Here is a 57671-nt window from a genome sequence, read left to right as displayed (position 1 = left end):
CGTAATGTCACGAGAGGCGATCCGGGTGGTGAACCGGCTCAGCAGTGGCCGGGCACATGGACGAATCCGGGCTAAGCGGATGTGTTGCCCGTTGAGATGTCGGCGGACCTCACTTTCACTGCCAGCGAGCAGAGAGCCCGCACGTTTTTGGCCATGCTGGTCACGCCCCTGCCAGCGAAAGTAACTTAAGGATTGACGCGGATTGCGTTGTGTCATCGTATTGCTGCCGATTTAAAGGTGCAACACGCGCTGCAATTCCGCCAGACTGGTGTGTCCCTGACGCAGCAGATCCGCAGCCGATTGCACCAGTGTCTGCATGCCCGACTGCACAGCCAGAGTTTCCAGTTCATGTTTGCTGGCTCGCGCGATCAACGCGTCTGCCAGTGGCGCCGTCAATGGCATCATTTCATACACGCCAATTCGGCCACAATAGCCATGGGTACAGTGAGGGCAGCCGGGCTCATGAGCTGAAAAACAGGAATGGGCGATATTGAGCTGATGTTGCCAGTACTCAGGTAGAGCGTGTGTACGCTTACAGTGGGGGCAGAGCCGGCGCACCAGACGCTGCGCGATGATCAGCGACAACGAAGCCGAAAGATGATACGGCGCGATGCCCATGTTCGTCAGACGGGTTAACGTCTCGGCGGCGGAGTTGGTGTGCAACGTGGACAGTACCAGATGTCCGGTTTGCGCGGCGGTCACGGCAATCTGGGCGGTTTCACTGTCGCGGATTTCACCCACCATGATGATGTCCGGATCCTGGCGTAAAAAAGCTCGCAGCGCAGTCGCGAAATTGAGGCCAATCGCCGAATCAATGTGAACCTGATTGACACCCGGCAGATTGATTTCGACCGGGTCTTCTGCGGTGGCGATATTGACCTGGCTGGTATTGATGTGTTTTAGGCCAGCATACAGCGACACCGTTTTGCCACTGCCGGTCGGGCCGGTGATTAATATCAATCCCTGGGGTTTACTCAGAGCACCAAGATACAGTTGTTGCTGCTTCTCGTTGAGCCCAAGCGATGTGATCTGTAGGGCCGTGGCCTGATTATCGAGTATGCGCAGCACCACTTTTTCACCCCACAGGGTTGGTAACGTCGAGACGCGCATATCAATCGCCTGTTGTTCACTGAGGCGTAGCTTGAGGCGGCCATCTTGCGGCAGACGTCGCTCTGCGATATCCAGACGGGCGAGGATCTTCAGCCGGGCCGTCAGGCGGCGGCTGAGGTGGTTAACCGAATGCGGGCTGTCGACCAGAACGCCATCACAACGCAGGCGAATACGATACTGGTGTTCATACGGCTCAAAATGGATATCGGAAGCCTGTCGCTGCACCGCATCCAGCAGAACCTGGTGGATGAAACGACTGACGGGCGAGTCATCTTCCCGCAACAAGTCGGTTTCCTGGCGTTCTGCTGCGCTGTTGTCTTCCAACCCGGCCAGCTCTTCCTGTGATACCTCTTTGCTGGCTGACGTGCTCAGACTTGGATGACGGCCGTACAACTGGCGAATGGCACTCAGCAGATGGTCTGCACGGGCGATTCGGTATTCTATCGTCAGTCCGGTGGCAAAACGGAATTCGTTCTCGGCCTCTTTAACTGACGGATCTGCGACCGCCAGAATCAGGCACTGCGCATCGTAGGCCAGCGGCAGCGCCTGATAACGGTATATCAGCTCGCGCAGGGCGAACCGCTGACACACGGACTGATAATCGAAGTCAGCCAGCTCGATTATCGGCAGAGCAAACAGCTCGCCAATCTGATGCGCCAACTGACCGAGATCAAGATGAGTCAGGGCCATCAGGGCATTGGCGGCGTGGGGTGTCTCGTGCAGTGCGTTGTGGAGGGCTTCACCATCCTGACGGTTGAGTAACCCCGCCTGACTTAACACTGCGGCGAGAGACGAACCGGACATCACGAGCAGCCGTTTGGTTTGATGTCGTTGCCAGCCCCACTGACCTGACATCCCCAGCCGCTGGTACCACGACTGAAGGTAATGGTGGCGCCATTGATTGAACTGTCGCTGAAGGTAAAACGCAGACCATCGTTGGATGAGAGGAGGCTGACAGTCCCCAGTGTGCTGGACCCGGCAGAGATACCGAGATCATTGGTCAAGCTGGCGCCACTGAGTGAGCTGTTCTGCTGATAGTAGATCTCGGCTGGGGTGATCAGGGACTTTATTGTCGCCAGTCCTGAGGCCATCTCACTTTTGGAGACATAGCTTTTGTAGGCCGGTACCGCAATGGCCGACAGAACACCGATAATCGCCACGACGATCATCAGTTCGATCAGGGTAAATCCGGAATGGGCGGTGCGCATGGTTGCTCCTTGCTGTTGGGAACGCAGTGGGCGCAGAGCGTAAGATGTGGTAAGGCGGGAAGACTAGCGCCTCAAGTGCCGTTCGCGAGCAAGGTAGAGCAGGGTGAGAGACCACAGACATATCAGCTGCAGGATTTTTCGGTCAGGCTCAAACAAAAAAGGAGCCATTGGCTCCTTTTTTGAGTAACGCTCAGCGATTACTGAAAGCGCATCGACAAATCCAGCGCTCGGACGTGTTTGGTCAGTGCGCCGACCGAGATGTAATCCACGCCCGTTTCGGCGTATTCACGCAGTGTCTCGAGGGTGACATTCCCGGAGTTTTCCAGTGCTGCACGCCCGGCGTTGATTTTCACTGCTTCACGCATCATATCGGTACTGAAGTTATCCAGCATAATGATGTCGGCCCCGGCACCGATAGCCTGGTTCAGCTCTTGCAATGATTCCGTCTCCACCTCAACCGGTTTTCCTGGGTTAAGGTGTTTGGCGGTTTTGATCGCTTGGGCGATTCCCCCGCAGGCGATGATGTGATTCTCTTTGATCAGATAGGCATCGAATACGCCGATACGGTGGTTGAACCCTCCGCCGCATGCGACAGCGTATTTGAGCGCGCTGCGCAGGCCTGGAATGGTTTTCCGGGTGTCCAGCAACTTACATTGCGTGCCTTGCAACTGAGCGGCGTATTGCGCAGTCACTGTGGCACAGCCGGACAGGGTCTGAATAAAGTTCATGGCATTGCGCTCGCCGGTGAGCAGAATGCGTGCCGGACCCGACAGTGTGCATAAGGTTTGGTTAGGGATGACCGCTTCACCGTCCTGAACATGCCAGTCGATAGTGACTTCGCCGCCCAACTGACGAAAGACTTCGTCGGCCCAGGCTTGCCCGCAGAAGATACCGTGCTCACGGGTGATGATGGTCGCGACGTTGTGGGCATCGGCTGGGATCAGACTTGCGGTGATGTCCGCAGCGGGATCTAACGTGCCTCCCAAATCCTCTTTGAGCGCATCGGTAACGGCTCGGGAAATTTCCTTGGGAAGCTGCTGTTTCAGGTAGTCCAGGCGCGCCTGACTGTTGTGTGTCTCTTTCATCGCAAATCTATAACCGGGTTAAACAGAGAGGGCATAATACGCGGAGTGGGGACGAAATTCAGCCATTAATCTCGCATTTCAGCGCAGGCAGGATAAAATCAGCAACAAATGAATGCGTAAAGGCTAACAGTATGATTGATCACGCCGGCTGGTATCACAATGCCAGACACGTCCCTTCTCCGTTTTATGATCAGCGCAGTGATGAACAGGATATTTCTTTGCTGGTGATTCATAACATCAGCTTGCCGCCCGGGCAGTTTGGCGGACCATACATTGAACAGTTTTTTACCGGCCGGTTGAACCCGGATGAGCACCCGTTTTTTAACGTGATCCATCCGTTGCGGGTCTCGGCGCATTGTTTGATCCGCCGTGACGGTGAAGTGGTGCAGTTCGTGCCGTTTCGTGCAAGAGCCTGGCATGCCGGCACCTCATCATTTGCCGGGCGTGATAGATGCAATGATTATTCGATAGGTATCGAGCTGGAAGGCAGTGATTTTGTCGCGTACAGCGACGCTCAGTATCAGGCGCTGAATGAGCTGACCCAGGCGTTGATGTTGGCCTATCCGGCGATCACCTTGCCGCGGATCACCGGACATCAGTATATCGCGCCGCTGCGCAAAACCGACCCGGGCCTGGTGTTTGACTGGTCACGGTATAAAGGCGCACTGAGCAGCCAATAGGTGCGTGCGCCAGTCTCGGAGTTAAAGCGAGTCGTGATACTCGATTAGGATCTGTTCTACCCAGGTCTGGATGCGCTCATCACTGAGTTCATATTGGGAATCTTCGTCCAGCGCCAGGCCGACAAACTGACGGCCGTCGGCGGTCAGTGCTTTTGATGCATCAAACTGATAGCTGTCATCGTTTGGCCAGTAGCCGATGATATTAGCGCCCGTCTTGCGAATCTCCTCGTGCAGCAGCCCCATCGCATCGAGAAACCATTCGCCATAGCCTTCTTGATCGCCTAAGCCGAACAACGCGACGGACTTGCCGTTTAACGGTACGCCATCGATGTGCTCCCATATTGCGCTCCAGTCTTCCTGAATTTCGCCGAAATCCCAGGTTGAGATGCCTAATATCAGCAGATCGTAGTCACTCATCAGGGTAAGAGGTGTTTCTTTCACATTGTGGATGTCTACCAAGTCCTCGCCAATAATTGCGCGCATTTTTTCCGCCGCCATTTCGGTATAGCAGGTGGTGGAACCGTAAAAAAGACCGATCTTCATACTTCTCTCTAATCGTGATGAGTTTTAGCGAATTCTAACCATAAATTGGCCGTGATTGCAGTGAATATCACGTTGTTGCACGATTTTTTATAGCTTTCAACGGCTTGCTGTCTTAACCTGATGGCTGTTTGAAACGAGGTACACCGTGTCAGAAATCATGTCTCCCGACCAAGGGATCGTTGAACAGTTTTTGGATGCCATGTGGATGGAGCGGGGTCTGTCGGAAAACACCCTAGCGTCCTATCGTAACGATTTGCTCAAGTTGCTCCAGTGGATGGAGAAGCACCATTATCGTCTCGATTTTATCAGTCTGTCCGGTTTGCAGGAGTATCAGACCTGGCTGGTGGATCAGGATTATAAACAGACCTCACGGGCGAGAATGCTCTCGGCGATTCGCCGTTTGTTCCAGTATCTGCACCGTGAGAAAGTTCGCGCCGATGACCCGAGTGCGCTACTGGTCAGCCCCAAGCTGCCTAAGCGTCTGCCGAAAGATCTTACTGAAGCTCAGGTGGATGCCTTGCTCGACGCGCCGGATCCAAACGATCCGGTCGAGCTGCGTGACAAAGCCATGTTGGAACTGCTGTACGCCACCGGCTTGCGGGTGACGGAGCTGGTTAGCCTGACCATGGAGAACATCAGCCTGCGTCAGGGGGTGGTGCGGGTGATCGGTAAAGGCGGCAAAGAACGCCTGGTTCCGATGGGCGAAAATGCGGTTGATTGGGTGGAGACTTTCCTCGAACAAGGTCGCGCTTTCCTGCTCGGGGAGCAAACCTCCGACGTGGTCTTCCCCAGTAAACGCGCGCGCCAGATGACACGCCAGACGTTCTGGCATCGGATCAAACATTACGCAGTGATCGCCGGGATTGATACCGACTCGCTGTCACCGCACGTGTTGCGCCATGCGTTTGCAACCCATTTGCTCAATTACGGCGCCGACTTGCGCGTCGTGCAAATGTTGCTGGGCCATAGTGACTTATCCACGACCCAAATTTATACTCATGTAGCAACGGAACGACTTAAACAAATTCACAGCGAGCACCATCCGCGTGCCTGAAGTAAGGTAAATCTCATGAGCGTATTACGCCGAATGACTCTGCTGGCGCTGCCACTGTTTGTGGCGGCCTGCAATGCTGAAACGAAAGAAGTGAGCCCGGAAGTACCACAAGCGGCTCAGGCTCAAACTGCATCGATCGATAAATCTGTTTTTCAACAACGTTTTGCGCCGTTAGGCCTGGAAGTGATTGATGTGACCTCGGCAGACATCGCCGGAATGGTCGAAGTACAGACTTCTGGTGGCGTGCTGTTTGCGTCACCGGATGCTAAGTTCTTTATCGCCGGCACCCTGTATCAGATGAATGACCAGGGCGGTTACGAAGACGTGTTGGCCAAGCGCCAGGCACCGATCAACGCCCAAAAAATCGCTTCGATGAGCGACAACGTGATCGAATACAAAGCGGACAAAGAAAAATTTGCCGTGACGGTGTTTACCGACATTACCTGTGGATATTGCTCGCGTCTGCACAGCCAGATGCAAGGCTATAACGATCTCGGTATCACGGTTCGTTATATGGCTTACCCGCGTCAGGGCGGCACTGGTCAGGTGGCCGATCAGATGGCGGCTATCTGGTGTGCGGACGATCCGAAACAGGCGATGAACCTGGCCAAAACGCGACGTGAACTGCCGGAACAGAATGACAAATTTGCGCAGTGTCAGCAGATCGTCAAAGCCGATTATAATTTGGGACGAGAGCTGGGTATCAGCGGCACGCCAGCGATCTTCATGCCGAACGGGGAAATGGTCGGCGGCTACCTGCCACCGGCGCAACTGATTCAACGTCTGCAACAAACTCAATAAGGAAACCCGGGCCTCTACTGAGAGGCCCTTTCGCCTATGATAGAAATTCAACGTCGTCCTGAACCTGATCTTTCTCTGCTGCCTGACACCATCCATCCGCTGTTAAAACGCATTTACATCAACCGGGGTATTCGTTCGCCTGACCAGTTAGAAAAGGCGGCCAAAGCGTTGCACTCCTACCAGCAGTTAGGCGGGATTGAGGCTGCGGTAGAACTGTTATTTGAGGCGATCAAAGACCAACGGCGTATTATTATTGTCGGTGACTTTGATGCCGATGGTGCCACCAGTTCGGCCTTATCCGTGTTGGCGCTGCGTATGCTGGGCTCGCACAACGTCGATTATCTGGTCCCCAACCGTTTTGAAGACGGTTACGGGCTTAGCCCGGAGGTGGTCGATCAGGCCATCGAACTGGGCGCTGAAGTAATCATGACGGTGGACAACGGCGTGTCGTCGATTGAAGGCGTACGCTACGCCAAGCAGCAAGGGCTGCAAGTGCTGGTCACCGACCACCATCTGCCAGGGCATGAATTGCCAGAAGTCGATGCGATGGTGAACCCAAACCTGCAGACCTGTGCGTTTCCATCCAAAGCACTGGCTGGGGTGGGGGTGGCATTTTACCTGATGATGGCGCTGTGTGTGCACATGCGCAAAACGGGCTGGTTCAGCGAGCAGGGGATGGTTGAGCCCAAACTGATGGAACTGATCGACCTAGTGGCGCTGGGGACGGTGGCCGATGTGGTGCCGCTGGACGAGAACAACCGTATTCTGGTGCATCAGGGGCTGCAGCGTATTCGTGCCGGTAAAGCGCGCCCGGGGATCCAGGCGCTGATTGAAGTGGCCAAACGGGATGCCCGCCGACTGGTGGCGTCGGATTTTGGCTTTGCGCTCGGGCCACGCATCAACGCGGCAGGCCGCTTGGATGATATGTCGTTCGGAGTGGAATTGCTGCTCAGCAACAATATTCATGCTGCACGGCGTATGGCGAGCGAGCTGGACGGACTCAATCAGACGCGCAAAGAGATTGAAGCGGGAATGAAGCAAGAGGCTATGGCGTTTTGTGAGCGCTTGCAGTTCGGTGAAAACAGCGAGCTGCCGCATGGCTTGGTGCTGTTCCAGCGCGACTGGCACCAGGGCGTCATCGGCATTCTGGCGTCGCGAATCAAAGAGCAGTTCCACCGGCCGGTAATTGCGTTTGCCGATGGCGGCGAAGGAATGATCAAAGGCTCGTGTCGCTCAATCCCCGGGCTGCATATGCGCGATACGCTCGATCGCATTGATACTCAGAATCCTGGGCTGATCCTCAAATTTGGCGGTCATGCGATGGCGGCCGGTTTGACGATTCAGGAGCAAAACTTTGAGCGGTTTGCCCGCCTATTTGATCTGGCGGTGAAACAGGATCTCGATGATGCCGCTCTGAAAGGTGTGGTGCTCTCAGACGGTGAACTGAAGCCGGAAGAGTTTTCAATGCACGTTGCCGAGATGCTGCGTAGTGGCGGGCCGTGGGGGCAGGCATTTAACGAGCCTGTGTTCGACGGCGAGTTCAAAGTGCTGCATCAGAAACTGGTGGGAGAAAAGCACCTCAAACTGATGCTGGAACCTTTGTTCAAAGGCCACCCAACCAACATCATGCTGGATGGTATTGCGTTCAATGTCGATTTGCGCCGCTGGCCGGATGCGTCGGTTAAAACGGTGCGCCTGGCTTACAAACTCGACATCAATGAGTTTCGTGGTAATCAATCACTACAGCTGATGGTTGAGCATCTTGAAGCCAATTGAGCTCTAGATTAATTAGAAATAAGCCGACCTTCTGATAGGTCGGTTTTTTATTACCAGTCGATAGGTTGGAACGCATTCTGTGCCGATTTTGACCTCAGAAAGGGGGCGAGTGCACGAATTGAGGGCGGAATAACCAAAGCGTCATTTTTCTTTAAAACTTCCCCATTACTGTCGTTTCTGGCCCGCTATTTCCCCATCCGTATACATTTTGTAATTGGTCTGACCAATTATATTGCCGTTTTAATAGCCACTTGTTATCAAAGTGTTGAGCTGTGTTCCGTTCTATGATTTAGGTCAATTTTTGGCTGGACAGTCACGTTTTAATTATGTTAATTTCTCCGTCAATTTAAAATTGGTATTACCAATTACCTGCACGAGTAGAAGAACAATAAATTATGGCTTATCAAAGGATTCGTCAGCCTAAGCTTTCTGATGTGATTGAACAGGAGTTAGAACGGCTGATTGTGGAAGGAACACTCTCTCCAGGGCAACAACTGCCACCGGAGCGCGAGCTGGCAAAACAGTTCGACGTGTCTCGTCCATCCGTTCGGGAAGCCATTCAACGCCTGGAAGCCAAACGTCTCCTGACCCGTCGTCAGGGCGGTGGCACCTTTGTCAGCGAGAACATTTGGCAGAGCTTTTCAGATCCTCTGCTAAATTTATTGTCTAGCCACTCTGAAACTCAGCTGGATTTACTGGAAACGCGTCACGCGATGGAAGGAATCTCAGCCTATTTCGCAGCATTGCGTGGTACCGAAGAAGATTTTGCGCGTATCCAGCACTGTCTGGAGCGGATCAGTAACGCCCAGTCGAGCAAGAACCTGGAAGATGAAGCGGCGGAAGTCATGCAATTTTTGATTGCCCTGACGGAAGCGGCCCATAACGTGGTGCTGCTGCACATCGTTCGCAGCCTGGCTCCGTTGCTGGAGCAAAATATTCTGCAGAATTTTAAGCTATTACGTCGCCGCCCTGAAGCGGTGGAGAAAGTAAGTAAACACAGAGCTAATATCGTGGATGCGATCGTTGCCGGACAGCCTGAAAAGGCGCGTGAAATGTCTCATTCGCACTTAGCTTACATTGAAGAAACATTGTTGGATCTGACCCGGGAAGAGTCTCGTCGCGAGCGTTCTCTGCGTCGGATGCAACAGGGCAATGACTCATAACGACGATTTGCAAGTTTAATAGATCCAACCAACAGAAGGATAGATCGCCATGTCTGATATGAAGCATGACGTAGATGCACTGGAAACTCAAGAATGGCTAGCCGCCCTTGAGTCAGTAGTACGTGAAGAAGGTCTAGAACGTGCTCAGTTCCTACTAGAGCAAGTTCTGGACAAAGCACGTCTGGACGGTGTTGACATGCCAACTGGAATCACGACGAACTACATCAACACGATTCCAGCAGATCAAGAACCTGCATACCCAGGTGACACTACACTTGAGCGTCGTATTCGTTCCATCATCCGCTGGAACGCAATCATGATCGTTCTGCGTGCATCTAAGAAAGACCTTGAGCTGGGCGGCCACATGGCGTCTTTCCAGTCTTCTGCTGCATTCTACGAAACATGTTTCAACCATTTCTTCCGTGCGCCAAACGAGAAGGATGGTGGCGACCTAGTTTACTACCAAGGTCACATCTCGCCTGGCATCTACGCTCGTGCATTCGTTGAAGGCCGTCTAACTGAAGAGCAGCTAGATAACTTCCGTCAAGAAGTCGATGGTAAAGGTATCCCGTCATACCCACACCCTAAACTGATGCCGGAATTCTGGCAGTTCCCAACCGTATCTATGGGTCTGGGTCCAATCGCTTCTATCTACCAGGCTCGTTTCCTTAAGTACCTAGAAGGCCGTGGCCTGAAAGATACTTCTGAGCAGCGCGTATACGCGTTCCTGGGTGACGGTGAGATGGATGAGCCAGAATCACGTGGTGCTATCTCTTTCGCTGCGCGTGAGAAGCTAGACAACCTGTGTTTCCTAATCAACTGTAACCTTCAGCGTCTAGACGGCCCTGTCATGGGTAACGGTAAGATCATTCAAGAACTTGAAGGTCTGTTCAAAGGTGCTGGCTGGAACGTAGTGAAAGTAATCTGGGGTAACAACTGGGATTCACTACTAGCGAAAGATACCACTGGTAAGCTTCTACAGCTTATGAACGAAACCATCGATGGCGATTACCAAACGTTCAAAGCGAAAGATGGTGCATACGTACGTGAGCACTTCTTCGGTAAGTACCCAGAAACAGCGGCACTCGTTGCTGACATGACTGACGACGAAATCTTCGCACTTAAGCGCGGTGGTCACGAGTCTTCTAAGCTATACGCGGCATACAAAAACGCGGCAGACACTAAAGGCCGTCCAACGGTTATCCTGGCTAAGACGGTTAAAGGTTACGGCATGGGTGACGCGGCTGAAGGTAAGAACATCGCGCACCAAGTTAAGAAGATGGACATGACTCACGTACTACACCTGCGTGATCGTCTAGGCCTACAAGATCTTCTAACTGACGAAGCAGTGAAAGAGCTTCCGTACCTGAAACTTGAAGAAGGTTCAAAAGAGTACGAATACCTACACGCTCGTCGTAAAGCGCTACACGGCTACACGCCTAAGCGTCTACCTAAGTTCACTCAAGAACTAGTGATCCCTGAGCTAGAAGAGTTCAAACCTCTGCTAGAAGAGCAGAAGCGTGACATCTCTTCTACGATGGCATTCGTACGTTCACTGAACGTTCTGCTTAAGAACAAGAACATTGGTCAGAACATTGTTCCTATCATTGCGGACGAAGCACGTACATTCGGTATGGAAGGTCTATTCCGTCAAATCGGTATTTACAACCCGCACGGCCAGACTTACACACCAGAAGACCGTGGCGTGGTTTCTTACTACAAAGAAGCGACTTCAGGTCAGGTTCTGCAAGAAGGTATCAACGAGCTAGGTGCTATGTCTTCATGGGTTGCAGCAGCAACTTCATACTCGACAAACGATCTGCCAATGATTCCGTTCTACATCTACTACTCTATGTTCGGTTTCCAACGTGTTGGCGACATGGCGTGGATGGCAGGTGACCAACAAGCACGTGGTTTCCTACTGGGTGCAACGGCTGGTCGTACCACTCTGAACGGTGAAGGTCTGCAGCACGAAGATGGTCACTCGCACATCATGGCGGGTACAGTTCCTAACTGTATCTCTTACGATCCGACATTCGCTTACGAAGTAGCGGTCATCATGCAAGACGGTATCCGTCGCATGTACGGTGAGCAAGAGAACGTGTTCTACTACCTAACGCTAATGAACGAGAACTACGCAATGCCAGCAATGCCAGAAGGCGCTGAAGAAGGCATTCGTAAGGGTATCTACAAGCTGGAAACTTACACAGGTTCTAAAGGTAAAGTTCAGCTAATGAGCTCTGGTACTATCATGAACGAAGTACGTAAAGCAGCTCAAATCCTGAGCGATGAGTACGGTGTTGCATCTGACGTTTACTCTGTAACGTCATTCAACGAAGTAACTCGCGACGGTCAAGCGGCAGAGCGTTACAACATGCTACACCCAGAAGCGGAAGCGCAAGTACCATACATTCAAACAGTAATGGGTACTGAGCCAGCTATCGCAGCAACTGACTACATGAAGAACTACGCAGAGCAGGTTCGTGCATTCATCCCTGCTGAATCTTTCAAAGTTCTTGGTACTGATGGCTTCGGTCGCTCAGACAGCCGTGAAAACCTACGTCGTCACTTCGAAGTGAACGCAGGTTACGTAGTCGTAGCAGCGCTAACTGAACTAGCGAAACGTGGCGAAGTTGAGAAGTCTGTAATTGCTGAAGCAATTAAGAAATTCGACATCGACACTGAAAAAACAAACCCGCTATACGCTTAATTAAGAAGGTAGATAAGAAATGGCAATCGAAATTAATGTACCAGACATCGGTGCGGATGAGGTTGAAGTTACTGAGATTCTTGTAAGCGTTGGCGACAAGGTTGAAGAAGAGCAGTCTCTGATCACTGTTGAAGGCGATAAAGCTTCTATGGAAGTGCCTGCTTCTCAAGCGGGTATCGTTAAAGAAATCAAAGTTGCAGAAGGCGACAAGGTTTCTACTGGTTCTCTAATCATGATTTTCGAAGCCGAGGGTGCAGCTGAAGCTGCACCTGCTCCTGCGGCGGAAGCAGCTCCAGCAGCAGCTCCAGCTCCAGCAGCAGCGGCAGAACTGAAAGAAGTTCACGTACCAGATATCGGTGGTGACGAAGTTGAAGTTACTGAAATCATGGTAGCAATCGGCGACAGCATCGAAGAAGAGCAATCTCTGATCACGGTAGAAGGCGACAAAGCTTCTATGGAAGTGCCTGCACCATTCGCAGGTACGCTTAAAGAGATCAAAGTAGCAGCAGGCGATAAAGTATCGACTGGCTCTCTAATCATGGTATTCGAAGTAGCAGGTTCAGGTGCTCCAGCAGCAGCTCCTGCGGCAGTAGAAGCACCAGCGGCAGCAGCTCCAGCAGCATCTGCAGCGAAAGAAGTTAACGTTCCAGATATCGGTGGCGATGAAGTAGAAGTGACTGAAATCATGGTAGCCGTTGGCGATACAGTGGAAGAAGAGCAATCTCTGATCACTGTTGAAGGCGACAAAGCTTCTATGGAAGTGCCGGCACCATTCGCTGGTACGGTTAAAGAAATCAAGATTGCAGCTGGCGACAAAGTGTCTACTGGCTCACTAATCATGATTTTCTCTACAACGGAAGGCGAAGTAGCGGGCGCAGCTCCAGCACCTGCAGCGGCTCCAGCTCAAGCAGCAGCACCAGCAGCTCCGGCTCCTAAAGCAGAAGCTCCAGCGGCAGCAGCAACAGGCGATTTCAAAGAGAACGACGAGTACGCTCACGCGTCTCCGGTTGTTCGTCGTCTAGCTCGTGAGTTCGGCGTAAACCTTTCCAAGGTTAAAGGCAGCGGTCGTAAGAGCCGTATCCTGAAAGAAGACGTTCAGAACTACGTTAAAGAAGCTCTTAAGCGTCTAGAGTCTGGTGCAGCAGCATCTGGCAAAGGCGACGGTGCCGCTCTTGGTCTACTACCATGGCCAAAAGTGGACTTCAGCAAGTTCGGTGAGACAGAAGTTCAACCGCTATCTCGCATTAAGAAGATCTCGGGTGCTAACCTACACCGTAACTGGGTAATGATCCCACACGTTACACAGTGGGATAACGCAGACATCACGGCTCTTGAAGCATTCCGTAAAGAGCAAAACGCGATTGAAGCGAAGAAAGACACTGGCATGAAGATCACGCCACTTGTGTTCATCATGAAAGCAGTCGCTAAAGCACTTGAAGCGTTCCCTGCGTTCAACTCTTCTCTATCAGAAGACGGTGAGAGCCTAATTCTGAAGAAATACGTGAACGTTGGTATCGCGGTAGATACGCCAAACGGTCTGGTTGTTCCTGTATTTAAAGACGTGAACAAGAAAGGCATCTACGAGCTATCTGAAGAGCTAATGGCTGTTTCTAAGAAAGCTCGTGCAGGCAAGCTAACTGCGGCTGACATGCAAGGCGGCTGTTTCACTATCTCGAGCCTGGGCGGCATCGGCGGTACTGCGTTTACGCCAATCGTAAACGCGCCAGAAGTGGGTATCCTGGGTGTGTCTAAGTCAGAGATGAAGCCGGTATGGAACGGTAAAGAGTTCGAACCGCGTCTACAGCTTCCACTGTCTCTATCATACGACCACCGTGTGATCGATGGTGCGGAAGGTGCGCGCTTCATCACTTACCTGAACGGTTGTCTGAGCGATATCCGTCGTCTGGTTCTGTAATAGAATTGGCATCCATCAGAGGCGGCATTAGCCGCCTCTGCTAATAGAAATATCTGACAATTCAGTTAAGAAATCGCTTTTCCAAATTGAATTGTTGTACAGCTCACAGGCTAAATTGATTTACTTTTCACACCATTAACAACTCTGTAAACTGTTGGCGGTCTGAAAAAGCATCTGTTTAAAACGAACCACTCTTAAACATATAAAATCAATACCCCACTCAGCCTGTTAGGGATAATGACTACAAGAGGTCAAAATGAGCAAAGAAATTAAAGCCCAGGTAGTAGTACTTGGTGCCGGTCCTGCTGGTTACTCCGCTGCTTTCCGTTGTGCAGACCTAGGTCTGGACACTGTTCTTATCGAGCGTTACAGCACTCTTGGTGGTGTGTGTCTAAACGTGGGTTGTATCCCATCTAAAGCACTGCTTCACGTAGCAAAAGTTATTGAAGAAGCAAAAGCACTTGCTGATCACGGCATCGTATTTGGTGAACCTCAGACTGACATCGATAAAGTTCGTCTGTGGAAAGAAAAAGTAATTAACCAACTGACTGGCGGTCTTGGCGGCATGGCTAAGATGCGTAAAGTGAATGTGGTTAACGGCTTCGGTAAATTTACTGGTCCTAACACGATTGAAGTGGAAGGTGAAGACGGTAAGACGGTCGTCAACTTTGACAACGCGATTGTCGCGGCGGGTTCTCGTCCAATCAAACTGCCATTTATCCCGCATGAAGACCCACGTATCTGGGACTCTACGGATGCACTTGAGCTGAAAGAAGTACCAGGAAAACTGCTGATCATGGGCGGTGGTATCATTGGTCTGGAAATGGGCACGGTTTACCACTCTCTGGGTTCACAGATTGATGTGGTCGAAATGTTCGATCAGGTGATTCCTGCCGCGGATAAAGACATCGTTAAGGTGTACACCAAGCGCATCAAAGACAAGTTTAACCTGATGCTGGAAACCAAAGTAACCGCAGTTGAAGCGAAAGAAGACGGTATCTACGTTTCCATGGAAGGCAAGAAAGCGCCAGCTGAAGCCGAGCGTTACGATGCTGTTCTGGTTGCTATTGGCCGTGTACCTAACGGTAAACTGCTGGACGCGGAAAAAGCGGGTCTGGAAGTGGACGAGCGTGGCTTCATCAATGTTGATAAGCAAATGCGCACTAACGTACCACATATCTTTGCTATCGGTGATATCGTGGGTCAGCCAATGCTGGCGCACAAAGGTGTGCACGAAGGCCACGTAGCGGCAGAAGTGATTGCAGGTAAGAAACACTACTTCGATCCTAAAGTGATTCCTTCAATTGCGTACACTGAGCCAGAAGTCGCATGGGTAGGTAAGACTGAGAAAGAAGCGAAAGCGGAAGGCATCAACTACGAAACGGCGACTTTCCCGTGGGCAGCGTCTGGCCGTGCTATCGCCTCTGATTGTGCTGATGGTATGACTAAGCTGATCTTCGATAAAGACACCCACCGTGTGATCGGTGGTGCTATCGTCGGTACAAATGGCGGTGAACTGCTGGGTGAAATCGGTCTGGCGATTGAAATGGGCTGTGATGCCGAAGACATCGCTCTGACGATCCACGCTCACCCGACTCTGCATGAGTCAGTGGGTCTGGCAGCGGAAGTCTTTGAAGGTACGATCACTGACCTGCCAAACGCAAAAGCGAAGAAGAAAAAATAATTCGCTGAGCCACTAGCAAAAAAACCGCTGACGAGTCAGCGGTTTTTTTATATCTGTTGATTAACAAGCTCTGAGCGCTGGGCAACAAAAAAGGCCGTGAATATCACGACCTTTACCGCTTGGGTTACCCGTTTACTGATGCTTGTAAATGCACAGCATATCCAGATAACTCTGAACCAGTTTTTCCAGCTCATCTTTGTTCTTGGCACGGTTAGCCTGAACAAACAGTGAGTAGCAGATACCCTGGAACAGGTTTGCCAGATCTTCCGGACTGTGTTGATCACAGACTTCACCACGCTCGATCGCCTTAGCGAACATGTTCTGAACCAGTAGCTGGTTGGTGCGGTTAGACGACACAAACAGCGGCCAGACTTCATCACGGGTGGATGCGCTCCATTCGAACCAGACTTTCAGCCAATGACAATCTTCAGCAACCAGAGTGATCATCGATGTGGTCAGATTACGAAGGTTTTCTTTGGCGTGAATATCCAGATCGATATTTTCGGTCAGGAAGTTGGAGAACTGACGTACGACGTGAGTAAGAACGTCGTCTACCAGATCTTCACGGGTTGGGAAGTAGTTGAATACCGTTGCGACTGAAACCTGTGCGATTTCAGCGATGTCCGCGTGGCCACCGCGACCAATCCCGCGTCGGGCGAAAACCTCAAGGGCGATTTCCATCAGTTGAAGTTTACGCTTTTGCGGCGATAAGCGCGTACGCGGTCTTTTCGCTATAGAATCCATATTGTTATCCTTGCCAATTGAGTTGTAGTGTGGGCTTATGCCCTATTGTTTATTTTATAATTTGCTTACAGCTCAATGAGTGTACTGGTGCATATCTCATAGGTCAATGATTTGTGATGAATTAGTAACCAAGATAGCGAAAAATGTGCAGACCTATTCACTTCATCGTGCAAGTTTGCCGATTTTGGCGAATCATTTAACTAACTTGCGCAGGGATGGTAAGATACGCGCCAAGTCAATTCAGCAGTGGGATCGTTTGCGTTACGACACTGCGACCACCCGAAGAAACGAGATTGGTATGAAACACACAGTTGAAGTCATGATCTCTGAGCAGGAAGTTCAGGATCGCGTTCGTCAGTTAGGCAAGGAAATCACCGAATTCTACAACGGCAGTGAGGATCTGGTTCTGGTTGGTTTGCTCCGTGGCTCGTTTGTCTTTATGGCTGACCTTGCTCGCGCGATTGAACTGACGCATCAGGTCGACTTTATGACGGCCTCAAGCTACGGTAACGCGATGGAGAGCACGCGTGACGTGCGTATCCTGAAAGACCTGGATGATGACATCAAAGGGAAAGATATTCTGCTGGTGGAAGACATCATCGATACGGGCAACACGCTTAATAAGGTCAAAGAGATTCTGTCTCTTCGCGAGCCAAACTCGATTCAGATCTGTACGCTGCTGGATAAGCCATCCCGTCGCGAAGTCAACGTGGACGTGAAATGGATTGGTTTTGAAATTCCGGATGAGTTTGTCGTAGGGGTTGGGATTGATTACGCCCAGAAATACCGTCATTTGCCTTACATCGGCAAAGTGGTGCCTCAGGAATAAAAAAATGCCCGTCTCAGACGGGCATTTTTTATAGCCAAACTCAGGCCTTAACGACACAAAAGTTTGTGCTCTGGGTTCAAAATGGTTTCCATGGCTTTCTGGTAAGACGCTTCGATCGCCTCACGTGAGCTGGATCGCACGCCCAGATATTCGAGTTTACCGTCGCCAATTCCGTACACCACGCCGTGGATTTCCACGTCCTGCCCGCGTTCCCAGGCATTCTGCATGATGGTGGAATTACCAAGATTGTTCACTTGTTCCGCGACGTTGATTTCGCCGAGCTTGTCAGCCCGATCTTCCGCCGGCATGGCGTCAAGGTACTCACGGTGTTTGAAGTACAGATCGCGAATGTGCAGCAGCCAGTTGTTGATCAATCCCAGCTGCGGGTTGTCGATCGCTGCGTTCACCCCGCCACAGCCATAGTGGCCGCAAACGATGATGTGTTTGACTTTGAGCACGTCGACCGCGTACTGCACCACGGACAGACAGTTGAGATCGGTATGAATGACCTGGTTCGCCACGTTACGGTGAACAAACAGTTCGCCGGAATACAAACCCGTTAGGCGTTCAGCCGGGACGCGGCTGTCAGAACATCCTATCCACAAGAAGTCCGGCTTTTGTCCTTCGGCGAGTTGGGTAAAGTACTCCGGGCGCTCTGATTTAATCGATTCAGACCACTTGGAGTTGTTTTCAAAAAGCTGTTTAATTTCCGGCATCTTAACACTTCCCTAAAAATCTGTTTCCAATATACACAATGTTACAATTTCAGGCTCGAAAAAATTCGGTCAATTCCGACTCCTCTGACGTCTTACATAGCTGAAATATCATATTCTTACGCACTCAGATAACTATCAGTTATAAGTCAATACCACTCTGATCTAGATAAACGGCTGCATCTTCTGCGCCGCTTTGTTAGCGTATTGCGATTTTTTTCTTTTCCTCTGGGAGTTTAGTCGTGTTTGGAAGTCGATTTGAGGATATGAACATTAAAGGTGATCTGTTTGGTGGTGTTACCACCGCGATCATTTCCCTGCCGCTGGCTCTGGCTTTTGGGGTGGCCTCAGGAGCCGGGGCGGAAGCCGGTCTGTGGGGTGCCATTATGGTGGGGCTGTTTGCGTCATTGTTTGGGGGCTCATCAACGCTGATTTCAGAGCCTACCGGGCCAATGACGGTGATCATGACCGCGGTGCTGACCAGCATGGTGGCACGCTATCCGGAAGCCGGGATGGCGATGACATTCACTGTGGTGATGATGGCCGGCGCTTTTCAGATCCTGCTCGGAACACTCAAGCTGGGTAAGTACGTCACCTTGATGCCATACAGCGTGATTTCCGGCTTTATGTCGGGTATCGGGGTCATACTTGTTATCCTGCAACTGTCGCCGCTGCTTGGGCAGGCAGCGCCCGCCGGCGGGGTGATGGGAACCTTGTCGGCGTTGCCAGAGATTGTCGCCAATATGAAGTTCAGTGAGTTGTTTCTGGGCGTGCTGACACTCGCTATTTTGTTTTTCTTTCCGCCGAAATACCGCCGCTATGTACCAGCTCAACTGGTCGCACTGGTGGCCGTGACGCTATTGTCGGTGGTGGTGTTTGACAGCGATGCGATTCGTCGTATTGGAGAGATCCCCAGTGGGCTGCCTTCGCTCGTGATCCCGACCATTGATGCCTCAACATTCACCACCATGGTGATTGACGCGCTGGTGCTTGGTACACTCGGATGCATTGATACCCTGTTGACGGCGGTGATCGGTGACTCACTGACGCGCAAAGAGCACGACTCAGACAAAGAGCTGCGAGGTCAGGGGCTGGCCAATATGATCTCTGGTCTGTTTGGCGCGCTGCCAGGGGCGGGCGCAACCATGGGCACAGTGACCAATATTCAGGTGGGCGCACGTTCGCCTCTCTCTGGCGTGGTGCGGGCGTTGGTATTGGCGCTGGTGGTGTTGGTGGCTGGCGGGTTAACCGAACCGATCCCGATGGCCGTTTTGGCGGGCATCGCAGTGTATGTTGGTTTCAATATCCTCGACTGGAGCTTTATTCAACGGGCGCACCGGGTGAGTGTTCAGGGGATGGCGATCATGTACGGCGTTATGCTGCTGACGGTATTCGTCGATCTGATTGCCGCTGTTGGTCTGGGCGTGTTTATTTCCAATATCCTCATCATTGAGCGCCTGAGCCGTGAACAGGCACGTCAGGTGAAAGCAATCAGTGATGCCGATGACGATGATGTGCCACTGACGGACAGCGAGCGGGCGCTGCTGGACAGAGCCAACGGAAAAGTGCTGTTTTTCTACCTGTCCGGGCCGATGATTTTCAGTGTCTCCAAAGCGATTTCTCGTCAACATGCCAGCATTGCCGATTATGACGCGATGATCCTCGATCTGACCGATGTGCCCATGATCGACGTGACCGTCGGATTGGCGCTGGAAAATGCGATCAAAGATGCTCAGGACGCAGATTGTGAGGTGTATTTGTTGTGCCCGAATGAGCAGACGCGTCAGCAACTGGAAAAGTTCCATGTTCTGGAACTGGTATCAGCCGACAACACCTATAAGTTCCGTTATGAAGCGCTCAAAGCGGTGGTGAAGAAAAATGATCTGACTGAACGGAGTGGGCAGGATGAATTAACTGCAGCGAACGGAGTGTAATGTCGCGTTCTGGTCGCAAACGGTAGGGAAAGCACGCTGATTCTCAGCGTGCTTTTTTGTGTCAATAAATAATTAAAATCTAATATAGCCTTGAAAAGTGACGCATTTGTCATCATTTGTAACACGTTAATGATCAATACAGCGATACCCAGTTATGTACGCATTGGAAATAGAACACCTTCGCAAGACCTATGCAGGGGGCTTTGAGGCGCTTAAAGGCATCAGTTTGACGGTCGAAAAAGGCGATTTTTACGCCTTGCTCGGCCCCAATGGTGCTGGCAAGTCGACCAGCATAGGCATCATCTCTTCGTTGGTAAACAAAACCGCCGGTAAAGTGCGAGTATTTGGTTACGACATCGATACCGATCTGGAACTGGCCAAACAGAACCTCGGGCTGGTGCCGCAGGAATTCAATTTCAATCAGTTTGAAACCGTTGAACAGATCGTCTTGCAGCAGGCTGGCTACTACGGGGTGCCCAAAGCGGTGGCGAAACAGCGCGCCGAGACATACCTGTCCAAGCTTGATCTGTGGGAGAAACGCAATGAACGGGCACGCAATCTGTCGGGCGGAATGAAGCGCCGGCTGATGATTGCACGGGCGCTGATGCATGAGCCGCAACTGCTGATCCTCGATGAACCGACCGCGGGTGTGGATATTGAGCTGCGCCGCTCGATGTGGGAGTTCCTCAAAGAGATCAACGCCGAGCAGGGCATCACCATCATCCTGACCACCCACTATCTGGAAGAAGCGGAAATGCTGTGTCGGCATATCGGCATCATCAACCGTGGGGAGCTGATCGAAAACACCACCATGAAAGACTTGCTCAGCAAACTGCATGTGGAAACGTTCATTCTCGATCTGGAACCGGGCAGTGACGTGCCGTCATTAGAGGGGGTAAACAGCCAGTTTATGGTGAATGGTTCACTAGAAATTGAACTGGATAAAGCACAGGGGCTGAATCCGATTTTCAGCCAGCTCAGCGAGCATGGGGTCAAGGTTCTGTCTATGCGCAACAAAGCCAACCGACTGGAAGAGCTGTTTGTCAGTATCGTCCGTGAACAGAGTGGAGCTCAGTAATATGTACCGTTTGTATTGGACTGCGTTTTGCAGTCTGCTGACCAAAGAGATCAACCGTTTTACTCGTATCTGGGTACAGACGCTGGTGCCGCCAGCGATCACCATGACGCTTTACTTTATTATTTTCGGCAGCCTGATTGGTTCGCGAATCGGCGAAATGAATGGCTTCAGTTACATGGAATACATTGTGCCGGGCTTAATCATGATGTCGGTGATCACCAACTCGTACTCTAATGTGGCGTCGTCGTTTTTCAGTGCCAAGTTTCAGCGCAATATTGAAGAGCTGCTGGTGGCTCCGGTGCCAAACTACGTGATTATTCTCGGCTTTGTGATGGGCGGCGTGGTGCGTGGCTTACTGGTCGGGGCAATCGTGACGTTTGTGTCACTGTTTTTTGTCGATTTGCAAGTTGAACACTGGGGCATCATCATTGCCACTGTGTTTATGACTTCGGTGGTGTTTGCTCTGGGTGGGTTGATCAACGCTGTGTACGCCAAAACCTTTGATGACATCTCAATTATCCCCACGTTTGTTCTGACGCCGCTGACCTATCTGGGCGGGGTATTTTACTCCATTAGTCTCTTACCGGAATTCTGGCAGGGTGTGTCGAAAATCAACCCGATCGTCTACATGGTCAACGCTTTCCGTTATGGCTTTTTGGGAGTGTCGGATGTCGGTATTGTTACCTCATTTGGGGTGCTGGGGCTGTTTGTGATTGCCTTGTACGCATTAGCGCACTATTTGGTGACCCGTGGCATTGGCCTGCGCAGCTAATCATAGGACGCAACAAAAAAGGTCGACCCGAGGTCGACCTTTTTCATGGGCGGGAGGGGGTTATTCCTGCTCGGAATTGGCCTCACTGGCTTCTTCTTTGTTTTCTACTGCCAGATCAATCACGGCATTGTCAATCAAACGGGCTTTCCCCAGATAGGCTGACATCAGGATCACAGCCTGAGTGGAGTCGGCATTGATCACTTGCAGAGTGCGCGCATCGCGGATAAAGATTTCATCCGGCTGCAAATCGGCCGCGCGCAGCTGATCGTTGGCATCTTCAATGATCGAGGCATAATCGTCACGACCACCGCGCACTGCACTGCTGATCCAACGCATAGTACGGGCCAGAACCGGCGCACGCTGACGCTCATCGATGGTCAGCAGGTTGTTGCGTGAACTCATGGCCAGACCGTCCATTTCACGAACCGTTGCGACACCGATGATGTCAATGTCCATCGCCAGATCGTCCACCATTTGACGAATCACCGCCAACTGCTGGAAGTCTTTTTCCCCAAAACAGGCCACATCCGGCTGGACGATATTGAACAGTTTGGTGACGATGGTTGCTACGCCCCGGAAGTGGCCCGGACGGGAGGCGCCTTCCAGCATATGCGACAGGCCAGGAACTTCCACATAGGTCTGTTTATCCAGGCCATGTGGGTAGATGATCTCTAGAGTTGGGGTGAACACCAGCTCAACCCCTTCGGCGTTGAGCTTGCTGAGATCGTCATCCAGGGTCCGAGGATAATTGTTGAGATCCTCAGCCCGGTCAAATTGCATCGGATTAACAAAAATGCTGACCACAACGATGTCGGCGTGTTCACGTGCTTGGCGCACCAGCGTCAGGTGACCTTCGTGCAGGTTACCCATCGTCGGAACGAACGCGATTTTTCGACCTTCGCGCTTATACTGTTTGATCTGCTCACGCAGGCCAGTTACTTCAGCAAAAGTTTGCATTATCTGATCCTCTAGGCAATCGTATGGGCGTCATCAGGGAACGCGCCACTTTGCACATCTGCGATATATTTGGCAATCGCTGAGCGAATATCGCCCGTTTCTTTCAGGAAGTCTTTAGAAAACTTCGGCATGTAGTTGGCCGAGATACCCAGCATGTCATGCATCACCAGGATCTGACCGTCGGTTACATTACCGGCACCAATACCGATGACCGGAATGTCCAGTGCTTGGGTAATGCGTTCTGCCAATGCGGCCGGAACGCATTCTAAGACGATCAACTGCGTGCCTGCTTGTTGCAGTGCCAGCGCATCACTGACCATGCGGTCGGCGTTTTCCTGATCACGTCCCTGAACTTTGTAACCACCAAAGATGTTGACCGCTTGTGGGGTGAGTCCCAGGTGAGCACACACCGGTACTGAGCGCTCGGCCAACATACGGATGGTGTCGACCAGCCAGGCACCGCCTTCAATTTTTACCATGTTTGCGCCTGTCTGCATGATCTTGGCGGCATTCTCGCACGCCTGTTCTGGAGTGGCGTAACTCATGAATGGCATATCGGCCATCAGCAGACAGTTCGGGCTACCGGCACGCACACAGCGAGTGTGGTAGGCAATTTCATCAACCGTTACCGGTAGTGTGTCCGGGCGGCCCTGCAGCACCATGCCAAGAGAGTCGCCCACCAGCAAAACGGGCATATCCTGGCTTTCGAACAGTTGGGCGAAACTCGCATCATACGCGGTAGAAGTTGCAAATTTACGACCTTCCTGTTTCCACTTCATCAGGTCGTTTATGGTAATTTTTTTCATGGATTGTCCTTACTAGGAGTTGGCTAGGAGCGCCAAATACTGAGCCCATTGCGCGCGACTTGTTGTAGCAGGTCGGACAGCTCAGTCCCATCAGGGAGTTGTAAACTTGGTGCGATCTCGGCAAGCGGATAGAGCACGAATTCGCGCTCTTTCATTCCGTAGTGTGGAATGATGAGACGCTCGGAGTCGATCACCTCATTGCCGTAAAGCAAAATATCGAGATCTAAGGTTCTTGGGCCCCAGCGTTCGTCTTTACGGACACGCCCTTGTTCCTGCTCAATCGCTTGGGTGCAATCGAGCAGTTCTAAGGGGGTTAATTCGGTTTTTATCGCCACAACAGCGTTAATGTAATCCGGTTGATCCTGCGGGCCCATCGGGCTGCTGCTGTACAGCTGCGACGCCTGGATAAACGCCGAACGTGGCAACTGAGCCAGCGCCTCGATCGCCTGCCGGGCTTGAGTCACCGGATCCGCCAGATTACTGCCTACGGCAATGTATGCCGTGATCATGAGCTTGCTTTGCTCTTTTTCTTACGAGGACTGCGACGGCGGCGGGAACCGGACTTTTTACCACCGGCAGGCGTCGCGCTGTCTAAGTCGGCGACCATAGCCTGACGCATGTTGCGGCCGGCATTTTGGAAAGTTTCCCACCAATTAGCAAGCTCTTTGGTGTCTCCCCCCTCAATTTCACCGCGCATTTCAAGAAAATCGAACCCGGCTCTGAATTTATTCAGCTCCATCAGGCGGAATGCACGTTTTCCATTGCGGCGTGGCAGGCGCAGTTGCAACTGCCAGATTTCACGGATGGTCGCAGTGTGACGACGCGGGATGGCAATGGTGCGAACCTGATCATCTAAAATCTGGTTGCTGGCTTCCATGACGGCGTCGTAGTCGTTCATATTGCGCTCAGCCATCAGCTTGTCCGCCAGAGACAGCAATGGGTACCACAACATAGCCGCAAACATAAAGGCCGGATTAATCCGTTTGCCTTCTTCCATGCGCTGATCGGTGGAGTCCAGAACCTGATCCAACATCTGCTCCGTTGGTGAGGAGTAATCGTCGGTAAAGTGTTCGGAAATGGTCGGGAACAACTGCTGGAATAGGTTGTATTCGCGCAGCAGGTAATAGGTTTCCAGACCATGGCCCGATTGCAGCAGTTTGAGCGACTCTTCGTACAGACGCGCAGATGGAATCTCGCGCAGCAGGTGCGCCAGTTCCTCAATCGGGGCCGCCGTGTCTTCCTCAATATCGAAATCCAGTTTGGCGGCAAAACGAATCGCACGCAGCATTCGGACCGGATCTTCGCGGTAGCGGGTCTGTGGATCGCCAATCAGACGGACCAGCTTGTCATTGAGATCTTCGGCGCCACCGGCGTAGTCGTGAATCGAGTAATCACGGATGTTGTAGTACATCGCGTTGATGGTGAAATCGCGTCGTTCGGCGTCTTCATCAATGCTGCCGTAGACGTTATCACGCAACAGCATCCCTTCTTTCGATTGCTGGGAGACGTTTTTGCTCGGTTCCTGATGGTGGCCACGGAAAGTCGCCACTTCAATGATGTCGCGGCCAAACATGATGTGCGCCAAACGGAAACGGCGGCCGATCAGACGGCAGTTGCGGAACAACTGGCGGATCTGCTCCGGCGTCGCATTGGTGGCGATGTCGAAATCTTTCGGCGTCGCGCCGAGCAACAAATCACGAACACCGCCGCCGACCAAATAGGCATCAAAGCCTGCACCATTGAGACGATACAGAACTTTCAGCGCGTTATCGCTGATTTGTTTGCGTGAAATATTGTGCTCTTCACGCGTAATCACGTTGAGCGCGAGTTGTGTTATCACGCGCGGAGCACGTGTTGTGTTGTCATCTATATTCATGTGCATCTGGCAATAATCAGTTAAGCCAACCCTGATATTGGCCCGTTTCAGCAAAAATTTGCCGCTAATAATAGCTTAAGGGGCGTCGTTTGAGAATCTTGGTGTGATCTCGATCGAATCAGGTAGTTGGCTAATGTGCCAATTATCAACGCCCCAAGCGATGATTTCTTCTATAGAACACGCGTTTATGTGATCCGTCAGCCTAAAGCCAAGAAATTGCATCGCATTGAGCAAGGTGGGTTTTGGGTTCATGACATCGATGGCGGTCGCGTGATTTTGCTTCGACAGCTTGTTTCCGTTGTCATCCATGGCCAGCGGCAGGTGCAGATAACGGACCGGCGGCTGGTTGAGGGTTTTATAAAGACAGATCTGGCGTCCAGTCGGTTCTATCAGATCCGCACCACGCACCACTTCCGTAACCCCCTGATCGATGTCGTCTAATACTACCGCAAGGTTGTAAGCAAATAAGCCATCACGACGTTTTATAATAAAATCTTCATCTGCCAATGCCAGCGGAATGGCGATTCGGCCGTGTTTCTGATCGTGAAACTCGGTGACGGAATGCGCGACGTGCAGCCGAACGGCGTAGGGCCCGCTGTCACGCAACCCCAGCTCACGGCATGTGCCGGGGTAATAGCCTCCGGCCGCTTTGATCTGTTTACGGGTGCATTGGCAATAATAGGCCTGGCCGCTTTGCAGCCACTGGTCAATCTGATTCTGGTATAAGTGGTGACGCTGGCTCTGGTATACCACCTCACCATCCCAGTGTAATCCGTATGCCTCCAACGCCGACAGGATCAGGCTGGCTGCTCCCGGCATTTCTCGCGGTGGGTCTAAGTCTTCGATTCTGACTAACCACCGGCCCTGCTGGGCTTTGGCCTGGAAGTAGCTGCCCAGTGCAGCTACCAGGGAGCCGAAGTGAAGCGGACCGGACGGTGACGGAGCAAATCGGCCTACATACTGCATCTCAATCACTCTGTGGGTAGTAAAAGCAAAAAGGGAGCATAGCGCTCCCTTTGGTAATTCAGTGCCTGGTGATTAACCTTGCATCTGCTTTTCTTTGATTTCTGCAAGTGTTTTACAGTCAATACAAAGATCAGCAGTGGGACGAGCTTCAAGACGACGGATGCCGATCTCGACACCACAAGATTCACAGAAGCCAAACTCATCATCCTGAATCTTATTCAGCGTTTTCTCAATCTTTTTGATCAGACGACGCTCGCGGTCACGGTTACGCAGCTCTAGGCTGAACTCTTCTTCCTGAGAAGCACGGTCAACGGGATCCGGGAAATTTGCCGCTTCGTCCTGCATGTGGTGAACGGTGCGATCAACTTCTACCCTGAGCTGGTTCCGCCAGGCTTCTAAGATCTTTGTAAAATGAGCCATTTGCTCAGGTGACATGTACTCTTCACCCGGCTTTTCCTGATACGGCTCAACACCTGCAATGGCTAGGATGCCTAGCGCTTTTTTCTTCGATTCTGGCATGCAGCATCTCCTACTAACACCTAGTCAACTGCGATAACAGTTAATTTAAGGCGGGTATCTATAGCAAAAACAAACTGGGGAGGCAAATCCTGAATTGCAAACTTATCGTCAATGTGAAGGCGACATCATTTTTCAGTCAATTTGAATAAAATCGATCGCCTTGATCAGCTTGATTTCGTGCTCGGAAAGCTGCGCCTTGTAGCACAACACTTCCACTCCCTGTTCCTGAGCTTTTTTCAGTAAAAGTGAATAGTTTGCGTCTATATGGAGGGCTGGCGAAACTTTTTCAATCCCTGAATGCAAAACAGTGAACAAAAGTACTGCCCGTTGCCCATTATTGGCCATTTCTGTGAGCTCTCTCAGATGTTTCTGTCCGCGAGTCGTCACTGCGTCCGGGAAGTAACCTTGACCGTCTTCACCCAAAAGCGTGACGCTTTTCACTTCTATATAGCACGAAGGTTGGGTCTCTGATTTGAGCAGGACATCAATTCGGCTATTTTCCTGACCGTATTTCACTTCGGTCAGCAGTTGATCATAGCCCAATAATTCAACGATGGTACCGTCTTGAATCGCTTCGACCGCCAGTTGATTTGCCCGCGCGGTGTTGATGCAGATTCGGTGGCCATCCTGTGTGTCACTCAACTCCCAGCTGTTTGGGTACTTACGCTTTGGGTTGTCTGAGGTGGAATACCACACCATGTTGCCAGGTTCGGCACAGCCGGTCATGGCGCCGGTGTTGGCACAGTGAATCGTACGCACACTGCCGTCCGGTAGTTCGATATCGGTCAGAAAGCGTTTGTAGCGTTTAAGCAGGGTGGCGGACTGGAATGGGGGATTGAACTGCATTTTTCTACTGGTTTTATGTACAATGTTGCCGCCATTTAAGCACAAGGACTGAACATTGTCACAATTGCCGATTCATGCCGTGATGCCACAACTGCTCTCTGCGGTGCGTGAACACACGCAAGTGATCCTCAAAGCCGCGCCGGGGGCTGGTAAGTCGACCGCCTTCCCACTTGAACTGCTGCGTCAGCAGATGGTGGCGGGCAAAATCATCATGCTGGAGCCACGCCGTCTGGCGGCGCGCAATATTGCCGCCTATCTGGCACGTCAACTCGGTGAGCGCGTCGGCCAGACGGTCGGCTACCGGATGCGCGGCGAGAACAAAACCAGCAGTGCAACCCGCCTTGAGATTGTAACGGAAGGCGTGATGACCCGGATGATTCAGTCTGATCCGGAACTCAATGGGGTCGCAATGCTGATATTTGATGAGTTTCATGAACGCAGCATTCATGCCGATACGGCGCTGGCACTGAGCCTGGAAGTCCAGGAGGCGTTGCGTGATGATCTGAGCATTGTGGTGATGTCCGCCACGCTAGACAGTCAGGCGATGACGGCGTTACTGCCACAGGCGGCCTACATAGAATCGCAGGGGCGGACATATCCCATCGACTACCGTTATCAGCCAGTTCGGCGCCATGAGCCACTATTACCTGCAATGGCCCGTCAGATCCGAGCTTTGCTCGACAGTGAGTCAGGGTCGATGCTGGTGTTCTTGCCCGGAGTCGCGGCGATACGGCACTTGACCGAGCTGTTGGACGGTGTACCGGCGCGCATCTGCCCGTTGTACGGTCAGCTAACGGCGTCCGAGCAGCAACAAGCGATCGCGCCGTCAGCGTCGGGGGAGCGCAAAGTGGTTCTGGCCACCAATATTGCCGAAACGTCACTGACCATCGAAGGTATCCGGCTGGTGGTTGATTCTGGTTTAGAGCGGGTGGCGCGCTTTGATTTGCGCACTGGCATTACCCGCCTCGAGCAGGTTCGTATTGCCCAGTCTTCCGCGGCGCAACGTGCCGGCCGGGCCGGACGTTTAGAGCCGGGTTGTTGTGTGAGAATGTACAGTGAGAGTCAGCTGAATCAGCAACCTGTGGTACCTGAGGCGGAGATCCTGCATGCGGATCTGTCGTCTCTGGCGATGGAACTGTCGCGGTGGGGCTGTAGTGACGTTGGTGAGCTCAAGTGGCTGGATGTACCGCCGGACAGCGCGTTGCATCAGGCTCGTGCACTGCTGCAATCGCTCGGGATGCTGGACGGGGCCCTGCAACTGACGTCATTAGGGCGCCGGGCACATCAGTTGGGTGTGGAACCCCGCATGGCGGCGGCACTGCTGCATGCGCAAGCGAAACAGGCGAAGTGGTTACACACTGCGTTTGCCATGGTCGCCCTGTTAGAAGATCCGGAGCGCAATGTGACGGATCTCCAGCACAGTTTGCATCGACTGCATCGCGGTCAGCATGCTCGCCAGTCTATGGTATTGCAGCGTGCCCGTACGCTGGCCGAGCGGCTAGGCAGTACGTTTGAACTGGGCGGCGTGGAGGAAACTCTGCTGGCTCAGGTGGCGGCGACCGCATTTCCGGATCGGGTCGCGCAAAGACGGCGTGATACCAGCCGCTATACACTTGCCAATGGCCATGGTGCAGAGCTGCGCGACGACGACCCTTTGGCCCGTCACGACTGGCTGGTGGTGATCGACCTGATGCGCGGTCAGAGCAGTACCAGTCAGATTTTTCTTGCCCTCGGAGCCGATATCATCGCGCTTGAGCAGCATCTGCCGGCGTTATTTAGTGAGCATGAGCAGGTGGAATGGGATGAGACGCGCGGTCGTCTGAGTGCCCAGGCTCAGACGAAGCTGGGCTCGCTGGTTGTGCGCACCCGTGAACTGACCCAGCCTGGCGCGGAAAAAATGACCGAAGCTTTACTTAACTATGTTCGTCGCCACGGCCTTTCGGTATTAAATTGGACCGCCGAAGCCGAATCACTGTTGGCACGGGCCCGCTGCGCGGCTGAGTGGCTGCCGGAAGAGGCGTGGCCAGAGATGGATGAGGCGACATTATTGGCAGAGTTGGAGGCATGGCTTGAGCCCTACATGCAGGGTATCGCGTCACTAAAACAGTTGGCTTCACTACCGGTTGCATCTGCGCTGCAGGCGCGGCTGGGCTGGCCGCTCAATCAGCAGATTGATGAGTGGTTGCCGACGCACTGGTGTCTGCCGACCGGCAGTCACAAAGCGCTGCATTATCAACCTGGCCAGGCGCCGATGTTGTCCGTGCGGATGCAGGAAGTGTTCGGAGAACAGGACTCGCCCACGGTGGCCAAAGGACGTCAGCGAGTGGTGCTGGAACTGCTGTCACCGGCGCAACGTCCTTTACAACTGACCTCCGATCTGGCTGGCTTCTGGGCTGGCACATACAAGGAAGTCCAGAAAGAAATGAAGGGTCGCTACCCGAAACACGTCTGGCCGGATGATCCGGCGAGCCATGTAGCGACAACCAAAACCAAACGACAATTGAATTCATGACGACGAAGAAAACACCGGCTGCGAAAAAGCGCACCAACAAACCGACGGCTACCCGTAAATCCCGCAAACGTCCGCCGAAGAAGCCGGGAAAACATCGCTGGCTGAAAACCATCTGGAGCATCGGCTGGAAGCTGGCTCTGGCGGGGATCGCGGTGGCGATCTTTGTGGGGATTTACCTTGATACTATGGTTCGTCAACGGTTTGAAGGGCAGCTGTTCAGCCTGCCCACCGTAGTGTACGCCCGTATTCTGAACCTTGCTCCCGGTGATGACATCTCTTTACAAGAGGTCAGAAACGAGCTGGACGTACTCAACTACCGCAAAGTGCGCCAGCCGCGCCACCCGGGTGAGTATTCGTCGTCGTCGAGCAAAATTGAGCTGATCCGTCGTCCGTTTGAGTTCTCTGACGGGCCGGAGCCGGAGCGTCATGTGATGCTGTCATTTGATGGCTCGGGCTTGCAGCGCATTCGCTCACTGGAGCGCAATGGTGATTTAGGTTACCTGCGAGTTGAGCCGAAGATGCTTGGTATGCTGGAAAAAGAGGATGAGCAGCGCCTGTTCCTGCGTCGTGATCAGTTCCCGGAAGTGATGATTGATGCACTGCTGACCACCGAAGACCGCGATTTCTATCAGCATGACGGTGTGTCTCCGGTGGCGATCGCACGGGCCCTGGTGGCCAACCTGAGAGCGGGACGCACGGTGCAAGGCGGCAGTACCCTGACGCAGCAGTTGGCGAAAAACATCTTCCTGTCTCGTGACCGCACCTTGTGGCGTAAGCTGCAGGAAGCGTATATCGCGTTGATCATCGATTACCGCTACAGCAAAGATCGCATTCTGGAAGCTTACCTCAATGAAGTGTATCTGGGGCAAAGCGGTGGTGAGGCGATCCACGGTTTTGGTCTGGCATCACGCCTTTACTTTGGTCAGCCAATCCAGGAACTGCGTATTGATCAACTGGCGTTGCTGGTTGGCATGGTCAAAGGACCGTCGTATTACAATCCGGCCCGCTACCCAGATCGGGCAAAAGAGCGCCGAGATTTGGTGCTGCGTCTGATGATGCAACAAAACATTCTCACGGCGTCAGAATTTGAAGAAGCCGCTGGTCGCCCGCTGGATGTGCAAAAGAATCCGCGTATTGCCAGCCGTCAGCCCGCGTATTTCCAACAGCTGCAAATTGAGCTGAAAGACAAAGTCGGCTCAGCGTTCCAGTCTGATACTGGCCTGCGGGTGTTTACGTCACTGGATCCTGTCTCTCAGCATGAGCTGGAAAAAGCGATCGCGGCCAAAGTGCCTCAACTGGAAAAAACGTCCGGCAAAGGGCTGGAAGCTGCGGCGATCGCTGTGGATCGTCACACTGGTGAGATCCGTGCCATGGTGGGCGGCAAACGCGTGGGGTACGACGGTTTCAACCGCGCGCTCAATGCCAGTCGTCAAATCGGTTCGTTGGCCAAACCCGCGGTGTACCTGACCGCGCTGGAGCAGCCGCAAAAATTCAATCTGGCCACGACACTGGAAGATAAGCCACTGACACTGAAAGGCAGCCAGGGTAACAGCTGGACGCCACGTAACTATGACCGCCAGTATCGGGGTGACGTGCCGTTGTATCTGGGCTTGGCGAAGTCACTCAATGTGCCGACGGTGCGGTTGGGGATGCAACTGGGCATTCAGAATGTGATGGATACGTTTGAGAAACTGGGGGTGAATCGTGAGGAGATCCGACCGGTTCCATCCATGTTCCTGGGGTCGTTTTCACTCACGCCATTTCAGGTGGCACAGATGTATCAGACCTTAACTAATTCAGGGCAAAAAGCGCCACTGTCGGCCTTGCGCTCGGTGTTGGATCTGGACGGTAACGTGCTGTACCAGTCGATCCCGCGGATGTCACAAACCGTTGACCAACAGGCGGCCTGGCTGACCACTTATGCGATGAAACGCGGCGTGCTGGAAGGCACTGGTCGCTACCTCAACAGCCAGTTTGGCTGGGCGGCTCTGGCCGGCAAAACCGGGACCAGTAACGACACCCGCGACAGTTGGTTTGTCGGCATCGACGGGCGTGAAGTAACCACCGTCTGGGTCGGACGCGATGATAACAAGTCAACCAAACTGACCGGATCAAGCGGTGCGCTGCGTGTGTATGCCGATTATCTGCAACATCGGATTCCGGAAAAACTGGTGTTGCCATGGCCACAAGGGATCAGCACTTTTGGCTTTGAACCAACCGGAAAAGGCGGCCTGGAGCTGAGTTGCGACGACAAATTCAAGTTACCGATGTGGGACGCCGACGGGGCGATGAAGAAAAGTTGTGAAAATCAACCGGCACAATGGCTGAAAAAGATATTCAGTTGGTAAAACGATCGAGTAATATCTAATCTATTCATACTCAAGGATATTTAGGGCTTCGATGTTGCGTCTTCCTTTTCTGTTTACTCTGATCCTGTTGGTCAGCTTTTCTGGCGTGGCGGCAACCGCCACGTCCGACGTCACTCAGCAAGGCGTGAAATCGCGGCCCAAAATTGCAGTGGTGCTGGCTGGTGGCGGGGCCAAAGGAGCGGCGCACATTGGGGTATTAAAAGCGCTGGAAGAGATGCACATTCCGGTGGACATCGTGACCGGCACCAGTATGGGGGCCTACGTTGGTGGCTTGTACGCCACCGGCATGAGCGCGGATGAGATCGAAAGTTTTCTTTATTCGGTCAACTGGAACGACGGATACCGCGACCGGGTTGATCGCAGTGAGCGCCGGGTGCGTGATAAAGAGTATGAAGACCGATATCAACTGACCACGGATCTTGGCATTCGCTGGGGCGAAATCCGTGCCTCACGTGGGGTCGTTCAGGGACAGAATATGTTGCGTATTCTGCGTGAAACCACCGGTAATCTGCCGCCGTTTCAATCTTTTGATCAACTGGCGATCCCTTACCGCGCGGTGGCGACCGACATTCTGGAACTGCAACCTGTGGTGATGGACAAAGGTTATCTGACCGATGCCATGATGGCCAGTATGTCGGTCCCTGGAGCGTTGCCGCCTTACGAGGTCAACGGCCATATGCTGGTGGACGGTGGGGTCACCAACAACATGCCGGTCGATATCGCGCGTCAAATGGGCGCCGACATCATCATCGCGGTCGATATCAGCTCCGATTACAAGAGCGCGGATGATTTCACCAATTTCTTTACGGTCGCCGATCAGCTTTCTAATTATCTGGTCCGCCGTAGTACTCAGCAACAGGTCAAAAAGCTTGCTGACCAGGATGTACTGATCCAGCCGGATGTGGGCGGTTACAGTACCACCGATTTTTTCATTATGCCGGAAGCGTACAAACGTGGTTATAAGGCGGCTAATGATGCCAAGCAAGCCTTGTCTCGCCTGTCGTTGTCGACGGCGGATTATCAGAAATACCTCGACATCAAAGAGACCGTCCGACGTGGACTGGTGTATATCGACGAAGTCAAACTCGACAAAATTTCGATCAATAACCAAACCCATTACACCGATAACTTGCTTGAAAACCGGCTGGCGCTGAAAGAGGGTAAGCAGTATTCGACCGAAGAACTGGAGCAGAGTGTACAGAACCTGTATGCGCTTGACCGTTTTGAGTTGGTCACCTACAAGTTTGATCAGCGCGACGGTGAAAATATCCTCAACGTGGATGTGAAAGAGAAATCCTGGGGGCCCAATTACATGGACTTCCGTTTCTTTCTCGAAGACGATTTTGATACCGAAAGCCAGTACTCTATTGGTGTCACCACCAATTTCACCAACCTCAACAGCAGCGGCGCTGAGCTGCGTCTGAATATGGACATGGGGTCGAACAAGCTGTTTGAGACGGAGTTGTATACGCCGCTGATGTCAGGGCAAAAACTCTTTGCCACTTTGAAAGGCCGCTACACCAATCAAGTGACCAATATCCCGATCGATGTGGAAGACCAAACCGTCAGTGATCGAGGACTGGACGCGGTCAAAGACTTCTTACCGGTGACTTACAAACAGTGGGTCGGAGAGGCGGCACTGGGCTACCAGCACCGTTTATGGAGTGAATTTAAAACCGGTGTACGTTATACCGATGGCGAGGCGGAAGTGTCCAATCTGGCCTCGTTTGGCAGCTTCGATTACCAGCGTACCGGCGTATTTTTCAACTATCGTATCGATACCCTGGATGACTTCAGCCTGCCCACCAAAGGGATCTATCTGGACTTAGACTATGTGGTTTCACACGCTTGGGTCGGAGACGGAACTTATGAAGAGGAAGGCACAACGTATGAAACCAATGTAAAGTTGATTGGGGCTAAAAGCGTGGGCCGTCATACTTTAGTGGGCAACGTGGATGCCGGTTTGATCGAGAGTCTCAATTCTGACACTCTGATTGAACCTCAGCAACTGGGCGGCTTCTTGCATCTGTCTGGCATTCCGCGCAACAGCCTCGCCGGAGAAAACAAACTTTACGGCAATATGATCTACCGTTATCGCTGGTTTGATAATGATTTTGGCCTGTTCAGTTCGCCCCTCTATCTGGGCGCGTCGCTGGAATACGGCGGCGTATGGTCTGAGTCCGGACTGTCGTTGTCTGAGTTGCCGATGTACTTGGCGGGCTCCGTGTTCGCCGGGATCGATTCTCCGATTGGCCCAATCATGTTTGGCTATGGTCGGACCGAACGCAACTATGATTCCATTTACCTGATCATCGGAACGACGTTCGATTGAGCAGAGAAGTAAAAAAACGGGTGACAGCCGGATCTCACCTGGTGGGATTCTTAGCAATAAAGCATGCAAAATCATAGAACTTTAGTCTTAAGTTGCTATGTTGGTCAAAATGATGAGATTTTAATTTATCGTTAATTTTGCTATTCTGTCGCCCACAGTTTGGCCTCTCTGGCGCTGTCTCTCAATCAAAAATTGAATGAAAGCATGGCAAGGAGAGCCAAGTTTCCAAGGATGTTCACTCCTCTTTTGTCTACTAAGAACAGTCATAAATGAGGAGGAACCGCAATGAGAGGAAAAAGTCGTGCTTGAAGCCTACCGTAAACACGTCGAAGAGCGTGCTGCCGAAGGAGTTGTCCCTAAACCCCTGGACGCAGAGCAAGTTGCTGGACTTGTAGAACTTCTGAAAAATCCCCCGCAAGGTGAAGAGGACTTCATCCTTGAACTACTGGAAAACCGAATCCCACCAGGTGTTGATGAAGCTGCTTACGTGAAAGCCGGTTTTCTGGCGGCGGTCACCAAAGGCGAAGTCTCTTCTCCTCTGGTCAGCCCGGAAAAAGCGGCGCAACTTCTGGGTACCATGCAGGGCGGTTACAATATTGAACCGCTGATTTCCCTGCTGGACATCGACGCTCTGGCGCCGATCGCAGTGAAAGCCCTGTCACACACCCTGCTGATGTTTGATGCCTTCTACGATGTGGAAGAAAAGGCTAAAAACGGCAACGCATTTGCCCAACAAGTCCTGCAGTCTTGGGCCGATGCCGAATGGTTCTTGTCGAAACCAAAACTGGACGAAAAAATCACTCTGACCGTATTTAAAGTCACCGGTGAAACCAACACCGACGACCTGTCTCCGGCTCCGGATGCCTGGTCTCGTCCTGATATTCCAGTGCACGCTCTGGCGATGCTGAAAAACGAACGTGAAGGTATCGAACCGGATCAGCCAGGCACCATTGGTCCGATCAAACAGATTGAAGCGCTGAAAGAAAAAGGTCATCAACTGGTTTACGTCGGTGACGTCGTCGGTACTGGCTCATCGCGTAAATCGGCGACCAACTCTGTGTTGTGGTTTATGGGCGATGATATCCCATATGTCCCGAACAAACGCGCTGGCGGTTTTGTTCTGGGTGGTAAGATTGCACCTATCTTCTTCAACACCATGGAAGATGCGGGTGCGCTGCCTGTCGAGCTGGACGTATCGAAAATGAACATGGGTGACGTGATCGACGTATACCCATACGAAGGCAAAGTATGTAACCACGAAACGGGTGAAGTGCTGGCTGAATTCAAACTCAAGACCGACGTGTTGCTGGATGAAGTGCGCGCCGGCGGCCGTATTCCTCTGATCATCGGACGTGGTCTGACGGACAAAGCGCGTCAGTCGCTGGGTCTGGAAACCAGTGATGTGTTCCGTCTGCCTGCTCCGGTTGCAGACTCTGATGCCGGCTTTACGCTGGCGCAGAAAATGGTTGGCAAAGCGTGTGGCGTTGATGGCATCCGTCCGGGCACCTATTGTGAACCTAAAATGACCACGGTTGGTTCTCAGGACACCACCGGTCCGATGACTCGTGATGAACTGAAAGATTTGGCATGTCTGGGTTTCTCTGCGGATCTGGTGATGCAGTCGTTCTGTCACACCTCGGCTTACCCGAAACCGGTTGACGTCAACACTCACCACACGTTGCCTGATTTTATTATGAACCGTGGCGGTGTTTCACTGCGTCCGGGCGATGGCATCATCCACTCGTGGCTCAACCGCATGTTGCTTCCGGATACCGTTGGTACAGGTGGTGACTCGCACACCCGATTCCCTCTGGGGATTTCTTTCCCGGCAGGCTCTGGTCTGGTGGCGTTTGCAGCCGCAACCGGCGTGATGCCACTGGATATGCCAGAGTCGATTCTGGTGCGCTTTAAAGGTAAGCTGCAAGCTGGCATCACACTGCGTGATTTGGTGCACGCGATCCCGTACTACGGTATCAAGCAAGGTCTGCTCACCGTTGAGAAAGCGGGTAAGATCAACGAGTTCTCTGGTCGCATTCTGGAAATTGAAGGTCTGGAGCACCTGACGGTTGAACAAGCATTTGAGCTGTCTGACGCGTCGGCCGAGCGTTCTGCTGCGGGCTGTACCGTTAAACTGTCGGAAGAATCGATAGCCGAATACCTCAATTCCAACATCACCATGCTAAAGTGGATGATCTCGGAAGGTTACGGCGATCGTCGTACCATTGAGCGCCGCATCAAAGCAATGCAGGAATGGCTGGATAAGCCTGAGCTGATGGCAGCGGACAAAGACGCTGAATACGCGCACGTAATCGAAATCGATATGAATGAGATCAACGAGCCGATTCTGTGTGCGCCGAACGATCCGGACGACGCCCGTCTGCTGTCTGATGTACAGGGTACCCAAATCGACGAGGTGTTCATCGGTTCTTGTATGACGAACATTGGTCACTTCCGTGCGGCAGGGAAACTGCTGGACAACCACAAAGGTCAACTGGAAACCCGTTTGTGGGTGGCTCCGCCAACCAAGATGGATAAAGACCAGCTGATTGAAGAAGGTTACTACGGCATCTTCGGCCGCGCTGGGGTGCGCATTGAAACTCCGGGCTGTTCACTGTGTATGGGTAACCAGGCACGTGTGGCGGATAAAGCGACGGTTATGTCGACGTCAACGCGTAACTTCCCGAACCGTCTGGGAACCGGCGCGAATGTCTTCCTGGCGTCAGCGGAACTGTCAGCGGTAGGTGCCATTTTGGGGCGTATCCCGAATGTGGACGAGTACCTGCAATACGCAGAGAAGATTGATGCGACGGCTGCGGATACTTACCGTTACCTCAACTTCCACCTGATGGACACGTACACCAAGAAAGCGGAAGAAGTGATCTTCCAAGAGCCGGCGTAAGCCAGCGTGATGACGTGATGAGAAAGCCGCTGATTGTTTCAGCGGCTTTTTTTATCTGAGTCAGTTCATGGTTGGCTCGCCATGTGCCACACTGCTGCGACATTGCGTGCCGTCAGCTCGACGTTGCTCCGGGCCTGGGCCAGGGCGGTGGGTAAATCCACGGCGCCGTTAACTACAGAGAACAATGCATCAATGCCGTGTTGATGCACTACGTCACAATCGGCGGAGAGCGAACCGGCAATACCAATCACAGGCCGCTGGAAACGTTTGGCACAACGGGCGACCCCGATCGGTGTTTTACCGTGAATGGTCTGACTATCGATACGGCCCTCGCCGGTGATGACCAGATCGGCGTCTTTGACCACAGAAGCCAAGTTCACCGCTTCCATGACGATTTCGATGCCAGGACGCAGATGTGCGTTGAGCAGGCCCAACAGAGCGGCGCCAAGCCCACCTGCGGCGCCAGCGCCCGGGATGTGCTGGACATCTTTGCCTAACTGGCGGCGCATCACCCGCGCATAATACGCCAGGTTGTCATCGAGACGGGCGACCATCGCTGCGGTGGCCCCTTTTTGTGGACCGAACACTTGTGAGGCACCTTTGGGGCCGCACAGTGGGTTATCGACATCGCAGGCCACATCGAGTCGGATCTTCTTCAGGCGCGGATCCAGACCGCTGACATCAATGCGGACCAGTTTTTCCAGTTCACCACCGCCATGCCCCAGAGGTTGATCTTCGCCATCAAGCATCCGGATACCCAGCGCCTGTACCATACCAAGCCCGCCATCGTTGGTGGCGCTGCCACCAATACCGACAATAATGTGTTCAACACCGCGATCGAGCACCGCGGTGATCAGTTCGCCCGTACCGTAGGAGGTCGTGAGCAGTGGGTTGCGCTGCGCGACGGGCACCAGGTGAAGGCCGGACGCGGCCGCCATTTCAATCACGGCGGTTTTGCCGTCACCGAGTAAGCCATAAAAGCCGTCTACCGGTGTACCCAGCGGTCCCGTCACTGTGTGTTGAACAATCTGACCACCGGTCGCATCCACCAGTGACTGCACGGTGCCTTCACCGCCGTCTGCCATGGGCAGTTTGACGTAATCCGCATCTGGCAGAATCTGACGAAATCCAGTTTCAATCGCACAGGCGACGTCCATCGCCGTCAGACTTTCTTTATAAGAATCAGGAGCAATTACAATTTTCATTTTCGACCTCACGGCTTAGACAAACAGACCAAAGACACCAAACATCATCACTGAGACAAATGCGATCATCAGACCGACCAGAGACTCATACGGGATCAGTTTGAGTCGCTCGCGGATATCCATATGTACCGCGCCGCCCGTCGCATGGAAAAAGCTGCCGTGTGGCATGTGATCCAGCACGGTTGCACCTGAATGAATCATCGCGGCACCGGCGAGCGCGGGGACGCCCAGCTCCAGAATCGTGTGGCTGAACACATTGGAAGCCACCGCGGTTCCTGCGGTGGTTGAAGCGGTAGCCAGCGACATCATGGCGCCCGAAATAGGGGCAAGTAAGTAGGACGGCAGACCAGAGGCGGTCAGCACGTCAATCAGGCCGCTCTTTAATCCGGAGTTGGCGATGATGCCTGCCAGGGTTCCTGTCCCCAGCAGCATCACGGCCACTGGCGCCATGCGGGTCAGGCCGGATACGGCGAAATGGTTGGTGTCATTGAAGCGCCCCATGACCAGCGCGCCAATCAGGCCACCGAGCGGCAGGGCGATCAGCGGATCAACATTGATCCCGGCAATCGGACGCAGCGCCAGCAGCGTTATGGCGATCAGTGGCGCCACGATGGCGGCGCCAAAGCCAGGCAGGCGCGCATGATCGACGGCGATGACTTCGTGCTCGGCTACTTTAGAGCCTTTATGGATCAGACGTTTGGCGATGATGTACGCCAGCAGCATGCCGCACAGGCCTGGAATGACGCCCGCCGCCATCACTGAGGTCAAAGGAACGTTGAAAGCGTCCGCCGCCGCGATTGCGTTTGGGTTCGGAGACATGACGTTGCCGGCTTTGCCGCCGCCAACCATTGCCAGCAGAATGGCGGTTTTGGAAATGTCGGCACGGCGGGCGATGGCCAGTGCAATCGGCGAGACGGTGATCACTGCCACATCAACAAACACGCCGACGGCGGTCAGGATCATGGTTGCCAGAGCCAGTGCCAACAGGGCGCGGGTTTCGCCGACTTTCTTGACGATGGTTTCCGCGATGGCGGTGGCGGCACCGGACTCGATCAGCACGCCGGCCAGTACACCGGCAGCCAGGATGCGCAACACGGCGGTCACGATACCCTGAGCTCCTCCTATCATTAGCGCGACCGTATCGGTCAGGGAGACCCCGCCAACGACGCCGCCAACCAAGGCCCCAATGATCATGCCGTAAGCAGGGGGAACTTTCTTTAAAATCAGCGCAATGGCGACCACAAGTGCGGCCAGGGCGCCTAATGTAGAGACTTCAGTCATGTTCTATTCCACACAGATTATAAGCGTTATTTTTTGAGCGAATATAAAGAGGGAAGCGTTGAACGTCTTTAGTCAGAATGCCAAAAAATGCCTGCCTGATGAGGCTTGGTTTTGTGCGCTTGCACAAAAAGGTGAGTTCAGGCAAACAGTTTTAGCGACAGGTAAAGCAATAAAATATCATCTAATTTATTGATATTTAATGAGGTTATTTGTGATGCCCTATCCAGTCGGTAGCGTAGAGTATTACGGTGAATGTGCAGTTGCTGACATGTCTGAGCGGCGTCACAATTTAGAGCAAAATACGCTGTTAAGGTTTTTGTCAGTATGCCTTTGCTGTCGTATTCTCGCAGCCGGTCATAGGGTTGGCGTAACTGCTGTGCTTTCCAGGGCGTCTGGAGCACATCATTCATCATAACCGGCAGTTTATGATCCTGATAGAAGAACACTTCTCCTGGCTGACCATGGATACTGCGCAGGGTGAGTTGCGCAGTATCAAAAGATTTTGCCAGACCATCAACGCCACTGAAGTAGTCCCCCAACGCCATTTGAATTGAAAAGTTGCCGGCACTTTTAATGCGTTTGAGCAGTTGATTGATACGACGGGTTTCTGCGCTTTTCGACCAACCCTCCTTGGTCAGAGTGATCGGCTTAAGCACCACGACCTGATTGTCTGATACCGACAGAATACCCACCAGATTATCGCGTTCGGGGTATTCCAGCAGATGCACCAATTGCTGCAGGTGTTCGAGCGATAAGGTGTGATCTTGTTCAGGCACCACATTGACAATGGCGGCCACTCGGGGTTGTGACAGATCCAGCCCGAGCCGCTCGGCGATCGAGACCAATTGAGCGTCATCAAGGCTGGAGCCTTGGATCAATTGCATCACCAGTTCTTCCCGGTGACGTTTATTCCATTCGATCTGCGACATCAGTGCTGCCTGTTCGACGATGAGTTCGGCGGTCATTTTGACCAGCTCACCATAATGGCGTACCTGCTCGGGGCTCCCCGATACGCCAATCACGCCGATCACTCGCTGATGGTAGAGGATCGGCAGGTTGATCCCTGGCTTCACCCCTTTGAGCTTGAGCGCGGTGGCGTGATCGATTTCCACGACCCGACATTCGGTGATCGCCAGGACGGCGCCCTCATGCTTGTGATGCAGGCGCTGACGATCTCCCGAGCCAATGATCCGCCCTTGATCGTCCATAACATTTACCGAGTGAGGGATAATCTTCATGGCACGTTCGACAATTTGGCGTGCAATCGTTTCGTTCAGCTGCATGGTTATAGTGGCGTGTTGAATCAGATCCCTCGATAATAGCAGCAATCTACACCCCGCATCGACAGAGAAAAGATGGACTGCGTATTTAAGAAGAACGCCCTGGATGGCAGTTATTACTGCCAGTGTTCCATGGGACACGAAATTGTTGGCCGTTGGCTACAAGAAGAGATTGGTCACGAGATGGCCCGGATTGAACAGGTGATGGCCTTAGTGGCACAGGCCAGATCCGCGCCGGGTGGTGAGCACCGGCTGCTGGGCCGGGAAATCAGCCTGCTGATCAGCGCCGATGAAGTGATCATAGAAGACAATGCACTGGCTCTGAGTGAGTCAGAAGTGCTTCCGGAAGAGTTTGAACTCTATGACAGCGAAAGTGTTGGCTGCTGTGGTTTGGAAGATTTTGAACAATTGATCCGTCAATGGCAGGCATTTATTCACGGCTAATTTGCACAGTCGTGGTGAAATGGGCACCGACTGCCTTATTTTTGGGAACAGGCTGCACCTTATTGGTGCGGCCTGTTTTGTTTTTTATCACTAGTAGATATCAAAGCTTATGTAAAACAAAGAGTTAAAAAGTTGGCACGCACCTTGGATTATTCCCTGCGTAAAGGGACTACAGCTGCAGAGAGGATGCGATGAAACTGATTAATGCGATTATCAAACCCTTCAAACTGGACGATGTGCGAGAAGCACTGGCGGACGTTGGTATTGAAGGTATGACGGTATCGGAAGTGAAAGGCTTCGGCCGTCAAAAGGGGCACACAGAGCTCTACCGTGGTGCAGAATATCAAGTCGATTTTCTCCCCAAGGTCAAACTGGAGATCGCGACTCAGGCCGATAACGTCGACCGCGTGATTGAGGCCATCACTAAAGCCGCCCAGACCGGCAAAATCGGTGACGGGAAAATTTTTGTTTACGACCTCTCACAAGCGGTGCGGATCCGTACTGGCGAGATGGATGCGGAAGCACTTTAAGATTTCAAAGGATTGGAGAGTATCACTATGGAACTTGCAACAACGGTAACGGAGTTACGTTACGCACTGGACACGTTTTTCTTCCTGATTTCAGGGGCGTTAGTTATGTGGATGGCCGCTGGCTTTGCCATGCTTGAAGCGGGTCTGGTGCGTTCAAAGAACACCACAGAAATTCTGACTAAAAACTTTTGCTTATACGCAATTGCCTGCACTATGTACCTGATTGTCGGCTACAACATTATGTACGTCGACAATGGTGAAGGGGGCTGGCTACCGTCACTGGGAACCTTAATTGGCACACAGGCTGACGGCGCGGATCACTCTCTCGAGTCGGATTTCTTCTTCCAGGTTGTGTTCGTCGCAACAGCGATGTCGGTTGTCTCTGGCGCGGTGGCTGAACGCATGAAGCTGTGGACCTTCCTGGTGTTTTCAATGGTATTGACGGCGTTCATTTACCCGATTGAAGGTTATTGGACCTGGGGCGGTGGTTTCTTGTCTGAAGCGGGCTTTAGCGACTTTGCCGGTTCCGGAATTGTGCACATGGCGGGGGCGGCGGCGGCGCTGGCTGGGGTACTGCTGCTTGGCGCACGTAAAGGTAAATATGGCAAAAACGGTGAGATCTACCCCATTCCGGGCTCAAACATGCCGTTGGCAACACTGGGTACGTTCATCCTGTGGTTTGGCTGGTTCGGTTTCAATGGCGGTTCTCAGCTGATGGTATCGGATTTTGAAAACGCGACCGCCGTCGGTCAGATATTCCTCAATACCAATGCCGCAGCGGCGGCGGGGTCGATTGCTGCTCTGCTGGTGTGCAAAACCACTTGGGGCAAAGCCGACCTGACGATGATTCTTAACGGTGCGTTGGCTGGCCTAGTGGCTATTACCGCGGATCCATTGTCACCAAGCCCGCTGTATTCAGTGGCAATCGGTGCGGTATCGGGTGCGCTGGTGGTCTTCAGTATCGTGGCGCTGGACAAGCTGAAAATCGACGATCCGGTGGGCGCCATTTCGGTGCATGGTGTGTGTGGTTTCTTTGGTCTGATGGTGGTGCCGCTAAGTAACGCGGATGCGAGCTTTGGTTCACAACTACTGGGTGCGGTCGTGATCTTTGCTTGGGTGTTCGGTACCAGCTTACTGGTGTGGGGCGTACTGAAAGCGACGGTGGGTATCCGTGTGTCGGAAGAGGAAGAGCTGGAAGGCATGGACATGCATGACTGTGGTGTCGGTGCGTATCCGGAGTTCGTCACAGCCAAGTAATGTTTAGTTACAAAATACTCAAAAAACCTGCCGACCGAGGCAGGTTTTTTTGTTTTGTGTCATTGTTTTCATCGGTTTCATGCATATAATAACGCAACTGATAAACGTTATCATTACGATGCAAAGGATTTTAGCAATGAAAAAACTGCTCGCTCTTTCAGCGCTGGCATGCGCTGTAACAGCACCGGCTGCGATGGCCGCTGAAGAAGTCAACGTCTACTCATACCGTCAGCCATTCCTGGTTGAACCTATGTTTAAAGAGTTCACCAAAGAAACCGGTATCAAAGTCAACGTGAAGTTTGCCAAGCAGGGCATTGCTGAAAAACTGGCTCAGGAAGGCGAATACAGCCCGGCTGATGTACTGTTGACTGTCGATATCAGCCGTTTGGCGGATCTGTCTAACCGCGGTCTGGTACAGCGTGTTGACAGCGACGTGATTGAAGCGAATGTACCGGCGCAGTACCAGGACAAAGAAAACCAGTGGTTTGCGCTGACGACTCGTACGCGCAGCGTGTATTCATCACGCGACCGTGTGGGCAAACTGGGCGATGATTTCACTTACGAAGATCTGGCCAAGCCAGAATTCAAAGGCAAAATCTGTACTCGCAGTGGTAAGCACCCATACAATGTTTCTCTGGTATCGGCGATGATCGCTCACCACGGTGAAGCGGAGACTAAGACTTGGCTGGAAGGTGTGAAAGCCAACCTGGCGCGCAAACCTCAGGGCAACGACCGTGCTCAGGTAAAAGCGATCAAAGAAGGCCTGTGTGATGTGTCACTGGGTAACAGCTACTACCTGGGTAAAATGATCAACGATAAAGAGCAGAAAGCGTGGGCTGATGCGGTTTACATTAACTTCCCGAACCAGAATACCACAGGTACGCACGTGAATATTTCGGGTATGGCGATGGCTAAATACGCACCGAACCGTGAAAACGCGCTGAAGCTGATGGAATTTTTGACGGCTGACACAGCGCAGCACATGTACGCAGAAGTGAACTTCGAATACCCGGTTAAACCAGGTGTGAAACGTTCTGATCTGGTTGCATCGTGGGGCGATTTTAAAGCTGACACCATCTCCCTGGACGATATCGCTTCTCACCACGAAGCGGCAATTCGTCTTTTGGATGAGGTCAAGTTTGACCTTTAATTGAAATCAAGGGTATAACTGTACCCCTGATGATTAAAGGGACATGAGATGTATTTGCAACCGCATTTATGTGTCATCCAGCCTTGCTGTAATTAGGCGAATGAAAGAAAAGAACCTCTTATGGAAAACCAGTAGTGTGGGCTTAGCCCTGCTGCTGGTTTTGCCGATCTTAGCGATCTTCTACACCGCACTGGGCGACACGGATGATATTTTCTCACATCTGATATCGACCGTGATGCCCACCTATACCTTCAACACAGTCGCTTTGGCGCTCGGGGTGATGGCGTTGAGCTTGCTCTTCGGTATCCCAAGTGCCTGGCTGATGGCGATGTGCCGCATGCCGGGTGAGCGCGTGCTGCAGTGGGCGCTGGTGTTACCTCTGGCGATGCCGGCCTACATTGTCGGTTACATCTATACCGACTGGTTTGACTTTGCCGGACCAATCCAGATCTGGCTGCGTGACATCACGGGCTGGGGCCCCGGGGAATACTGGTTCCCGGATATCCGCACTTTGCCCGGCGCCATTACCGTGCTGGCATTGGTTTTGTACCCGTATATTTATCTGTTGTGTCGCGCCGCCTTCATGGAGCAAAACGTCTCTTTGCTGCAGTCTGCCCGTTTGCTTAAGTGCTCTCCGTGGGAAAGCTTTTGCCGTATTTCCATGCCGTTGGTGCGTCCGTCCATGGCGGTGGGCTTGTCATTGGTGGCGATGGAAACCATCGGTGATTTTGGTACGGTGAATTACTTTGCGGTCAACACCCTGACCACTGCGGTTTACGATACCTGGATGGGCATGTCGAGCCTGACCGCGGCTGCCAAAATTTCCGCTATTATGCTGGTGTTTGTGATTGCTTTGCTCAGCGCTGAGCGATACAGTCGGCGACGACAGAAGCTGTTCCAGAGTCAGTTCAGCAGTCATGAAGATTTTCGTTATACGCTGCATGGCTGGCGCAAGTGGCTGGCGGTGATCTGGTGTTGGGGCATTGTCAGTGCGGCATTCATTCTGCCACTTTTGCAGTTGTGCAGTTACGCATATACCTATTTTGCCCAGAGCTGGACTGCAGAGTTTCGCCAGTACGCGCTCAACAGCTTGCAGGTCTCAACACTGGCGGCGCTGGTGGGGGTGGCCGTGGCATTGGTGGTGAATTTCTTCCACCGCCTGCAGCCACAGCGGCTCAGTCTCGCCTCGATGCGCTTTTCATCGATGGGCTACGCAGTACCGGGTACGGTGCTGGCGATTGGTATCATGGTTCCGGTACTGGCGATGGATCATCTGGTCAACGACGTGGCCAAAGCGATGCAATGGGGACGGCCGGGGTTGATCTTCTCCGGCTCGATGTTTGCTCTGGTGTTTGCCATGGTGGTGCGTTTTGCCGCCGTGGCGATTGGCAGTATCGAAAGCAGCCTGAGCAAAGTCTCTCCGTCGCTGGATATGGCGTCACGGACCATGGGCTGCAACGCCAATCAGATGTTGCGCCGGGTGCACTTACCGCTGATACGCCGTGGTGCACTGATTGCGGCATTGTTGGTGTTCATGGAATCGATGAAAGAACTCAATGCGGCGCTGCTGCTGCGCCCCTTTAACTTTGAAACGCTGGCGACATACGTTTATAACTATGCGTCGGATGAGCATCTGGAGCTGGCAGCAATGCCGGCGGTACTTCTGGTTCTGGTGGGCCTCATCCCACTGGTTGTCGTAAACCGTTCACTGGAGCAACCTCACTGATGAGCTGTGCACTGTCGATTGAAAATCTTACCTGTAAGTACGAAGAGCAAACGGTTCTGGAGGCTTTGTCGCTCGATGTTTGTCATGGCGAGATCGTGTGTCTGCTCGGCGCCAGTGGTTGTGGCAAAACCACGTTGCTGAAAGCCATTGCGGGGCTGTTACCACTCAGTGCCGGTGTGATGAAACTCAATCAGAGCGTCATTGATGACGGACAAACCTGGCTGGCACCGGAAGCGCGCAATATCGGTATGATCTTTCAGGATTATGCGCTGTTTCCCCATTTGACGGTGGCCCAGAACATTGCGTTTGGCCTCAAAGGCAACAATGCGAAAATGCAGGCGGATAAAGTGTCGGAAATGCTGGGCTTAGTCCACTTGAGTGGTTACGAAGAACGGTATCCGCATCAGTTGTCCGGCGGCCAGCAACAACGGGTGGCCATAGCCCGCTCACTGGCTTACAAACCTGATCTATTGCTGCTTGATGAACCGTTTTCCAACATCGATACCCAGGTTCGTCATGAACTGATTGCGGAAATTCGCAAAATTTTCAAACAGCAGGGGGTGACGGCGATATTCGTGACCCACAGTCGTGAAGAGGCGTTTGCCTTTGCTGATAAGATGGCGGTGATGAATCACGGCGTGATCGAACAGTACGGTACGGCTGCAGAGCTGTACTATCAACCGTCAAGCAAGTTTGTGGCTGATTTTCTCGGCGGAGGCAGCTACCTGAAAGCGACTCGTTACTCGGACACTGAATTTGAAACTGAACTCGGTTTAATTGAAGCCACAGCGCAAACTGAGATCACCCCTGGCCAGGGGTGTGAGTTGTTGCTCAGACCACAGCACATCCAGGTGGCGCGTGCAGAAGAGAGCAGTATCCGGGTCGTGGAACAACAGTTCATGGGCGATCATTGCCGCTACGTGATTGACGTGAATGGCGGGAAACTGCTCGCAACGTCCTCCCAGCCGCTGGCAGTCGGAATGCCGGTTACGGTGAAAGTCGATACCCAGGGTGTGTTGGCATTCTGAACCCAACAGCCCGGAAAACCGGGCTGTGTGGTTTGCTTAGCGCAGAGATAAAAACGCTTTCATCTGAGCCAGCACTGACTCGGCGCTGGCCTTGTCTTCCATTTCTGCGAAGATGCGCAGTAACGGTTCCGTGCCTGAGAAGCGGGCAATAACCCAGCCGCCGCAGCGAAAATATACTTTTGCGCCATCGTCATAACTGACGCGCTCTACCTCATAACCAAACTCAGGCAACAACTTGTCGACATAAATTTTGTTGTACAGCGCCTGTTTCTGATCAGGTTTAAAGGTGCAATCGCCTTCGGCGGTATAGGCGTATCCGTAACGCTGGTAAATTTCTCCCAACAGTTCAGACAGCTTCTTCCCGGTCACCGAGATCATTTCCACCAGCAGGCTGGAGGCAAACACGCCATCTTTGCCTTTGATGTGGCCACGAATGGTGAGTCCGCCTGAGCTCTCACCGCCGATCAACGCGTCATCGGCTTCCATTTGAGAGCTGATATGCTTGAAACCGACCGGAACTTCAAAGCTGCGTTCACCATGGTCGGCGGCGATTTTATCCAGCAGGTGGGTGGTGGCGATGTTGCGTACTACAGAGCCAGACCAGCCTTTGTATTCCAGTAGATAGAAATACAACAGGATCAGCACTTCATTAGGGTGAATAAAGTTGCCTTTTTCGTCAATGATACCAAGGCGGTCGGCATCCCCATCGGTGCCAATACCAATATCGTAACCCTCTGCCGCGACCAGATGTTTCAGTCGGTAGAGCGTGGCAGCGCTGGGCGATGGCATCAGGCCACCAAAATCCGGATTCTTGCCATCGTTGATCACGTCGACATCGCAACGGCCGTTGATCAGCACGGTCTGCAGGGCGTTTTTGGCCACACCGAACATCGGGTCGATCAGCACCCGCAGATTGGCGTTTTTGATCGCTTCAATGTCGATGAAGTCGATGATCGAGTCCACAAATTCGTTCATCGGATTGATCGGCACGATATGCCCTTGTGCCACGGCGTGTTCAAACTCGCTGCTGCGTACATCCCCAGCACGCAATACGGCAACCTGTTGCTCGATTTTCTGTGTGATCACCTCATCGGCGTCCCGACCTCCGTCGATAAACACCTTGATGCCGTTGTAGTCTGCCGGGTTGTGCGAAGCGGTGATGCAGGCGGAATAAGCACATTGCATCTGCTTGGCTTTGAACATCACCACCGGAGTAGGCACAAATTTATTGATGAAGCTGACGGTGATCCCGTTACCAGCCAGCACTTCAGCAAACCAGCGTCCAGCCTTGTCGGACAAAAAACGCCGGTCGTAGCCGATAACAAAGCCCCGCTCAGCGACCTGCTCCTGATGAATGATGTTGGCCAGCGCCTGCGCGACCAGGCGTACGTTGTCTTTGGTGAACTCTTCGCCGATAAAGGCGCGCCAGCCACCGGTTCCAAACTGAATCATGTTGCGTCCCTCACGCAAGCGGGCGCCCCAACAGCGCCCAGTATTATTAACCGAGTACCACAACCACCTGGTTGTCACTGCCTTGAGCCTGTGGCGGAATGCGGCCCTGAATTGGCGCCCCGTTGAGAGTGATCGACTTGACGCCTTTGCTGACATGATCAGGGTTCTCGACCTGAATATGGTAAGTGGCGCCGCGCCATTGACGTGTCACTTCAAAGCCTGGCCAGTCCGATGGAATACACGGGTCGACACTCAGACCAGTGAAGCCGCTCTGTATGCCGAGAATGTAGTTAGTGACAGCGAAATACGCCCAACCAGAGGTACCGGTCAGCCATGGGTGGTTGGCACGGCCGTGATCCTGATGGTCGCGGCCCATAATGAACTGCACATAGGAGTAGGGCTCTGCGATACGTTTTTCGATGATGTCATTCTGATTGTATGGATTGAGCGCGTCGTAGAACTTCATCGCTCGGTCACCGCGTCCCAGTTTGGTTTCTGCCACCCATGCCCAAGGGTTCGGATGCGAGAAAATCGCGCCATTTTCTTTCACGCCCTGGTACACGCGGGTGACAAAGCCGATGTCATCGTTCGGCGTCGAGAACGATGGTGCATTAAGGTGCAGACCGTAGGGCGAGAACAGGTGTTCATCCACCGCGTCCATGGCTTGTTCGCCCCGCTCCTGAGAAGCCAGCCCGGAGAGCACGGCTAAGGTGTTGGATTCCAGATGAACTCGGCCTTCCTGTTGCTGCGCGGTGCCAATCTTGTCTCCGTTCTTGGTCAGGCCACGGATGTACCAGCCACCTTCGTCGTCCCATAAGTGGGTTTCACATGCCTCACGAACGTTGGCCGCCATCTCAGTGTAGGTGTTTACGTCTTGGTCTTTGCCTAGGAACTTCGCCAGATCAATGAATTCCTGCAACGCCCAGAAATGCAGGAATGACACCATTGAAGACTCGCCACCGCCAAGGTTGAGGCAGTCGTTCCAGTCGGCGCGCAGGCCTTTGCAGATTCCGGTTTGACCCACGTATTCAGCGGAAAAATCCAGTGCGGCTTTCATGTGCTCGTACACGCTGGCTTCGCCGCCGTCAGCGTAAGGAATCATCTGGTCAAAGAACGACGTTTCACCGGTCTCCATCACGTATTTACAAATGGTCGGGATCAGCCACAGGTGATCGTCCGAGCAGGTGTCTTTGATGCCGTGGATCTTGTCTTCATCTGACGGTGTCGGGACCACTGTCGGCGATTTGGATGGGGCCACGTCTTCTTTCTCCGGATCGAACCAGTCTGGATCAAACAGATGTAACCCGTAACCGGCTTTCACCTGACCACGCAACAAATCCACGATACGCTTGCGTGTCATCTCCGGGTTGGCATGCGGGACGGATATCGCGTCTTGCGCGGTATCGCGGTAACCCAGCCCCGTGCGCCCACCGACTTCAATAAAAGAAGCAAACCGCGACCAAACCACACAGGTTTCTGCCTGATACAGCGTCCAGGCGTTGATCATGGTATCAAGCCCTTGGTTAGGCGACTTCACCTGAAACTTAGCGCAGCGCTCGTCCCAGTGAGCTTTGATCGCCGCAAATGCGGCATCGATATTCTCAACGTCTTGGTAATGTTCACGCAGACGCTCGCCGTGGCCTTTTCCTATTCCCAGAATGTAAGCAAAACGGATCTCTTCACCCGGCTGGAGAGTGAATTGCTTGTGCAATGAGCCACAATGGTTGTAGCAGGTTTGGGCGCTGTTGGAACAGCGGCCTTGTTCCACCGCCAGTGGGTTGGCTTCGTCGCGGTACAGACCGAGGAAGCGGTCGCGCTGACCGTCATACGAATCCGGATCAAACGTCGACGCCAGATAGTAAAAGCCCTCAAAATCGTCGGTGTTGTAATAGAGGTCGTATTCGATCAATCCCGGGCGGTACGCGGTGCCGGCGGAGTACAGTGACATCTGATGATTCTGGTTGTCGGACTGAATGTGGCTGAACGAAAATTCCACAAACGAAAACGCACTGATGGTGCGCACCTGATCAGAGGTGTTTTTAATCACGACGTCCCAGATTTCCGCGTCTTCGCCTTTGGGCACAAACAGGGTTTTACGGGCATGAATGCCGTTGTAGTCGCACTGGAATTTGGAGTATGAGAGGCCGTGACGTACCTGATACTGCGCCTCGTCGAGACTTTTGGCGACCGGTTGCCAGGAGATCGACCAGTAATCACCACTGTCATCATCACGCAGATACACATAGTGTCCGGGACGGTCAAAGGTGGCGTTTGGGCGGAATTTGGTTACCCGGTTGTATTCTGGTGAGTTATAGAACGAATAACCGCCTGCGTTGTGAGAGATCACGGTACAGAATTTTTCGGTGCCCAGATAGTTGGTCCAGGGCGCCGGAACATCCGGGCGGGTAATGACGTATTCACGATTGTCATTATCGAAATAGCCGTATTTCATTGTATTTTCCTTTTGCCTGAGCCGCCTGATGGCGGCTGCTCAATGCGAGTAAAACGGGCGAGTGTACGCACTCGAAGCGATGTCGTTACTTCCACGGAATTCGGTAGCCGATACTTTGCTTGTCCAGCAATGGAAGATGGCCTTTAAGCCGCGACAGATAGTCCTGCCAGTCGCGCTGGGGTTTGTCGGTCCAGCAGGCTTCGGCCAGCGCGGTCAGACGCGGAAACAACATGTAATCCATGCGTGACTGGTCGATAACCAATTCACACCACAATGCACACTGAATGCCCAGGATACGTTTGCGGAGCGGATCGCTGTCCGGGATGTCTGCCAGCGGTTCATACTGATAGGCGGTTTGCAGTGGGATGACCGCTGCCCAGTCAACCCCGGGCTCTTCCGGTGCGTAATCCTGTGCCATATCCAGGTAGGTCGATTGACCGGGTTGCAGAATGACGTCAAACCCTTGTTTGGCGCAGTTCAACGCGGCATCTTCGCTCAGCCATGAATAAATCACGGTATCCTTGCTGACCTTGTCGCCGTGCTGTGCTTCTTCCCAGCCCACCATGCGTTTGCCAAGCGATTTGAGCTTCTGCTCGGCATAGCGCAGCAAATGGCCCTGTAGCTCTTTGGCATCGCGGTAGCCGTGTTGCTCCATCAGTGCCTGACATTTCGGACTGTCTACCCAGACCCCGTTTGGCACTTCATCTGCGCCAATGTGTACCCAGGGGGATGGGAACAACTGCGCGACTTCTTCCAGTACCTGGTCGAGAAACTGATAGGTGCCGGGCAGGGCAGGGTTGAGCACGTTGTCGTTGTAATGCTGTATGCTGCGGTATTGACTGCGGTCCGCCTCATCCACCAGCAGCTCAGGCAGGGCTTTGATTGCGGCGCGGCAGTGACCAGGGACATCAATTTCAGGGATCACGGTGATACCGCGCTCGGCGGCGTACGCGACCACCTGACGGATCTCATCCTGGCTGTAAAACCCGCCGACTCGTTGGGTCAACTGGCTGAACTGAGGCTGCAGAGCTTCGTTCTGACCCCGCCAGGCGCCGAGCCTAGTCAGCTCTGGAAACGCTGTGATCTCGAGGCGCCAACCTTCATCGTCGGTCAGATGCCAGTGAAAAGTGTTGAATTTGTAGTGAGCCAGTTGATTGATGAGACGTTTGACCCGCTGCGTCGGTGCAAAATGACGTGCGCAGTCCAGCATCATGCCGCGGTAGCGAAAGCGTGGTGTGTCTTTGATTTTGACGTACGGCACTCTGGTGCAGTCCGGCTGGGTTTGCACCAGTTGCAACAAGGTGGCACTGGCATGAACAAAGCCACTGGCAGAGCCAGCTTCGAGCAGAATGCCCGTCGAGCCGACCGTCAACTGATATTCCGCTTCGTCCAGCGTCGGATTGGTGCGATATACCAGGTCGCCTTTACCGATGGGACTGAGCGACAGATCATGTAAACGAGTGAGTTCCTCTTGTAACCAGACTGCGGCGTTTTCCGCTAAGCGAGACTGAACCGTGATTTGGCTGTTGCTGGCGAGGGGATAATAGCCTTCAAATTGCTCAACGTTGTTCGGCCTTGGCAGCAGCGCCAATGTGGCGGTGTCTGTTTCTGGTATCTGGCTGCGCTCCCGGTAGGGAGTGGCCAGTGCGAGCGGGGTGACCGCCACCGGATAGTGCTGATCGCCCACACACAGCAACGCATCTTTCAGCCCATCGGTGTAAAAACGCAGCGGAGCGGTGTTGATACTGAATTCGCAGTAAAAGTGCTGGTTGGCGGGCAGAGTTTGGACAGCGGGTGTCAGCGTGCAGAAACTGCCGATCTGTTCGATACTGCCCGGCGCGACGCTATCGGGCAGAATGAAGCGATCCACAATAAATTGCAGCGTCCAGTGATGCAGGTCCTGATCACTGAGATTGTGCAGGGTCAGACCAAAACGGCAGTACTGTTTGTGCTCTGACAGCACTGCCAGGTCCACTCGATAATTCATACGTAACGTCCTAATAGAGGTTATGTTCGGGTTTACCGGCCATCATCAGTGCGCCTTCAATTGCGTCGGCTTGTGGCGCGACAATCCATTGCTGAACGGGCGGCGACAGCCAGGCCAGAATCCGTTCAGCGATGCTGCCCATCAGGCAAATTCGCACGGCCCCTTTGCGGTTGAGAGCCATAAGATACATTTCAATGTCGGCGGCGGTTTGTTTGAGCATATCGATAGCCAGCTCATCGCCTTGGCCGGCGTATTGGAAAATGGCTGGGGAAAACTGACCGTAATCACGTGGCAGAGCGGCTTTCGACCACTCAACGATTTGATCGATGTCCTGATCAAACTGCGTCATGACGTGATCGCACAATGGTGTTTTGGGCCGGATACCGTCTTCTGCCAACAACACTTGCTGGATAAGCCGGAGTCCCATGACGGCCCCGCCGCCCTGATCGGAAATGGGAAACTCCCGCCCTCCGACCACGGTCTGCTCACCGTTGTGTAACAGGATGCCGCACGAACCGGTGCCGGCGATCATGATGGCACCAGTGTCACCTTTGTGTGCACCTAGGCAAGCCCCGTACGCGTCGGTGTTGAGCGTCAGGCTGGCAAACGGGTGAGAAGCGGCCATCAGAGCATGCCAGGATGCCCGGTGTTCGGCGCCCGCCAGTGCCAGGCCAACGTGCATTGCAGGAAAATCGCTTGATGTAAGGCCACCTTGGCGCGCCGCCTGAGTGATGGCTTGCGTGATCGATGTCATGGCAACGTCCACGCCGAGCATGATGTTGGCGCTGCCGCTTTTGGCTTCGCCGATCAGGTGGCCGGCCGCATCGCGGATCCGTGCACGGCACGAGGTGCCTCCACCATCGATCCCAACCCAGTATGTTGTCATGCTTGTTGCTCCTGTTGTGGTGTGTTTAGGTCAACCAATTGGCTGATGATTGCCAGCAGGTACCAAGCGCCATGCGGAATCCATTGCTCGCCCCAGCGCCAGTTCTGCAGCAGGTCATCTTTTTGTCCCGGCGGATTGAAGGCAATGTCCTGTTCATCGTCAAACCCAGCGGTGATGCCGTTGCAGATCCCACCTTTGGCGTTATAAAAACCATACTCGGGAAGATAGTCAGGATTATCACGTCCGTGTCCGTCGAGCATGCACATGTCATACGGGTTCAGACCGACAATCCAGTTGAGCGCGTTGTGCGCCAGTGAACGCATCTGCTGGTTGAGTGGGGCCGCCAGAAAAGGCTGAGCGCGCAGCGCCATGACTGCGAGCGAGGCGAGGCGGGCGTTTTCTCCCTGCCACCAATAACCGCTTTCGTTGCGATGCGCGACAAAGAAGGCGCTGCGTTTGTCGCCGTCCACCGATTTCACATACTGACGCGGATAGCCAAACGGGTTGTTTACTTCCTCGCTGATGGCGTGCTCAAATTGACAGGCCTGTTGAACGGTTTGCCGGATTGGCTGTTGATATTGACGGTCGTCCTCGATAGCAAGGTATTCACACAGCGCCAATACCGGAAGGCCCGCTTCTGCCGCGTGAAAGTAAGGGCGACTGCCATCGTGATTGGCGGACCAAAAGTGGTGGAAACGTGCGTCACTGAGCTGACGCGCGGCTAATCGCTGTGCCCACTCGCGGCTCTGTGCGAGGTAACGGTGGTTTGAGGTGGTGCGGTAAAGCTCGACTGCGGCAAGCAACGCACAGTATTCATCAATGATGTTTTCCGTACCGTCGTTGAGGTAGTCAAGGTTGTGCTCTTTGAGGTGCCAGTAGCCGCGCTCGGCCCGTTCAAGGTAGTCTGTCTGACGGTATTCGCCATGGGTATCAAGACGTGCCGCAGCCGCCAGTGCCGCCACTGCCACACCGCCGCCCTGACGGAAACCGGCCTGAAAATCGTCTGATTTATGCCCAAGCTGAGTCGCGTAGGCACAGATCTCGCGCTGTTCGATGTCTTTGCTCCACTTGTCAAAAACCGTCATGTAGAAAAAGCCGTTCGGATTTTGCATTCGCACCAGAAAGTCGGCACCAAACAGCGCTTCGTCGATCAGCCGAGTGCGAGAGAAGGGAGCGACATCGACTTGTCCGTTCAGCAGTTCCAGCCCTTTGAGCATGTTCCACACCACCATTGGGATCTGCTGAGGGTTGAGGTAGTTGGCGTACGACAAGTGACTTAAATATTTGCTGACATCGCCGGAAGCGTCGTACCAACCGCCGTGCACATCGACAGTGGATGATGTGCCAAGCAGCGGTACTTGCTTATCCTGGGCATCAAAAATGCCGCTACAGCGTTGTGACTTAAAGTAGTGTAAGACGTCGGAGAACGTTTGTTGCATCAGTAACGCGTGACCAATTTCAAATACGGCAGAACGGCTCTCTCCTACGCGCAGGTAATACTGTCCCGGTGCCGTTATGCCGGAGAAATCAATCTGATAGAAATTGCCCTGATGCCAGTTGTCTACACTGCCGGTCGCGTGCAACGGACACTGCTGCACCGTTTGATGCGTGTGGGCATCAAGCAAAACTGCAGTCGTTTCAGGCAGGCTGGCCTGCCGAGTCATCAGAATGGCCTGTTTCGGGCCGTGCATTTCGTAACCAATGTGGTTGGTCAAAAGCTGCATGCAAAATCTCCGCTAATCTGGGTTATCGCGGCGGCCAGGTGACCCCGGTCCGCCGGAGCTTAGTTTTCGTATAAATAACAACGCACAAAGTGGTTGTCGGACAATTGCGTGACCGCAGGCAGCTTCTCGCGACACTTATCGCTGACGTGCAGGCAGCGCCCGGCAAATGGACAACCGACCGAGTCGGGGGTCCAGAGCGGGATTTCACCTTTGTTGCCTTTGAGCTTTTCGTGGATCGATTTGCTCGGATCCGGCACCGCAGACACCAACAACTGGGTGTAAGGGTGCTGCGGCGCATGGATGATCTCTTCCGTGTCTCCCCATTCGACCATATGGCCGACGTACATCACCGCCAGATCTTCGGCAATGTAGCGCGCGGTGGCGATGTCATGAGTGATGTAAAGCAGCGACATCTGCTTTTCAAATTTCATCTCTTCCATCAGGTTGAGCACCCCGGCCCGGATCGATACGTCCAGCATTGACGTGGGTTCATCGGCCAACACGACTTCTGCGCCGACGGCAATGTTGCGCGCCAGATTAACCCGCTGACGTTGTCCGCCGGACAGCTGGTGCGGGTATTTGGCGGCGGTTTCTTTGGGTGGGATCAGGCCAACTTGTTCCAGCAAATCATGCACCCGCTCCTCGAGCTCTTTTTTGTTTCCTGGCTTGATCTTTTTGTGGATCAGTAATGGGCGGGCGATGTGGTGGAAAATATTGTGCGTGGGGTTCAGCGAGCCAAACGGATCCTGCCACACCATTTGCACTCCTTCGCGGTAGTGCATCAGATCGGCCTTGGCACTGATGGTTTGGATGTCACGCCCGCGGTACTCAATCGCGCCTGAGGTCGGGGCATACATTTTGGCGATCATCTTAGCAGTGGTGGATTTGCCCGAACCGGACTCACCCACCACGGACAAGCCGCGGCTTTTGTACATTTTGAATGACACGTCGTTGATCGCCCGCATCATAGGTTGTTTGAGGGCGTTGCTGTTGATGGGAAAATCTTTCACTAAGTTTTTCCCTTCGATCAGTAACTCACCAAATTCATTGCTCATAATTGTCTCCGGAAATCGTAATACGGCTGCTGGTGGTGGTTGATCTAGAGTTTCGTATGAGCAATTGGCTCACCGTACAGGTGGCAATTGGAGAAACGGCTAGGCTCAATCTGACGCAGTGTAGTCGGCACACGCGTACAGGCTTCATGCACCCGGTCGCAACGGGCCTGAAAGCGACAACCTTGTGGAATATCCAGCAGGTTCAATGGGTTACCCGGAATGCCGGTCAGTTTGGTTTTCGGCCCCGTCAACGGCGGGAACGAGCTACCCAGTCCTTTGGTGTAAGGGTGATACGGGCTTTCCAGAATTTGTTTGGATGGTGCGATTTCGATC

At 53.1% G+C, this 57671-nt stretch carries 46 protein-coding genes (2 of these 46 cut by a window edge); 22 read left to right on the top strand and 24 right to left on the bottom strand.

What is annotated here, in order from left to right; genetic code table 11:
* The 4 genes from CAG64_RS03105 to nadC form a co-directional block, all read right to left on the bottom strand.
* Positions 1 to 216, bottom strand: partial view of a type II secretion system F family protein gene (locus tag CAG64_RS03105; protein WP_161488599.1) — the beginning only. It extends 1014 nt beyond the left edge of the window; only the first 216 of its 1230 coding nucleotides appear in the window; the start codon lies at positions 214 to 216; its stop codon lies beyond the left edge, outside the window.
* Between the two features lie 15 nt (positions 217 to 231).
* Positions 232 to 1965, bottom strand: coding sequence for a type IV-A pilus assembly ATPase PilB (gene pilB / locus CAG64_RS03100; RefSeq protein WP_237668233.1), 1734 nt, complete (start codon positions 1963 to 1965; stop codon positions 232 to 234).
* Positions 1914 to 2318, bottom strand: coding sequence for a pilin (locus CAG64_RS03095; protein ID WP_021705754.1), 405 nt, complete (start codon positions 2316 to 2318; stop codon positions 1914 to 1916). Before CAG64_RS03095 ends, pilB begins: the two co-directional genes overlap by 52 nt.
* Positions 2319 to 2515: 197 nt before the next feature.
* Positions 2516 to 3403 (bottom strand): carboxylating nicotinate-nucleotide diphosphorylase, encoded by an 888-nt coding sequence (nadC, locus tag CAG64_RS03090; RefSeq protein ID WP_161488600.1) that lies wholly within the window; start codon positions 3401 to 3403, stop codon positions 2516 to 2518.
* Between the two features lie 131 nt (positions 3404 to 3534).
* On the opposite strand from nadC, the gene ampD reads away from it, so the two are divergent.
* Positions 3535 to 4083: a 1,6-anhydro-N-acetylmuramyl-L-alanine amidase AmpD gene (ampD, locus tag CAG64_RS03085; RefSeq protein ID WP_021705752.1), complete on the top strand. Its 549-nt coding sequence runs from the start codon at positions 3535 to 3537 to the stop codon at positions 4081 to 4083.
* A gap of 21 nt (positions 4084 to 4104) precedes the next feature.
* Here ampD and fldB read toward each other — a convergent pair whose 3' ends face one another.
* Positions 4105 to 4626 carry a flavodoxin FldB gene (gene fldB, locus CAG64_RS03080; protein WP_021705751.1) on the bottom strand — a complete coding sequence of 174 codons (522 nt, stop codon included), beginning with the start codon at positions 4624 to 4626 and terminating at the stop codon, positions 4105 to 4107.
* A 157-nt stretch (positions 4627 to 4783) separates the two neighbouring features.
* Here fldB and xerD point away from each other — a divergent pair, with 157 nt between their 5' ends.
* From xerD to lpdA, 7 genes are all read left to right on the top strand, one after another.
* Positions 4784 to 5680, top strand: coding sequence for a site-specific tyrosine recombinase XerD (gene xerD / locus CAG64_RS03075; protein ID WP_040902734.1), 897 nt, complete (start codon positions 4784 to 4786; stop codon positions 5678 to 5680).
* A 15-nt stretch (positions 5681 to 5695) separates the two neighbouring features.
* Positions 5696 to 6481, top strand: a complete 786-nt coding sequence (locus CAG64_RS03070) for a thioredoxin fold domain-containing protein (RefSeq protein WP_161488601.1) — start codon at positions 5696 to 5698, stop codon at positions 6479 to 6481.
* A 36-nt stretch (positions 6482 to 6517) separates the two neighbouring features.
* Positions 6518 to 8257, top strand: coding sequence for a single-stranded-DNA-specific exonuclease RecJ (recJ, locus tag CAG64_RS03065; RefSeq protein ID WP_161488602.1), 1740 nt, complete (start codon positions 6518 to 6520; stop codon positions 8255 to 8257).
* Between the two features lie 395 nt (positions 8258 to 8652).
* A complete protein-coding gene (pdhR, locus tag CAG64_RS03060) occupies positions 8653 to 9420 on the top strand; it encodes a pyruvate dehydrogenase complex transcriptional repressor PdhR (protein WP_021705747.1) in 768 nt (255 codons plus the stop codon).
* Between the two features lie 49 nt (positions 9421 to 9469).
* Positions 9470 to 12130 (top strand): pyruvate dehydrogenase (acetyl-transferring), homodimeric type, encoded by a 2661-nt coding sequence (gene aceE, locus CAG64_RS03055; protein ID WP_161488603.1) that lies wholly within the window; start codon positions 9470 to 9472, stop codon positions 12128 to 12130.
* A gap of 19 nt (positions 12131 to 12149) precedes the next feature.
* On the top strand, positions 12150 to 14045 hold the full coding sequence (aceF, locus tag CAG64_RS03050; protein WP_021705745.1) for a pyruvate dehydrogenase complex dihydrolipoyllysine-residue acetyltransferase: 1896 nt from the start codon (positions 12150 to 12152) through the stop codon (positions 14043 to 14045).
* A gap of 256 nt (positions 14046 to 14301) precedes the next feature.
* Positions 14302 to 15729 (top strand): dihydrolipoyl dehydrogenase, encoded by a 1428-nt coding sequence (gene lpdA / locus CAG64_RS03045; RefSeq protein ID WP_021705744.1) that lies wholly within the window; start codon positions 14302 to 14304, stop codon positions 15727 to 15729.
* Between the two features lie 132 nt (positions 15730 to 15861).
* On the opposite strand, the gene CAG64_RS03040 is transcribed toward lpdA, so the two are convergent.
* Positions 15862 to 16473 carry a LuxR/HapR/OpaR family quorum-sensing transcriptional regulator gene (locus CAG64_RS03040; protein ID WP_021705743.1) on the bottom strand — a complete coding sequence of 204 codons (612 nt, stop codon included), beginning with the start codon at positions 16471 to 16473 and terminating at the stop codon, positions 15862 to 15864.
* A 298-nt stretch (positions 16474 to 16771) separates the two neighbouring features.
* Here CAG64_RS03040 and hpt point away from each other — a divergent pair, with 298 nt between their 5' ends.
* Entirely contained in the window at positions 16772 to 17302 is a 531-nt protein-coding gene (hpt, locus tag CAG64_RS03035; RefSeq protein ID WP_021705742.1) for a hypoxanthine phosphoribosyltransferase, read from the top strand.
* 47 nt (positions 17303 to 17349) lie between these two features.
* On the opposite strand, the gene can is transcribed toward hpt, so the two are convergent.
* Positions 17350 to 18018 carry a carbonate dehydratase gene (gene can / locus CAG64_RS03030; protein ID WP_021705741.1) on the bottom strand — a complete coding sequence of 223 codons (669 nt, stop codon included), beginning with the start codon at positions 18016 to 18018 and terminating at the stop codon, positions 17350 to 17352.
* 239 nt (positions 18019 to 18257) lie between these two features.
* Between can and CAG64_RS03025 the strand changes: the two genes are divergently transcribed.
* The 3 genes from CAG64_RS03025 (at position 18258) to CAG64_RS03015 (ending at position 21799) form a co-directional block, all read left to right on the top strand.
* Positions 18258 to 19949 carry a SulP family inorganic anion transporter gene (locus CAG64_RS03025; RefSeq protein ID WP_161488604.1) on the top strand — a complete coding sequence of 564 codons (1692 nt, stop codon included), beginning with the start codon at positions 18258 to 18260 and terminating at the stop codon, positions 19947 to 19949.
* 154 nt (positions 19950 to 20103) lie between these two features.
* Positions 20104 to 21027 (top strand): ABC transporter ATP-binding protein, encoded by a 924-nt coding sequence (locus CAG64_RS03020; protein WP_021705739.1) that lies wholly within the window; start codon positions 20104 to 20106, stop codon positions 21025 to 21027.
* Position 21028: 1 nt separating this feature from the next.
* The gene (locus CAG64_RS03015) at positions 21029 to 21799 is read left to right on the top strand and encodes an ABC transporter permease (protein WP_021705738.1); all 771 of its coding nucleotides are present in this window, start codon (positions 21029 to 21031) and stop codon (positions 21797 to 21799) included.
* Between the two features lie 60 nt (positions 21800 to 21859).
* Here the strand turns inward: CAG64_RS03015 and panC are convergent, their stop codons facing one another.
* From panC to sfsA, 7 genes are all read right to left on the bottom strand, one after another.
* Positions 21860 to 22756, bottom strand: coding sequence for a pantoate--beta-alanine ligase (gene panC / locus CAG64_RS03010; protein ID WP_161488605.1), 897 nt, complete (start codon positions 22754 to 22756; stop codon positions 21860 to 21862).
* Between the two features lie 11 nt (positions 22757 to 22767).
* Positions 22768 to 23562: a 3-methyl-2-oxobutanoate hydroxymethyltransferase gene (gene panB, locus CAG64_RS03005; protein WP_161488606.1), complete on the bottom strand. Its 795-nt coding sequence runs from the start codon at positions 23560 to 23562 to the stop codon at positions 22768 to 22770.
* 23 nt (positions 23563 to 23585) lie between these two features.
* A complete protein-coding gene (gene folK / locus CAG64_RS03000; RefSeq protein ID WP_021705735.1) occupies positions 23586 to 24071 on the bottom strand; it encodes a 2-amino-4-hydroxy-6-hydroxymethyldihydropteridine diphosphokinase in 486 nt (161 codons plus the stop codon).
* Entirely contained in the window at positions 24068 to 25438 is a 1371-nt protein-coding gene (pcnB, locus tag CAG64_RS02995) for a polynucleotide adenylyltransferase PcnB (protein WP_202599251.1), read from the bottom strand. Before pcnB ends, folK begins: the two co-directional genes overlap by 4 nt.
* Positions 25439 to 25513: 75 nt before the next feature.
* Positions 25514 to 26404 carry a tRNA glutamyl-Q(34) synthetase GluQRS gene (gene gluQRS / locus CAG64_RS02990; protein ID WP_161488607.1) on the bottom strand — a complete coding sequence of 297 codons (891 nt, stop codon included), beginning with the start codon at positions 26402 to 26404 and terminating at the stop codon, positions 25514 to 25516.
* A 72-nt stretch (positions 26405 to 26476) separates the two neighbouring features.
* Positions 26477 to 26923: an RNA polymerase-binding protein DksA gene (dksA, locus tag CAG64_RS02985; RefSeq protein WP_021705732.1), complete on the bottom strand. Its 447-nt coding sequence runs from the start codon at positions 26921 to 26923 to the stop codon at positions 26477 to 26479.
* Positions 26924 to 27055: 132 nt separating this feature from the next.
* Positions 27056 to 27769 (bottom strand): DNA/RNA nuclease SfsA, encoded by a 714-nt coding sequence (gene sfsA / locus CAG64_RS02980; RefSeq protein WP_161452195.1) that lies wholly within the window; start codon positions 27767 to 27769, stop codon positions 27056 to 27058.
* Positions 27770 to 27824: 55 nt separating this feature from the next.
* Here sfsA and hrpB point away from each other — a divergent pair, with 55 nt between their 5' ends.
* The 4 genes from hrpB (at position 27825) to acnB (ending at position 37881) form a co-directional block, all read left to right on the top strand.
* Positions 27825 to 30281: an ATP-dependent helicase HrpB gene (gene hrpB / locus CAG64_RS02975; protein WP_161488608.1), complete on the top strand. Its 2457-nt coding sequence runs from the start codon at positions 27825 to 27827 to the stop codon at positions 30279 to 30281.
* Positions 30278 to 32629 (top strand): penicillin-binding protein 1B, encoded by a 2352-nt coding sequence (gene mrcB / locus CAG64_RS02970; RefSeq protein WP_161452191.1) that lies wholly within the window; start codon positions 30278 to 30280, stop codon positions 32627 to 32629. The genes hrpB and mrcB overlap by 4 nt, the downstream gene beginning before the upstream one ends.
* A 52-nt stretch (positions 32630 to 32681) precedes the next feature.
* On the top strand, positions 32682 to 34982 hold the full coding sequence (locus CAG64_RS02965; protein ID WP_021705728.1) for a patatin-like phospholipase family protein: 2301 nt from the start codon (positions 32682 to 32684) through the stop codon (positions 34980 to 34982).
* A 301-nt stretch (positions 34983 to 35283) separates the two neighbouring features.
* Complete coding sequence (acnB, locus tag CAG64_RS02960; RefSeq protein ID WP_021705727.1) at positions 35284 to 37881, top strand: bifunctional aconitate hydratase 2/2-methylisocitrate dehydratase; 2598 nt, start codon at positions 35284 to 35286, stop codon at positions 37879 to 37881.
* 65 nt (positions 37882 to 37946) lie between these two features.
* On the opposite strand, the gene CAG64_RS02955 is transcribed toward acnB, so the two are convergent.
* The 3 genes from CAG64_RS02955 to CAG64_RS02945 form a co-directional block, all read right to left on the bottom strand.
* Entirely contained in the window at positions 37947 to 39086 is a 1140-nt protein-coding gene (locus CAG64_RS02955; protein WP_161488609.1) for a glycerate kinase, read from the bottom strand.
* 15 nt (positions 39087 to 39101) lie between these two features.
* Positions 39102 to 40367 carry a GntP family permease gene (locus CAG64_RS02950; RefSeq protein ID WP_161488610.1) on the bottom strand — a complete coding sequence of 422 codons (1266 nt, stop codon included), beginning with the start codon at positions 40365 to 40367 and terminating at the stop codon, positions 39102 to 39104.
* A 137-nt stretch (positions 40368 to 40504) separates the two neighbouring features.
* Positions 40505 to 41650: a sugar diacid recognition domain-containing protein gene (locus CAG64_RS02945; RefSeq protein WP_161489098.1), complete on the bottom strand. Its 1146-nt coding sequence runs from the start codon at positions 41648 to 41650 to the stop codon at positions 40505 to 40507.
* A gap of 72 nt (positions 41651 to 41722) precedes the next feature.
* Here CAG64_RS02945 and CAG64_RS02940 point away from each other — a divergent pair, with 72 nt between their 5' ends.
* The 6 genes from CAG64_RS02940 (at position 41723) to CAG64_RS02915 (ending at position 47782) form a co-directional block, all read left to right on the top strand.
* The gene (locus tag CAG64_RS02940) at positions 41723 to 42091 is read left to right on the top strand and encodes a YacL family protein (protein ID WP_161489044.1); all 369 of its coding nucleotides are present in this window, start codon (positions 41723 to 41725) and stop codon (positions 42089 to 42091) included.
* 191 nt (positions 42092 to 42282) lie between these two features.
* Entirely contained in the window at positions 42283 to 42621 is a 339-nt protein-coding gene (locus CAG64_RS02935) for a P-II family nitrogen regulator (RefSeq protein ID WP_021705722.1), read from the top strand.
* 27 nt (positions 42622 to 42648) lie between these two features.
* Entirely contained in the window at positions 42649 to 43878 is a 1230-nt protein-coding gene (locus tag CAG64_RS02930) for an ammonium transporter (RefSeq protein ID WP_021705721.1), read from the top strand.
* 136 nt (positions 43879 to 44014) lie between these two features.
* Positions 44015 to 45028 (top strand): Fe(3+) ABC transporter substrate-binding protein, encoded by a 1014-nt coding sequence (locus CAG64_RS02925; protein ID WP_161451766.1) that lies wholly within the window; start codon positions 44015 to 44017, stop codon positions 45026 to 45028.
* 100 nt (positions 45029 to 45128) lie between these two features.
* On the top strand, positions 45129 to 46754 hold the full coding sequence (locus CAG64_RS02920) for an ABC transporter permease (RefSeq protein WP_161451764.1): 1626 nt from the start codon (positions 45129 to 45131) through the stop codon (positions 46752 to 46754).
* Entirely contained in the window at positions 46754 to 47782 is a 1029-nt protein-coding gene (locus tag CAG64_RS02915; protein WP_021705718.1) for an ABC transporter ATP-binding protein, read from the top strand. The genes CAG64_RS02920 and CAG64_RS02915 overlap by 1 nt, the downstream gene beginning before the upstream one ends.
* 36 nt (positions 47783 to 47818) lie before the next feature.
* On the opposite strand, the gene CAG64_RS02910 is transcribed toward CAG64_RS02915, so the two are convergent.
* From CAG64_RS02910 to CAG64_RS02880, 7 genes are all read right to left on the bottom strand, one after another.
* Positions 47819 to 49234, bottom strand: coding sequence for a phosphoglucomutase/phosphomannomutase family protein (locus CAG64_RS02910; RefSeq protein WP_040902715.1), 1416 nt, complete (start codon positions 49232 to 49234; stop codon positions 47819 to 47821).
* A gap of 46 nt (positions 49235 to 49280) precedes the next feature.
* Positions 49281 to 51686, bottom strand: a complete 2406-nt coding sequence (locus CAG64_RS02905; RefSeq protein ID WP_161489043.1) for a GH36-type glycosyl hydrolase domain-containing protein — start codon at positions 51684 to 51686, stop codon at positions 49281 to 49283.
* An 85-nt stretch (positions 51687 to 51771) separates the two neighbouring features.
* On the bottom strand, positions 51772 to 53673 hold the full coding sequence (locus tag CAG64_RS02900; RefSeq protein WP_161489042.1) for a beta-N-acetylhexosaminidase: 1902 nt from the start codon (positions 53671 to 53673) through the stop codon (positions 51772 to 51774).
* A gap of 10 nt (positions 53674 to 53683) precedes the next feature.
* Positions 53684 to 54559, bottom strand: a complete 876-nt coding sequence (locus CAG64_RS02895; RefSeq protein ID WP_161489041.1) for an N-acetylglucosamine kinase — start codon at positions 54557 to 54559, stop codon at positions 53684 to 53686.
* The gene (locus tag CAG64_RS02890; RefSeq protein WP_161489040.1) at positions 54556 to 56283 is read right to left on the bottom strand and encodes a glycoside hydrolase family 9 protein; all 1728 of its coding nucleotides are present in this window, start codon (positions 56281 to 56283) and stop codon (positions 54556 to 54558) included. The genes CAG64_RS02895 and CAG64_RS02890 overlap by 4 nt, the downstream gene beginning before the upstream one ends.
* A gap of 59 nt (positions 56284 to 56342) precedes the next feature.
* Complete coding sequence (locus CAG64_RS02885) at positions 56343 to 57338, bottom strand: ABC transporter ATP-binding protein (RefSeq protein ID WP_021705712.1); 996 nt, start codon at positions 57336 to 57338, stop codon at positions 56343 to 56345.
* Positions 57339 to 57382: 44 nt separating this feature from the next.
* Positions 57383 to 57671 carry the final stretch of an ABC transporter ATP-binding protein gene (locus CAG64_RS02880; RefSeq protein WP_021705711.1) on the bottom strand. The gene runs 695 nt beyond the window's last position, so the window shows 289 of its 984 coding nt (coding positions 696-984); its start codon lies off the right edge, out of view — the gene reads right to left on this strand; the stop codon is at positions 57383 to 57385.

This window comes from Vibrio sp. V38_P2S17PM301 (genome assembly GCF_009904845.1).
GTDB classification, from domain to species: Bacteria; Pseudomonadota; Gammaproteobacteria; order Enterobacterales; family Vibrionaceae; genus Vibrio; species Vibrio proteolyticus.
This window is presented reverse-complemented; position numbering and strand designations above follow the sequence as displayed.

Excerpts from the sequence above, each read along its gene's own strand:
- lpdA (WP_021705744.1), top strand. The coding sequence starts at position 14,302 with ATGAGCAAAGAAATTAAAGCCCAGGTAGTAGTACTTGGTGCCGGTCCT.
- CAG64_RS02935 (WP_021705722.1), top strand. The coding sequence starts at position 42,283 with ATGAAACTGATTAATGCGATTATCAAACCCTTCAAACTGGACGATGTG.
- CAG64_RS02950 (WP_161488610.1), bottom strand. The coding sequence starts at position 40,367 with ATGACTGAAGTCTCTACATTAGGCGCCCTGGCCGCACTTGTGGTCGCC.
- CAG64_RS03020 (WP_021705739.1), top strand. The coding sequence starts at position 20,104 with ATGTACGCATTGGAAATAGAACACCTTCGCAAGACCTATGCAGGGGGC.
- CAG64_RS02925 (WP_161451766.1), top strand. The coding sequence starts at position 44,015 with ATGAAAAAACTGCTCGCTCTTTCAGCGCTGGCATGCGCTGTAACAGCA.
- CAG64_RS02945 (WP_161489098.1), bottom strand. The coding sequence starts at position 41,650 with ATGCAGCTGAACGAAACGATTGCACGCCAAATTGTCGAACGTGCCATG.
- CAG64_RS02930 (WP_021705721.1), top strand. The coding sequence starts at position 42,649 with ATGGAACTTGCAACAACGGTAACGGAGTTACGTTACGCACTGGACACG.
- CAG64_RS02965 (WP_021705728.1), top strand. The coding sequence starts at position 32,682 with ATGTTGCGTCTTCCTTTTCTGTTTACTCTGATCCTGTTGGTCAGCTTT.
- CAG64_RS02890 (WP_161489040.1), bottom strand. The coding sequence starts at position 56,283 with ATGCAGCTTTTGACCAACCACATTGGTTACGAAATGCACGGCCCGAAA.
- pdhR (WP_021705747.1), top strand. The coding sequence starts at position 8,653 with ATGGCTTATCAAAGGATTCGTCAGCCTAAGCTTTCTGATGTGATTGAA.
- CAG64_RS02905 (WP_161489043.1), bottom strand. The coding sequence starts at position 51,686 with ATGAAATACGGCTATTTCGATAATGACAATCGTGAATACGTCATTACC.
- CAG64_RS03070 (WP_161488601.1), top strand. The coding sequence starts at position 5,696 with ATGAGCGTATTACGCCGAATGACTCTGCTGGCGCTGCCACTGTTTGTG.
- panB (WP_161488606.1), bottom strand. The coding sequence starts at position 23,562 with ATGAAAAAAATTACCATAAACGACCTGATGAAGTGGAAACAGGAAGGT.
- dksA (WP_021705732.1), bottom strand. The coding sequence starts at position 26,923 with ATGCCAGAATCGAAGAAAAAAGCGCTAGGCATCCTAGCCATTGCAGGT.
- gluQRS (WP_161488607.1), bottom strand. The coding sequence starts at position 26,404 with ATGCAGTATGTAGGCCGATTTGCTCCGTCACCGTCCGGTCCGCTTCAC.
- CAG64_RS03040 (WP_021705743.1), bottom strand. The coding sequence starts at position 16,473 with ATGGATTCTATAGCGAAAAGACCGCGTACGCGCTTATCGCCGCAAAAG.
- CAG64_RS02915 (WP_021705718.1), top strand. The coding sequence starts at position 46,754 with ATGAGCTGTGCACTGTCGATTGAAAATCTTACCTGTAAGTACGAAGAG.
- xerD (WP_040902734.1), top strand. The coding sequence starts at position 4,784 with ATGTCTCCCGACCAAGGGATCGTTGAACAGTTTTTGGATGCCATGTGG.
- sfsA (WP_161452195.1), bottom strand. The coding sequence starts at position 27,769 with ATGCAGTTCAATCCCCCATTCCAGTCCGCCACCCTGCTTAAACGCTAC.
- CAG64_RS02900 (WP_161489042.1), bottom strand. The coding sequence starts at position 53,673 with ATGAATTATCGAGTGGACCTGGCAGTGCTGTCAGAGCACAAACAGTAC.
- folK (WP_021705735.1), bottom strand. The coding sequence starts at position 24,071 with ATGATCACGGCATACATTGCCGTAGGCAGTAATCTGGCGGATCCGGTG.
- pcnB (WP_202599251.1), bottom strand. The coding sequence starts at position 25,438 with ATGAATATAGATGACAACACAACACGTGCTCCGCGCGTGATAACACAA.
- aceE (WP_161488603.1), top strand. The coding sequence starts at position 9,470 with ATGTCTGATATGAAGCATGACGTAGATGCACTGGAAACTCAAGAATGG.
- CAG64_RS02955 (WP_161488609.1), bottom strand. The coding sequence starts at position 39,086 with ATGAAAATTGTAATTGCTCCTGATTCTTATAAAGAAAGTCTGACGGCG.
- mrcB (WP_161452191.1), top strand. The coding sequence starts at position 30,278 with ATGACGACGAAGAAAACACCGGCTGCGAAAAAGCGCACCAACAAACCG.
- can (WP_021705741.1), bottom strand. The coding sequence starts at position 18,018 with ATGCCGGAAATTAAACAGCTTTTTGAAAACAACTCCAAGTGGTCTGAA.
- CAG64_RS03015 (WP_021705738.1), top strand. The coding sequence starts at position 21,029 with ATGTACCGTTTGTATTGGACTGCGTTTTGCAGTCTGCTGACCAAAGAG.
- pilB (WP_237668233.1), bottom strand. The coding sequence starts at position 1,965 with ATGTCAGGTCAGTGGGGCTGGCAACGACATCAAACCAAACGGCTGCTC.
- CAG64_RS02895 (WP_161489041.1), bottom strand. The coding sequence starts at position 54,559 with ATGACAACATACTGGGTTGGGATCGATGGTGGAGGCACCTCGTGCCGT.
- CAG64_RS02920 (WP_161451764.1), top strand. The coding sequence starts at position 45,129 with ATGAAAGAAAAGAACCTCTTATGGAAAACCAGTAGTGTGGGCTTAGCC.
- CAG64_RS02940 (WP_161489044.1), top strand. The coding sequence starts at position 41,723 with ATGGACTGCGTATTTAAGAAGAACGCCCTGGATGGCAGTTATTACTGC.
- fldB (WP_021705751.1), bottom strand. The coding sequence starts at position 4,626 with ATGAAGATCGGTCTTTTTTACGGTTCCACCACCTGCTATACCGAAATG.
- nadC (WP_161488600.1), bottom strand. The coding sequence starts at position 3,403 with ATGAAAGAGACACACAACAGTCAGGCGCGCCTGGACTACCTGAAACAG.
- hpt (WP_021705742.1), top strand. The coding sequence starts at position 16,772 with ATGAAACACACAGTTGAAGTCATGATCTCTGAGCAGGAAGTTCAGGAT.
- ampD (WP_021705752.1), top strand. The coding sequence starts at position 3,535 with ATGATTGATCACGCCGGCTGGTATCACAATGCCAGACACGTCCCTTCT.
- panC (WP_161488605.1), bottom strand. The coding sequence starts at position 22,756 with ATGCAAACTTTTGCTGAAGTAACTGGCCTGCGTGAGCAGATCAAACAG.
- recJ (WP_161488602.1), top strand. The coding sequence starts at position 6,518 with ATGATAGAAATTCAACGTCGTCCTGAACCTGATCTTTCTCTGCTGCCT.
- CAG64_RS02910 (WP_040902715.1), bottom strand. The coding sequence starts at position 49,234 with ATGATTCAGTTTGGAACCGGTGGCTGGCGCGCCTTTATCGGCGAAGAG.
- aceF (WP_021705745.1), top strand. The coding sequence starts at position 12,150 with ATGGCAATCGAAATTAATGTACCAGACATCGGTGCGGATGAGGTTGAA.
- CAG64_RS03095 (WP_021705754.1), bottom strand. The coding sequence starts at position 2,318 with ATGCGCACCGCCCATTCCGGATTTACCCTGATCGAACTGATGATCGTC.
- CAG64_RS02885 (WP_021705712.1), bottom strand. The coding sequence starts at position 57,338 with ATGAGCAATGAATTTGGTGAGTTACTGATCGAAGGGAAAAACTTAGTG.